Genomic DNA, 42,327 nt, shown 5'->3' on the forward strand with positions numbered 1-42,327 from the left:
GGTAATCCAACTGAACAAGATTTTGTAATCGACTTGACACCACCAGATATCGATATTGATCCGTGGGAAGATGATAATGATCCTTGGTTAGATATCGATCCTTGGGATGATGAAGAAGCTGCATGGGATGTGAGTGAAGCTGCATCTGTACAGGCAGTATCATTAGCTGCTGAGCCTCAAATTGCTGCATTCTCTGCTTTCGCTGCACGCTCATTATTTGTAGCTGAACCAGTAGTAAAAGCAGCTCAAGTAACGGCGGTTGATCCAAGTATTAATTATACTAATGATCCACAACGTACAACTAGAGGTAATACAGAAAACAATCCTAAAGAGGTTGCTGTAGAGATTAAAGATGCTAATGGTAGTGTTGTATCTAGTGGTTTAGCAGTGTTGTCAGCAGGTCGTTGGAGTTATAAACCAGCAGAACCTTTAGCAGATGGTACATATACACTTGTAGCTACTGCACGTGATGCAGCAGGTAATACTAGCCGTACAGTTTCTTTAAAATTTGGTGTAGATACACTTTCACCTGACTTGTCAGTTGAAGAGTTATATCCTACAAATGACACTACCCCAGCAATTTCTGGTTCAACTGAACAATATTCTAAAGTTCAAGTCGTGATCAAAGATAAGAATGGAAATACTGTTGTAGATGCACCAGCTTCTGTAGATAGCTCAGGCAATTGGACATTTACACCGCCAAGAGATTTGGCGGATGGTAATTATACAGTTGAAGTAACATCTACCGATTTAGCAAAAAACAAAACAACTGAAACACATCAATTAACAGTTGATACTCAAGCTCCTGATGCTGTGATTATTAATCCAATTACAGATCCAAGTGACTTGAAACCAGTATTAACAGGTAAAGCTGAAGCGAATACTACTGTCGAATTAGTGATTAAGGACTCTACAGGTCGAATTATTGATTCTGCACTTGTTCCTGCTGATCAAAATGGTAATTGGGCATATCCAATCAACAATAATTTACCAGAAGGTACAATTATCGTTGAAGCTAAAGCGATTGATGAAGCTGGAAATGTCGGTCCTTCATCAAGCATTGGCTTTGATTTAGATGTAACTCCGCCAGATGCTCCAACTGCTACATTTAATGCTGATGGTTCATTAGTAACTGGTACTGCACAAGCTTTATCAACAGTTAAAGTAAAAGATGCAAACAACAACGTGATTGGTACAACTACTGCGGATAGCAATGGAAACTACTCAATTAAGTTGACACCAAGTTTAAATGACGGACAAAACGTATCTGTGACAGCTTCTGACGTAGCGGGTGAATCTGCACCACGTAAAGTGACTGCACCGAACATTCCGTTGGATGCAATTGATAACGTTGCGAAAGCAGGTATCGAGTATGAGTATCCAGTTACACAGAAATTCATTAAAGATGCGATTTCATATAACTGGTTGATTGGCTTCCTCGGAATTACGCTTGGTAAAACGAGTGGTGCTACAGAGTTTACAATCGGTGCTAATAAAACAGCTGACGTACAGCTTCAAGTGAAGTCTGCATCTTGGGCAACATTGTTTGACTCTGTGAAGATTAACCTTTACAAGCAAGATAGTTCAGGTAAATGGGTGCTGATTGCGAACGACAAGTCTTCTGGTTTATTTGACTTTATTGGAATTTTTGGTGAGTACGCACATATCAACTTAGATGATTTATCTACTGGTAAATATCGTATTGAAATGAGCAACGCTAATCTGGCTTCTTTACCAGGTTATGTTCAGACTAACTTGCTGATTAAAGAAACTGATACAAGTACAACGCCTGTTGTGAAGTCAATCACTGAAGCGAAGGGTAATGTCATTACTGATCTAGATCTTATACATGGTAAAGATCTTGTAGTTGCCGGTACTGTTGTGAAAGCTGTAAATGGTGTTGCGATTAATGGTGCAACAACAATCAAAGGTGAGTTTGGTACATTAACAATCGATGCAAACGGTACATACGCTTACAAACCAAATGCAAACATTAATGCGATTGGTAAAACGGATGTATTTAAATACACGATTACTGATCCTGTAACTGGTAAGTCTGATACAGCGCAATTAGTACTTCAAATTGATTCTAAATCAGGTACACCATTGGCTTGGAGCAAATTCACACCAGAAGCAAACGCGAATGATGCTGATGCATTGGCGAATGAAACAGCTGGTAAGTTCAACTCTACTTACTTGAATGAAACAGTTTCTGCTAAAGGTTTGGATAAGTTAATCTTCAATGTGTTAAATGACAACAGCCATAACGGTGGTAACGGTGTTGACACAATCAATGACTTCCAATTAGGCAGCAATGTGAAGATTGATGTATCTGAGTTGTTATCTGATAGTGCAACTGCTCAAAACATTGATAAATTCATCTTTGTCGAGAAAGACGGAAACAATACGAAGTTAAGTATTGATCGTGATGGCGCAGGTACAACTTATAACAAGGTTGACCTAATTACTTTCAACAATACTGATGTTTCACTTCAAGACTTGTTGAACAAAAACCACTTGTTGTTCTAATAGACTAATGTGAAAAAGAGGAACTTCGGTTCCTCTTTTTTATTCTTGAATAAAAAATGGGACATTTAAAATGTCCCATTCATTGTCTATAACTTATTTGAGTAGATTAAGAAAATTTAAATAATGTTGTACGAGGATTTGTTCTTGTTCCAATATTGGTGTATGACCTACACCTTTTAAGATGATAGGCTCTTGAGCATTTTTCAGTAATTCTTTCAGTTCAGCTGCAGCTTCTACATTAATAATTTGATCACGATCTCCCCAAATGATGAGTGTTGGTTGATCGATTGAACGAGCCGCTAGCGCAAATGTTTCAGGTGTAAATGATTTGGACATGAGAATAAGTTGCTCAACGAGTTTCGTGTTATTCGTAACATTGGATATCATGAGCTTTTCTTGTTCGACTTTCAGCTCGTTCGGTATAAATGGAGGTTGCTGCGTAGCAATTTTAAATAACCGATCAAAATCTCCAGGTTTAGAAACGATAAAATTTTTGAGTAAATTTGGGTCTTTTAAGTAAGGGGTATTGGCAGATTTAAATACACCTGCACTATTAATGAGTAGTAATGATTTAGTATCGATTGGATACTGCGCCGCATAAAGTAATGCTACAGCTCCGCCCATGGAGTGACCGGCAACATTTAGATTTTGATCAACATGAATGGCTTCTGCAAAGCGACGTAATTTTTCTGTCAGATTAGGAATTGAATAATCAAAATCTGCTGCTACTTTACTATCACCTTGACCAGGTAAATCAGGGATAATGATGTGATAATGTGGTGTCAGATAACGAGCGACTCGGTTCCAATTATCGCGACTGCCTGCAAGACCATGCACAAGCATAAGTACGGGTTTGCCTTTGGTTCCACCTTCACTGTAAGCCCAATCGATGTCGGAAACTTTAATACGCTTGGTATTCAGTCCAGCCCAAGCACGTTCTTGTTGTAAAATATTTTGTATATTTATACTGCTTGGCACGGCTTGAGTTGTCGATGTAATTGAGATTGTACCGACTGCAATAGAAGCAGCAAGTAAGTGTGAAAATATCCTTTTCATTGTATTTCTCTGTGTATTGTTATTGTGCAAATTTAGAGTAAGTGAGTCTGTTATGAAATGCATTTGCTCAAATCAATCATCCGATAAACTATAGGTCAATTATTGATGAATCGATCAGTATCAGCGGAAATGGCACAGTTGATCTTGGCCACAGTATCACAAATTCCTTATGGGAAAGTAGCCAGTTATGGTCAAATTGCTGCGATGTCAGGACTGCCTAAACATGCCCGGTTGGTTGGTCGTGTTTTGAATCAATTAGATGTGAGTAGCGACTTGCCTTGGCATCGTGTCATTAATGCGCAAGGTAAAATTAGTCATCAGCGTTTGGATGATCAAGGTTTTAATTGCCAGCAAGCTAGATTACTTGAAGAGGGGATCGTGTTTAACAATGGCAAAATAGATTTTAAGGTTTTTGGATGGTTCGAGTAGCTCCGTATGTCGGTATACGGAGCTATCAGTTATTATTGCTTTACGACAAAAACAGGTACATTGACTTCGGTGATGAGGCTTTGTGCGACACTGCCCATAATTAATTTCTTGAATCCTGTGCGACCGTGCGAGCTGATAACAATCAAATCAATATTAAGCTCATCAATCGCTTTCATTATGGTGCGGTGAATACTTTCTCCTTCGAGTATTTTAGTCTCTACGTCTACTCCATATTCATTAAACTTTGCTTTAGCTTGAGCTAGGTTATCTTCAATAAATTTTCGTGCTCGTTCAATTAAAAGATTTGACTGCCCATCTGAGAGATATTCGGCTGCGATATAGGGATCGAGTGTCATCACTTGAACAACAGTGATTTTGCTATTAAATGCTTTAGCCAATTCAACAGCATGCTGAACGACGTTGAGTGCTACTTCTGAACCATCCACTGGAACGAGGATATTTTGATAACTCATGTTGTTCTCCTTTTTTAACCGTTATTAAAATAGTTCAAAATAAAGTTGAAAAATTATGCTTTCGTATTGATCATATACTGATTTTTTTATTAATAAAACCAAGTGAATTTGTTGGAATTTTTTTAAACATGTATTTAAGATTGGTTAAATTATTTGATAACTATATCTTTATTTATTTTTATATAAACTATTTCATCAATTCTATATTCTGGTATAAGTTCCTCAGAACAAATATTAATTAAATTAAATGATAAATTTTTGTAAAGTTGTTTGCATCTCGATTTTTGGTGCATTATTAACATCTCATCTCTATGCAAATTATATAATCTTTGCACAATCATTTGCGGAAATTCCAAGTTCTAAGAGTTTGGTCAACTCAATTTGTCAAAAAAACGAATTGAAATGTCGAGCACAAGACACAAAATTATATCGTGTGAAGAATATTAAGGATTCATATTACTATCTAATTGATTCTTCTCCTAAATTAGTCAAATTTAAAAAAAAGGGTGAACACTATATTGAACTTAATCGTTGGGATTTTGAGGATTATAGACACTCACATCAAAGTTCTAGCATAGACGATGAGTTTCAAAGCTCAGGAATCAAAATTTATCCAGCACTTTATCCATTAAGTCAAAATGATCTGGCAATTGCTATCATTGATGATAGGTTTGTAAGCTACTCAGGGGGAGGGAGAACAGAGCAGTATGCGGACTTTGTTCAATTGAATCGTAAAGGAAAATATAGATTAGCAGTAGCAGATCAACTTTTTTATGCTTCTGAAAGGATTCGTGCATGTTTTTCAGAACATGATTATCAGACTTCAGCACATTGTTACGATGAGTCTGGAACTGTTCTAAATATTCATTTTAAACGGGGTGATCAGCAATATTATCATTGGACTCTTAATTACACAGATTATATTTGGCCTGCTCACGAATCTGAAAAAAATCGAAAAGTAGTGAAATATTCAAAAAAAATATTGCCATTTAATGATCTAAATTAAAAACATAATCTGAAATTGAATTAACATCACCTGCCTGCAACTGTTCACGCATTTTTAAAAACTGCTTTTCATCTAAATCATAGAGCTTAAGAGAAAGCAGTTTTTTAACATCTTCCTTAGGGAAACGGTATTTAATAATTTTGGCAGGTACACCACCGACGACAGCATAAGGTGGCACGTCTTTGGTGACGACAGCACCAGTTGCCACCACTGCGCCTTCACCAAGTTTTACCCCTTGCATAATCATGGCACGGGAACCAATCCAACACCCATCACCAATGATAGTATCGCCGGCAGGCACAAAACTACGCGTATCAAAAGGAAATGCAGAAATCCAGTCGGTACGGTGTAACTGATTTCCACCCATCATGATGACACACTCAGCGCCAAAACATACAAAATTGCCGATATAAAGCTGATCGATGGGTTTTTCAGGTGTCGAAGCTTTGTCATGTAGATAACGCACCACACAACGCTCAAAACCTTGATCCCAATATGCTGAGTAATAGCTGTAATTGCCTTTGATATGAATATTCGGATTTTTGACTGTTTTCGAAATAAATTCGAATTCGCACCAATGCTTAACAGGGGAGTTGATCAGCTTTTCAGACATATCAATTAGATGACACACACGGAGAGTGTATTATAGCGAATAGGCTATTGGACTGGCATATTAATTTTCAAAACCCTTATGTAAACTCAGTAAGTTTAGCGTTATTAGGAATACGTGCAATCACTTTAATTTCAAAATCAAATCCTGCTAACCAATTCACACCTAAAGCTGTCCAGTTGGGATAAGGTTTTTGCGTGAAAACCTGATTTTTGACTTTCATAATGGTTTCAAATTGATGTTCTGGATCGGTATGAAAAGTCGTGACATCGACAATATCATCAAAATTACAACCAGCCCCAGCCAAAGTGTCAGCTAAGTTTTGAAAAGCCTGCGCAACTTGTTTTTCAAAATCTGGTTCAGGCGAACCATCTTCACGACTACCAACTTGTCCTGAAACAAAGAGTAAATCTTGCGATCGAATGGCGGCAGAATAACCATGTTGTTCATACAATGCATGGCGTTTTTTCGGAAAAATAGCTGTTCTTGTCATGAAATTATCTCCATTGAGATGTGAATTAAAAATTTAACATACGAATCGTATGTGAATAACTTAATTGACATACGTAGTGTATGTCAATTAGAATTTTTGTCATGGAAGGGATGCAAGTTATGTCTGTACGTGAACAAAAAATGGTGGAAACCCGCAAAAAATTGATTGAAGTTGCACGTCGTGCCTTTGCGATGTATGGATATGCTGATACATCCATGGATAAACTCACAGCAGAGGTGGGGTTGACGCGTGGGGCGCTCTATCATCATTTCGGTGATAAGAAAGGCTTATTTGCTGCGGTGGTTGATCAAATTGATTCAGAGATGGCTGCATCTGCCCAACAACATTTGAAACAGCCTGATGACCTATGGGAAGGGTTGATGCTGGAAGGGCGTACGTATATCGAACATGCATTAAACGCAGAATTTCAGCGTATTGTACTGCGTGATGGGCCAGCAGTATTGGGAGATCCAGCACATTGGCCAAGTCAAAATAGATGCTTGCAGAAGACACGTGAATGCGTAGAGCAATTGTTAGCTGAAAATAGATTAAAACAAATCGATGCACTTGCTGCTGCAGTCTTGCTTAATGGGGCAGCCATGAATGCAGCATTGTGGGTGGCGTCTAGTGAACATCCTAAAAAGCTATTACCACAGGCTTTACAAGCCTTCGAAATATTTGCTTCGGGCTTCTTGAAAATAAATTAATGTAAATTTTTAATCCAATAAAAAAACCCCTCATCAGAGGGGGGTTATAGCTTAAAATATCAAGAATTAAAGATATTCTACGCTCACAATTTCGTATTCAACTTCACCTTGAGGTGTCGTAATCTTAACTTCATCGCCTTCATTTTTTCCTAAAAGACCACGAGCGATAGGGGAATTCACAGATATTTTGTTAATTTTAAAATCTGCTTCGTCGTCACCAACAATTTGATACGTTTTACGTTCTTCAGTATCCAAATTTTCAATTGTGACCGTCACGCCAAAAACAACGCGTCCATTTTGCTCAAGTTCTTTAACGTCAATCACTTGTGCAGCACCCAATTTTCCTTCGATATCTTGGATACGGCCTTCACAGAAACCTTGTTGCTCACGTGCAGCGTGGTATTCCGCGTTTTCTTTAAGATCTCCGTGTTCACGCGCTTCAGCAATCGCTGCTGTAATACGAGGACGATCTACAGTTTTAAGTTGATGTAATTCTTTCTCAAGCGCTTCTTTGCCTTGAGGTGTCATAGGATAACGTTGCATAGTTGTCCCTCAAAAAAGTAAGTATGAAAAAATACTAAGTCTATAAATGAAAAAAAGCCCGCCACCAAGAGGTGACGGGACTTCTTGGTAGTGTATTAACCTACTGTTTGTAAGTCTTGCAAACGATATACATCCATTGGCAATTTGATTGCTAAAGCTTGGCAAACTGCATCTGCACCATTAAGGGTAGTCGTATGATAGACCTTACCTTGAAGTGCAGAACGGCGGATTGAGAACGAATCCTGCTGAGCTTGTTTACCTTCTGTTGTATTGATAATGAGGTGTATTTCGCCATTTTTCAAGCGGTCCACAATATTTGGACGACCTTCAGTCACTTTATTTACACGTTCACATTCAATACCAGCCGCTTTGATGACATCGTATGTGCCACCAGTAGCAAGAATTTTGAAGCCAAAGCCAGCAAGTTGTTTTGCAATACCTGCTGCACGTGGTTTATCAGAATCACGTACAGAGATGAACGCATGTTTAACTTCACCTTCCGTTGGAAGACCTGGTAAACGCTCATTTGCACCTAATACAGCTTTATAGAACGCTTCACCAAATGTTTTACCAACGCCCATCACTTCACCTGTAGATTTCATCTCAGGCCCAAGGATTGGATCAACACCAGGGAACTTGTTGAATGGGAACACTGCTTCTTTAACAGAGAAGTGCTCAGGGATAATCTCTGTAGTGAATCCTTGAGATTCTAAAGATTGACCCGCCATACAACGTGCAGCGACTTTCGCTAAAGACTCACCGATACACTTAGATACAAACGGAACTGTACGTGATGCACGTGGGTTCACTTCTAAAATGTAAACGTCTTCGCCTTTAACAGCAAACTGTACGTTCATTAAACCAACAACACCAAGCTCTTTAGCCATCGCGATAGTTTGACGGCGCATTTCGTCCTGAATCTCTTTAGAAAGAGAGTAAGGAGGGATCGAACATGCAGAGTCACCTGAGTGGATACCTGCTTGTTCGATATGCTGCATGATACCGCCAATCACCACGTCTTTACCGTCAGATACGCAGTCTACGTCAACTTCGATCGCGTCGTCTAGGAAGCGGTCAAGAAGAACAGGGGCATCGTTAGAAGCTTGAACAGCATCACGTAAATAGCGACGTAATTCTTCGTCGTTATATACGATTTCCATTGCACGACCACCAAGTACATAAGATGGACGTACTACAAGTGGATAGCCAACTTTCGCTGCTTCAGCCATACCTTCTTCAGCAGATTTTACAATGCTGTTGTTTGGTTGACGAAGTTGCAGACGTTGAATCATTTGTTGGAAACGTTCACGGTCTTCTGCACGGTCAATCGCATCAGGAGATGTACCAATAATTGGTGCACCAGCTTCTTCTAAAGCACGAGCCAATTTAAGTGGTGTTTGACCACCGTACTGTACGATGATGCCTTTTGGCTTCTCAATACGTACGATTTCTAACACATCTTCGAGTGTAATTGGTTCGAAGTACAGGCGATCAGATGTGTCATAGTCAGTAGAAACCGTTTCAGGGTTACAGTTCACCATGATTGTTTCATAACCGTCTTCACGCATCGCAAGCGCCGCGTGTACACAGCAGTAATCGAATTCGATACCTTGACCAATACGGTTAGGACCACCACCGATCACCATGATCTTGTCTTTGCTAGACGGGTTTGATTCACATTCGTCATCGTAAGTTGAATACATATACGCTGTGTCTGATTCAAACTCAGCAGCACAAGTATCTACACGTTTGTAAACTGGGGTTACGCCCAAGTTCCAACGATGTTTACGGAATTGTTTTTGTGAAATACCCATCAAGTTCGCAATGCGAAGGTCAGATAAACCTTTACGTTTAAATGAACGGATGCTGTCCGCATTTAGATCGCCAAAACCTAAAGTTTTGATTTGGTTTTCTGTTTTGATGATGTCTTCGATTTGGATCAAGAACCATTTGTCGATCTTAGTCGCTTGGAATACATCTTCTAATGTAAAACCGTGACGGAATGCGTCAGCCACGTACCAAATACGCTCAGGACCTGGAACACGTAGTTCTTGTAGGATTTTCTCACGCGCGCCTTCAGCACCCACTTCGATTTTTTCATCAAAGCCAGTTGCACCTACTTCAAGACCACGAAGTGCTTTGTTTACAGACTCTTGGAAGTTACGACCAATCGCCATCACTTCACCAACAGATTTCATCTGTGTGGTTAAAGTTGCGTCAGCTTGTGGGAATTTCTCAAAGTTGAAACGTGGAACTTTAGTTACAACGTAGTCAATCGCAGGTTCGAAGGAAGCTGGAGTGGTACCACCAGTGATGTCATTTTTAAGCTCATCAAGGGTATAACCAACCGCTAATTTCGCAGCGATTTTCGCAATAGGGAAACCAGTTGCTTTTGAAGCCAATGCAGAAGAACGAGATACACGTGGGTTCATCTCGATCACAACCATACGGCCAGTATTTGGACAAATACCGAACTGTACGTTAGAACCACCAGTTTCTACACCAATCTCACGTAACACTGCTAAAGATGCATTACGCATTAACTGATATTCTTTATCTGTTAATGTTTGCGCAGGTGCAACAGTGATTGAGTCACCTGTGTGTACGCCCATTGGGTCAAAGTTTTCAATCGAACAGACGATGATACAGTTGTCGTTTTTGTCACGAACAACTTCCATTTCGTATTCTTTCCAACCAATTAAAGACTCATCGATCAATAATTGTTTTGTTGGAGAAAGGTCGAAACCACGTTCACAGATTTCAAGGAATTCTTCTTTGTTGTATGCGATACCACCGCCTGAACCACCCATGGTAAATGATGGACGGATAATCACTGGGAAGCCGAAACGTGCTTGAATTTCTAAAGCTTCTTCCATTGATTCAGCGATTGCTGCTTTTGGACATTCAAGACCAATTTTACGCATTGCTTGGTCGAAAAGTTTACGGTCTTCCGCTTTTTCGATCGCTTCTTTCGTTGCACCAATCAATTCAACATTGAATTTTTCTAAAATGCCATGCTCATCAAGGGCAAGGGCACAGTTCAATGCAGTCTGACCACCCATTGTTGGAAGAACTGCGTCTGGGCGTTCTTTCTCAATGATCGCTGCAACTGTTTGCCAAGTGATTGGCTCGATATACGTTGCATCTGCCATTGCAGGGTCAGTCATGATCGTTGCAGGGTTAGAGTTTACCAGAATTACACGGTAACCTTCTTCACGTAATGCTTTACATGCTTGTGCGCCTGAGTAGTCAAACTCACACGCCTGACCGATAACAATTGGACCAGCACCAATAATTAAGATGCTTTTAATATCCGTACGCTTTGGCATTATTTGCTCCTCAATTACTTCTTAGATGCTTCAATAAGTTCGATGAAATGATCGAACAATGGTGCGCAGTCATGTGGACCTGGGCTTGCTTCTGGGTGACCTTGGAAACTAAACGCAGGCTTATCTGTACGATGAATCCCTTGAAGAGTTTGATCGAACAATGATTTGTGCGTCGCTTTAAGGTTTGCAGGTAATGTTTCTGCATCCACTGCGAAGCCATGATTTTGAGAAGTTATCATCACTGTACCATCTTCGATGTTTTGTACAGGATGGTTAGCACCATGGTGACCATGAGGCATTTTCACCGTTTTAGCGCCAGAAGCGAGAGCAAGAATTTGGTGACCCAAGCAAATACCAAATACAGGTACGTTACGGGCATCTTCAACAATTGTTTTTACAGCTTCAATTGCATAGTCACATGCTGCAGGATCGCCAGGACCATTCGATAAGAATACGCCATCTGGATTTAGAGCAAGAACTTTTTCAGCAGGAGTTTGTGCGGGCACGACAGTTAATTTACAACCGCGGTCTGCGAGCATACGTAAGATGTTGGTTTTGACACCATAATCATATGCAACAACATGGAATTTTGCTTCTGGTTGGGAGAAACCTTGACCTAATTTCCAAGAACCTTCAGTCCATTCGAAACCGTTTGGATCACAGCATTCTTTCGCAAGATCTAAACCATTCAGACCGCCGAATGCACGAGCTTTTTCTAAAGCTTCTTCTTCTGTAATATTTTCACCAGCTAAGATACAACCGTTTTGTGCACCTTTAGCACGTAAAATACGTGTCAGTTTACGTGTATCAATGTCAGCGATAGCGACAACATTGTGAGATTTTAAGTATTCGCCTAAAGATTGCGTAGATCGGAAGTTGCTGTGCAATAAAGGTAGGTCACGAATGATCAATCCGTTTGCCCATACTTTATGAATTCGACCTGACTCAGCGTCTTCATCATTACAACCTGTGTTACCAATGTGTGGATAGGTAAGCGTAACAAGCTGTTGTGCATAACTTGGGTCAGTCAAAATTTCTTGATAGCCAGTCATGGCAGTGTTGAAAACGACTTCACCAGTCGTACTACCCGATGCACCGATTGACGTTCCTTTAAAGATCGTACCATCGGCAAGGGCTAAAATTGCTGGGGTGCTCAAACCAAAGCTCCTGAAATTTAGGCTGTAAAAAAGCGAGTAGACGAAAAAAAAGGAAGGCTACTTTAAAACCCACCCTCCTTACATCTGCTCGCTTGAACTTAACACGGCATTATACGCAAACACCTTGTCAAAGTCCACGTAAATAAACCTGAATTCGTCAGATATATACCTTGTAATTTGTTTAAAAGTCTGCTTTTTAAACTTTGGACAAAAGTCTAAGAATGTAAGAATTGTTTAATAATTCAAAAGTTAAGTTTTATCACGATGTATCAAAGTTTATGTAGACTTACAATTAATAAGCTAAGTTTCTGAAACAGAATAACAAAGCTTCTAAAAAGCTGATTTGTTAAATAGAACAAATGTTGAAGTTGCTCCAGATGCTTTCTAAAAGTTCGAAAAAAGTACTGATTAGGTCTATCTACAAGTATTTTAGAAAAGATCAATTAAACATGGAAAATTGAGGTAAATATTGAATTGTTTGTTAAAAGTGTAGGTTAAATTATTCAAAGATGAAATTGGTATTTAGAATGATGGCATTTAAAAATTAAACCGATCGAATTTAAATAGATTTGAGGCTACTTCGGTGTTTGTGAAGAAATATTTAAGAGCAGATTTGGCTGTTCAAGTGATTAAGGACAATTTTGAAAATTAGAGATGAATAACAGGAATTACAAATATAACTAGATATAACACGTTGAGATCAGTTGTATAAAACTTAACTCTAAAAGAGGTGGGAAGAGTCTACAACTATAGAACTTAAATATTGGGGTAAAAAAATAGTGAGATTAAATCTCACTATTTTTTTAAAACTGATGCAACCAATCGCGCTTGTTATGGAAGTCAGCCTCAGGACTACTATGCTGCATCGCATAATAATGTTTAGCTTGCGATGTGTTTAATACAGCGGATAAGCCAATAAAAATATCCTGCCATTTCAATTTATGTTTTAACATAAACTTCGTTAAATCAAGGCTCACATTTAAACCATAGTGCGTCTTTTTGAGTGAGTTCAGTTCTATGTCATAAGCTGCTTGTGGTGGCATATCTTCAGGGTAGCGATACTCTTCAAATTGATACGCTTGCCAAGCTTGAGAAGGGGAGAGATTGACTTCACGATAAAAGTCCTGATCTTTCACCCCAATGAAAATTTCAAAGCAGGTTTCTTCCCACAGAAAATCTCGTCGTGGATGACCAGCTACAATTTCTGGATAAACTAAGTATTGATTTGGGTCACGTAACCAATAGCCCACATTTAGTGTGTATGGACTCACTTGTTCAATTGCACCAACCAGGGAGATATCAAAGTAACGGTCAAAAGAATTTAGTTCGTAACTTGCCATTCAATGCAACTCAAATTAATTAGAAAGATGCGCGTGGCGAACAAGATTTGAAAGTTTAGGATTTTGTTTTGCCGCTTTCTTGTATAAAAGTGCAATTTTTCCAATGGTTTGAACAACTTCTGCACCAGTAACTTCGGCGATTTCAGTAATGACAGCTGCGCGAGCATCACGATCTTCACCGCCAATTTTTACTTTAATTAACTCATGATCATTTAAAGCACGTTGAGTTTCTTCAATGACATTTTCAGTTAAACCTTGACCACCTAACATTACCACTGGGTTAAGTGCATGTCCGATTTGACGCAAACGTTTGCGTTCCTGAATTGATAAAGCCGCCATAAAGATAACCTAATTTTAAAAACGACTTAGTATAGCAAATCAAGAGATCAAACGCTTATGTTTCTCAGAAATAATCGATCAACTTAAATCAAAAAAACATAAACGATAATCTTGAATTAGATACAGATGAATACTGCAAGGGGGATAAAATTCACGTACAATAAAAAGTTAGATGATTACGTGTATTTAAAGAGTTATGGCAACACGCATTACCAATCAGAAGTTATCCAAAAGTAGTCGTGCGTGGATGAGAGAGCATTTAGATGACCCGTTTGTGAAAAAAGCACAAAAGGAAGGTTATCGTGCGCGTGCTGCATATAAATTGCTTGAAATCCAAGAGAAATACAAAATCATTAAACCTGGTATGACTGTCGTGGACCTTGGTGCTGCACCTGGTAGCTGGTCCCAAATCGCCGGAAAATTAGTGGGTGATAAAGGTTTAGTGATTGCATCAGATATTTTGGAAATGGATGCACTTCCAGATGTGACGTTCCTGCAAGGAGACTTTCGAGAAGAGGAAGTTTTCGAAAAATTGTTAAATATTTTAAATGGACGAACTGTAGACGTTGTAATTTCAGATATGGCCCCCAATACATCAGGTAATAAGGCCGTTGATCAACCTCGACAAATTTATTTGTGTGAACTTGCATTAGACTTTGCCAATAAAGTTTTAGGTCCGAAAGGACAGTTTGTTGTCAAAGTTTTCCAAGGAACTGGTTTTGACGAATTCCGTAAGGAAGTTGTAGACAGTTTTGAAGTATTAAAAACTGCAAAGCCTGCTGCCTCGCGTGCTCGTTCGAAGGAAGTTTTTTTAATTGGACAGGGCCGTAAAAAGAAATCGCAATAAAGTGACTTGCCAAGTCGCTAAAAAATGTGCATTTTGTACCTTTTGAATATTTTATTGCGAAATTGATTTACTCGCTTTTTGTTAAAGGTCACCCAATTTTGGGCATGATCAAATTAGATTGATATGGGAATAAAGCTTTGAGCGATCTCTTTAAGAATGCCGTTTTATGGCTTGTTATACTTGGTGTGCTGATATTAATTTTCAGCAACATTAGTGACCGTGATAAGCCTGCTGCATTGAACTATTCAGAATTTGTTGCAGCGGTTAATGCTGGTCAAATTAAACAAGTTACCATTGACGGTGAACGAATTAGTGGCGAAAAAGTAAATGGTTCTCCATTTGAGAGTATTCGTCCTGCGGTTCAAGATCCTGAGTTAATGCCGAATCTCATCAAAAATAATGTCGTTGTTGAAGGCACTGCTCCGCAACGTCAAGGTTTATTGATGCAGCTTTTGATCGCAAGCTTTCCAGTACTTTTAATCATTTTGTTATTCATGTTCTTTATGCGCAACATGGGTGGCGGTGCTGGTGGTAAAAACGGCCCGATGAGTTTTGGTAAGTCAAAAGCAAAAATGCTTTCAGAAGACCAAATCAAAGTCACTTTCACAGATGTTGCGGGTTGTGACGAAGCGAAACAAGAAGTCGTTGAAATTGTTGATTTCTTGAAAGATCCAACAAAGTTTAAGCGTCTTGGTGCGAGCATTCCTCGCGGTGTCCTGATGGTAGGTCCACCGGGTACAGGTAAAACTTTACTTGCGAAAGCGATTGCTGGAGAGGCTAAGGTTCCATTCTTTAGTATCTCAGGTTCGGACTTTGTTGAAATGTTCGTTGGTGTTGGTGCATCACGTGTACGTGATATGTTTGAGCAAGCGAAACGCCATGCGCCGTGTATCATTTTCATTGATGAGATTGATGCGGTGGGTCGTCATCGTGGTTCAGGTACTGGTGGTGGTCACGATGAGCGCGAACAAACCTTGAACCAGATGTTGGTAGAAATGGATGGTTTCGAAGGTAATGAAGGTATCATCGTTATTGCTGCGACTAACCGTGCTGACGTTCTAGATAAAGCTTTACTTCGTCCGGGACGTTTCGACCGTCAAGTGATGGTTGGACTTCCAGATATTAAAGGTCGTGAGCAAATCCTGAATGTGCATTTGAAAAAATTACCTTCAGTGACTGGTGTGGATGTCAAAGTATTGGCACGTGGTACTCCAGGGTTCTCTGGTGCGCAATTGGCAAACTTAGTCAATGAAGCTGCGTTATTTGCTGCACGTCGTAATAAAAATACGGTCGATATGCATGACTTTGAAGATGCAAAAGATAAGCTTTATATGGGGCCAGAGCGTAAATCAATGGTTCTTCGTGAAGAAGAGCGTCGCGCAACGGCTTATCATGAAGCAGGTCATGCGATTGTAGCTGAAATGCTTCCAGGCACAGACCCAGTACATAAAGTCACGATCATGCCACGTGGTTGGGCATTAGGTGTAACTTGGCAGCTTCCAGAGTTTGATCAAACCAGTCATTACAAAGACAAAATGTTGAATGAGCTTTCTATTCTGTTTGGTGGTCGTATTGCAGAAGAAATTTTCATTAATCAGATGTCGACTGGGGCTTCTAATGACTTTGAACGTGCAACAAAAATGGCGCGTGCAATGGTGACTAAGTACGGTATGTCTGACAAGATGGGTGTCATGGTTTATGAAGAAGATGCTCAACAGTCATTTATGGGTAGTCTAGGTGGTCGTACTATTTCTGAAACGACTCAACTTGAAGTTGATCGTGAAATTCGCCGTATCCTAGATGAGCAGTACAAAGTTGCACGTGATATCTTAGAAAATAATAAAGATATTGCCCATGCGATGGTAAAAGCTTTGCTTGAGTGGGAAACGATTGATCGTGATCAAATCCGTGACATTATGGAAGGTCGTGAACCTCAACCACCTAAGGTATATGTGGCTGAGAATCCAATTGTAGATGTAACCCCTACAGATGGTCCTTCAACGCCTCCACCTTTACCAGCAAGCTAAAATGAAGGAGCCTCTTATGAGGCTCTTTTTTTTGTGTTGAAATTATCCCTCATGTTTAAATTTTACTTGATATCATGTGAATAGATTTTCTAGGAACATCAATATGCAACTTATCTCTTTACCTAATCAGATTCTTAAATGTGGTGCATTGGAACTTGATTTGTCAAAGCCTCATGTAATGGGTGTGTTAAATGTAACGCCAGATTCGTTTAGTGATGGTGGTAAACACAATAGTGTAGAGGCGGCACTAGAGAGAGCAAAGCAAATGATTGCTGAAGGGGCGAGTGTTATTGATGTAGGTGGTGAGTCAACTCGCCCTGGCGCATCTGCTGTTGATGTTCAAGATGAAGTAGATCGTGTAGTTCCGGTCGTTGAAGCGTTGTCAAAATTGAATGTAGTGATCTCAATCGACACTTCTCAACCAGAAGTGATTAAAAAGGCGGTTAAAGCTGGAGCGCATATTTGGAATGATGTCAGAGCATTAACAAAGCCACATGCTTTAGAAACAGCTGCGGAATTAGATATTCCAGTCATTATCATGCATATGCGTGGTGAGCCAACCACAATGAACCAGTTGGATCAATATGATGATATTACTTTAGATGTGATTTCAGAATTGCAAACTCGATTAGATGCAGCATTAAATGCAGGAATTAAACCTGAAAATATCATGATTGATCCGGGTTTCGGATTTGCAAAAAATGCACATCAAAACCTGAAATTATTAAAAGAGTTGTATAAATTAAATGAGTTGGGATATCCAATACTTTCTGCATTATCTCGTAAGCGATTTATTGGTGAAGCTTTAGGTGGTGTACCTGCCCATGAGCGTGCAGTGGGTTCGGTGACGGGGCATCTGTTAAGCATACAGCAAGGAGTATGTATGGTCAGAGCACATGATGTAAAAGAAATGGTGCAAGCTATTCAAATTTGGGCAGCAATGAATAGTGTCAGTTAAATTAAAGGCTGATTTAAGACAGTTAAAATCATCAATGAAAATATTAGCTTAGTTATACTTTTATTAAAAGTGAGATTTACTCCTCGTTTTTATTGTTGGTTTAATGTCTAGCTTGTGTTATATAAGCTCGGTTTTTGTTAATGCTATTACTTGAGCTTTAATATGTTGAATGATGTACTTCTCCCGATGTTCGACGATGAATATTATCCTGATATTCTCGTGGCTGAAATTCAGCAACTCATTGAAAAATTCTCAAAGAAGGTATCTAAGGTGAATTCCGATGCTGAGATTTATCAAATCGCCAATGATATTGTGGCGGAAATTAATGAGATGAAACCTCAGTTCGAAGATCTTGACTCTTCTCTTGATGATGCAGCAGCAGACTATATTGCTGAGGCAATGATGATGGTCGTTCAGGAAGAGGGATTCTTAGATATCGAAATGGAAGAACTTGTTTCAAATAGAGAGTGGTAAATCGCTCTCTATTTTTTTTGTGTTGTTATTGTTGTGACTAAACACTAGTCATAAAAAAACCAGCTTACGCTGGGTTCTTTATTTACACCATTATTCTCTATTAGAAGAATGGTGCCCGAGGCCAGACTCGAACTGGCACGCTTTGAGGGCGGGGGATTTTAAATCCCCTGTGTCTACCGATTTCACCACTCGGGCATGTGCGCAATAATAGAGGACACTTTTAAGCTTGGCAAGAGAAAATCGTATTATTTGCTTTCTTTTCAATCAACTTGCATTGATTAGGTTAAAAATTATAACTTTGGGGGCGATGGTTTAAGATATTTGGACATTAAATTGTCATCTGATTGCAATTTTAACTTCATAAATATGGTTTAAGTTCGAAGTTAAAATAACTCGCCAATTCATAAATACAATGAAAAATAAAATCTCAAGACGCGCATTAATTAAAAACTCATTGGCTGGATTTGGTGCGATTTCACTGCCTGTTTCGATTACAGCATGTAATGGCGATGGTCAAACCAGCAATGAGCATAAAGTTGAATTTTTGCATGGAGTGGCGAGTGGAGATCCATTACAGGATCGAATAATTCTTTGGTCGCGAATAACACCTACAGATGTGACGGCAACATATGAGTTAGATTGGGAAATTGCACTTGATGAGAATTTTTCGAATATCGTGCAGATGGGGAGAATTAAGACCTCTGCTGCAAAAGACTTTTGCTTGAAAGTCGATGTGCTTAATTTGAGTGCCGATACTCGCTATTATTACCGATTTAAATATGGACAGATACATTCTCCAATTGGTCGTACGAAGACCTTAGCAACCAAGACCAATGCGGTTAACTTTGCCGTATGCTCATGCTCAAATTATCCAGCTGGTTATTTTTATGTGTATCGTGAAGTTGCGAAGCAGGACGTGGATGCTGTGCTGCATCTGGGCGACTATATTTACGAATATGGCAAAGATGGGTATGCAACTGAACAAGCTGAAAAGCTTGGTAGAACACTCGATGTGGATAATCAAAACGAGATTTACCGTCTAGAAGATTATCGAAAACGTTATGCAAAATATCGAACAGATCCTGATTTACAAGCGGTTCATCAACGTCATCCATTTATTCTGATTTGGGATGATCATGAGCTGACAAATGATGCATGGCGAGCTGGTGCGCAGAATCATCAACCTGATCTAGAGGGAGATTTCGTAGTACGAAGAACAGCAGCCCTAACCGCTTATTTTGAATGGATGCCAATTCGCGAAAAAAGCAAAAATGATATTCTTCATATTTATCGTCAGTTTAATTTTGGTGATTTAGTTCAACTTAATATGCTAGATACACGTATGTTGGCACGTGATGAGCAACTGGCTTTTGCTTCATTTATGGATGGTGAAAATCTAAATGTTGAGCAATTTAGAGCGGCGTTATTGAATGAGCAGCGACAGCTAATAGGGATAGATCAGTTAAACTGGTTGGCGAATAGTCTGCAGAGCTCTCGTGCAATATGGAATGTACTGGGTCAGCAAGTATTGATGGCGAAAATGTTGGTACCTGCTGAGGTATTACAAATATTAAATGTCGCCAAAAGTGGAATGGTAGATGACAACTTTTTAATAGAAGCTCAAAAACGTCTGATGGAGTTGGTCGCGATTAAATTGCGTTATAAAAATAGTGACCCGAGCTTAACTGACGCTGAATTATTAAGAATCCTAACCGTGATTCCTTATAATTTAGACGCTTGGGATGGTTATTATGCTGAGCGTGAGCGTGTTTATGCTTTGTATGAGCAGTATCAGAAGAAAGTTGTTGTGTTGGCTGGAGATACCCATAATGCGTGGGAGTCTGCATTACATCAACAAAATGGTGAGAAGGTGGGGATTGAATTAGCAACAAGTTCAGTTTCTTCACCAGGTATGGAGAAATATCTCAATTTACCTGAGAACTTAATGCAACAATTTGAACAAGTGTTTATCCAATTGATTGATGAATTAAGCTTTTGTAATTTGAATCAACGAGGCTATTTAAAATTGAGCTTTGATTCTACGCAATTGAGTGCAGATTGGTTGTTTTTAACAGATATTCATTCACAGGAGTATCAAGTTGATCAACTGAGATTGCACTCGACCACATATGATACCAATTTGAATATAATTAAAGTAATGCAGCAAGCAAGTTGATCGTAGCGCTACATAATGCTATCGATATATTTTTCAATATCGGTATGCTTGTAGCGCATACACAATTTGTTTTCATAGTTCATCAAATGAACATAAAGTTGCGCATTTTTTTGTTTTTGTTCAATCAGTAATTGATGCTGCTTTGAGTTTTTCGATGAAAAGATTAGTTTTAAGTAAAGCTTAAAATTTTGTTTATAACTCCAGAAAGCCGCTCTACGAATTTCTTGAATGTAGTAATAGTTTTCTTTCGAAGTATTTTCTCGGAATAAATTCTCTTTATAAAATTTAACGAAACCAAAATTCATAGCGAAATAAAACAAAATTCCCTGTAAGAACCAACTTTCCATAAAAGCGATATTTAAACTTTGTAAAAGAATGAGGATGGTCAGTTTGAATGGGGTATTTTTAAGTTGCTGGTAAGTTGAGATACTACTGTGCTTGATCTGTTTGAGGATGATTGGCGTAATCAGCATAAAAAATAACATGATACACAAAACAGCACTCCCACCAGATTGAAAGCCTTCTAAAAAAATAATGTGTTGTTTAAGCAAAAGGGTTAACAAATATGAGCAAGGAAGGAAAATCATTAATGCAAGTGCAAGCGGGATCAGTTCTTTACGCTCATCTAGAATCCCTTTGGTCTTTAACTGACTATAGAGCAAGAAGTTTTTTTTAAACGCTTGAGGATATTGTTGTTTTAGTTCTTGAAGATATTGAGCAACTTGCTGATTTTGATTCATTTGAATATGAAATTCTGAAGATGAGTGATTATAGCAGATGAGTTTAAAGAAAATGCAGACATAAAAAAACCAGCTTACGCTGGGTTCTTTATTTACACCATTATTCTGTATTGGAAGAATGGTGCCCGAGGCCAGACTCGAACTGGCACGCTTTGTGGGCGGGGGATTTTAAATCCCCTGTGTCTACCGATTTCACCACTCGGGCTTAACAAGATGGAGGCGGAGGTCGGAATCGAACCGGCGTACACGGAGTTGCAGTCCGCTGCATGACCACTCTGCCACCCCGCCATGTCTTGTTGATGCGTATATTAACAAGCTCTGAAAAAAAAACAATAGTGCTTTTATTCGTATGTGCAGAAAAACAGCATATAACGGAAATTATTTAAAATATTCATGTAGAATGTGCGAAATTGATTCATATCAACACTTGGGAGATGTGCCGTGGCATTAGTTTTAGATGGTCGTGCATTGGCAAAACAAATTGAGGCTGATTTGTTAACTCGCGTAGAAGCGTTAAAAGCAAAATCAGGACGTACTCCAATTCTTGCGACGATTTTAGTAGGTGACGATGGTGCATCTGCAACTTATGTGCGTATGAAGGGTAATGCATGCCGCCGTGTTGGTATGGATTCACTTAAAGTTGAACTACCAAAAGAAACGACGACAGAACAATTGCTTGCTGAAATTGAAAAACTCAATGCAAATCCTGATGTTCACGGTATTCTTTTACAACATCCAGTACCAGCGCAAATTGATGAGCGAGCGTGTTTTGATGCGATCTCACTTGAAAAAGATGTGGATGGTGTTACTTGCCTTGGTTATGGTCGTATGGCAATGGGTGAAGCGGCTTACGGTTCTGCGACACCGGCAGGTATTATGACGATTCTGAAAGAAAACAACATCGAAATCGAAGGTAAGCATGCGGTTGTTGTAGGTCGTTCTGCAATTTTGGGTAAGCCAATGGCAGCTATGCTTCTCGAGGCGAATGCTACTGTAACGATTTGTCACTCTCGAACACAAGACCTTGCTAGCTTTGTGAAGCAAGCGGATATCATTGTGGGTGCAGTGGGTAAAGCTGAATTGATTCAAAAAGATTGGATTAAACCTGGTGCAGTAGTTGTTGATGCTGGTTTCCATCCACGTGATGGCGGTGGTGTGGGCGATATTCAACTTGTTGGTATTGAAGATATTGCTTCAGCTTACACACCAGTACCGGGTGGTGTAGGTCCAATGACAATCACAACGTTGATTCGTCAAACAGTTGAAGCAGCTGAAAAAGCTTTAGGTTAATATTATCTCCCTCTCTTGCGCCGTATACGGCTCAGGGAGAGGGTTGGGGTTGAGGGTATTGAGTTAGATAAATCCTCTCGCTAACCCTCTCCTTTAAAAGGAGAGGGAATTCTCTTTATTAATTTAGGTTTCGTATTTGAAACTCAAATTTTGTATATTTAAAAATAAAATCCAATGAGCTGTACTTTCCAATTTCCTAAAGCGCCTGAACATTTACTCAAAGCCTTACATGATGTGATTCCAGGTTGTGAACTTCATGCACAGCAATTGCCTGATACACCAATTTCACTTTGGCTCATTCCACCTGTTTTTCCAACCGATAAGCTAGATGATGAAGTTATTCGTCGTATATGGAATGATACGCCATATTGGATTTTCTGTTGGGCATCAGGTTTAGCAATGGCACAATGGTTATTGACTGAACCGCATCATGTGAAAGACAAAGTGGTTTTAGACTTTGGCGCAGGTTCAGGCGTAGTTGCTATTGCGGCGAAAATGGCTGGGGCAAAACGAGTCATTTGTTGTGACATTGATCAAGTTAGTTTGGATGCGTGTCGTGCCAATGCTGAATTGAATGATGTTGAGCTTGAATATTTGGATGACTTATATAAAGCTGAGCAGGTTGATATCTTGTTGGCGGCTGATGTGTTGTATGACCATTGCAATCGTTTCTTCTTAGATGAGTTTTTAAAATTTGCACCCGAGGTATGGGTGGCGGATAGTCGTGTGAAAAACTTTAGTCATCCGAAGTATGAAAAGCTTGATGAGCGCAGTGCAACGACATGGCCAGACTTAGATGAATCACCTGAATTTAGAAATGTCAGTTTTTATAAGACACTCAATGAAGTACATTGAGTGTCTTAAGTTTAGAGTGTGCAGTTAAAGCGAACCACTTGTAAGAGACTAGGCTTAGTTTCTAAAGAAAGACGTGTATTGTAGTCTTCATTGCTGTATAGACTTTGAGTGTTTGAGAGTCCGAAAGATGTTCGTGATTGGCCAATTTGAACCTGTTGAGTTTCTTGAGTTTTGTAATTGGGATTGGCAATTTCATTTACACTCAAAATGGTGGTTTTATACTGTTGAGTATGTCCTAAAACTTGTTGGCAAGTGCGTTGCAATTTGTGTTCATCAATATTTTGGTTGGCACGTGCAGAGAGGGTATACGAAATAGTGGCAGAATTCTCTGATTTATTTTCAATTTGATATCCTGTAGCTCCATTGTGCTGTCGCGGAACAGATTGACAGGCTGTAAGCATAAGGGCGATTAAACAAGAGCCAATCATTTCTATTTTTTTCATTATTCGATCCTAATAAGCTGTTTAAATCAGTATGCCATAAGTGTGACAACTTATTGGTACTAATAAACGTTACTAAATACACTTTATTCAGTTTGTTTGAAGTAAAAAAAAGGTCACCGAAGTGACCTTTTTTCTCATCATGCTTAAGCAGATTTAACCGCTTCTAAAAGCTCAGCTTGACGTTTTTTCAACGCTTCTGGTAAACGATCACCAAGTTTGTTGAATAATTCAGTGTGGCTTTCAAGTTCTTTGATCCATTGATCTTTGTCTTGAGAAGTCACAAGGTCAAATTGTTCTTTCGTAAAGTCAGAACCAGTCCAGTTCAACTGTTCGTATGTTGGAACACGACCAATTGGAGTTTCAACAGCGTCAGCACGACCTTCACAGCGATCGATAATCCACTCAAGAACACGCATGTTTTGACCGAAACCAGGCCATACAAAGTTGCCTTCAGCATCACGACGGAACCAGTTCACGTTGTAAATACCAGGAAGCTTGTTACCAGCAGCTGCAGCTTTCTCGCCAACTTTCTCACCCATTTCTAACCAATGCGTGAAGTAGTCAGCCATGTTGTAGCCAGCAAATGGAAGCATCGCAAATGGATCGCGACGAACAATACCTTGTTGACCAACAGCAGCAGCAGTTGTTTCAGAGCCCATCGTTGCAGCTTTATAAACACCGTCAACCCAGTCAAATGCTTCTGAAATTAGAGGCACTGTGTCCGCACGGCGACCACCAAAGATGAACGCAGAGATTGGAACACCTGCTGGATTTTCCCAGTCAGCATCAATAGAAGGGCATTGACCAGCTGAAACTGTGAAACGCGCATTTGGATGAGCCGCTTTTTCTTCACCAGTGTGTGGTTGACCTTTCCAGTTAGTTAGGTTAGCAGGCGCTTCTTTAGAAAGACCTTCCCACCATACTTCACCGTTGTCAGTCACAGCAACGTTTGTATAGATCACGTCTTTATGAAGCGTAGCCATACAGTTCGGGTTCGTCTTCGTGTTAGTACCAGGCGCTACACCGAAGAAACCTGCTTCAGGGTTGATTGCATATAAGCGACCATCTTCACCTGGTTTGATCCAAGCAATATCGTCACCTACAGTTTCAATTTTCCAACCTTCATAACCTGCTGGTGGAATTAACATTGCAAAGTTTGTTTTACCACAAGCAGATGGGAATGCAGCTGCGATGTAGTGTTTTTCACCTTGTGGATTTGTCACACCAAGGATGAGCATGTGTTCAGCTAACCAGCCTTGTTGACGACCCATGAATGATGCGATACGTAATGCTAAGCATTTTTTACCAAGCAATGCGTTACCGCCGTAACCAGAACCGAATGACCAAATTTCACGAGTTTCTGGGTAATGCACGATGTATTTTTCTTTGTTGCAAGGCCAAGCAACGTCTTTTTGACCTTCTTCCAATGGTGCACCTACAGTGTGTACACATGGAACAAATTCGCCATCAGTACCTAGAACGTCATAAACAGCTTTACCCATGCGAGCCATTTTAGACATGCTGACTGCAACATAAGGAGAGTCAGTAAGTTCGATACCAATGTGAGCAATATGAGAACCTAAAGGACCCATAGAGAAAGGTACAACGTACAAAGTACGACCTTTCATAGAACCGTCAAATAAACCGTTTAATTTTTCACGCATAACCGCTGGAGCTTCCCAGTTGTTAGTTGCGCCAGCATCTTCTTTGTTTTCAGAGCAGATAAAAGTACGGTCTTCAACTCGAGCAACGTCAGAAGGATCAGAGTTTGCAAGATATGAACCAGGGTGCTTTTCTTGGTTAAGCGCTTGCATTGTGCCGTTAGCGATCATCAAGTCGATATAACGTTGATATTCTTCTGCGCTACCGTCACACCATTCAATTTTTGCTGGTTTTGTTAGTTTAGCAATCTCTTCCACCCAAGCAATAAGCTTAGGGTGACGAACGAATTCTGGTGCGTTCACTTGGGTCATGGTGAGGCCTATATCAAAAGTGTACAATGTGGTGTACAAATAATATCTAGATGCTGGTTTGCAGACTCTAGATTCAGTATGAAAAAAAGTGGCTGTATTAAAGCATATTTTCATAAAAAAAATAAGACCAAAGGCTGAAATACCGCTTAAGACTTTGATGGTATTAAGTGCATGTAATCATTATATATTTTTTTTAAAAATGAATGATTTCTTTTTCATGTTTAATTTTTATGTTTAGTATTTTTAGTTAAAATATTTATATTAAACAATAGTTTGGTTAAATTTTGAGATCAATTCTCATCATCGAAAAATCAAATGAACGTCATTTAAAAATTACATAAATTGGCTTTTAATTGAGTAGTAAATAGACGAAATTTTAAAGTAATTCAATTTTTAAAGCCATAAAATGAATTCAATGCTTAAGCCTTTGTCTATGATTTTTAATGAAAAATCTGGATTTCATGCCACCAATAATGATCAAATTTATGAGCAACTCATGCGTTATTGGACAGATCTAGGTTTTGAAATACAAGTTTTTGATATTGCATCAGAAATGAGTATTCAAGCACTCATCGAAAAAGTTCATCTTCGACATTTAAATCATGATAATCAGGGGGTAATTGTGGTTGCCGGGGGAGATGGAACGTTAAATTCTGTGGCTAATTATTTATTACATCAAACCATCCCTTTGGCAATTTTACCTTTAGGCACATTCAATTATGTTGCACGGGTTTTAAATATTCCTTTAGATATTCTCGAAGCTGCAAAACTTGTGGTTGAAGGTAAGCCTAAAGCAGTGCATGTGGCAAAAATTAATGATGCTATTTATCTAAATAATGCGAGTTTGGGTCTTTATCCATTGTTTATTAAAAAAAGAGAGTTATATAACCAAAAACTAGGGCGTCTGCCATTACATGCCTATACTTCTGGCTTAGATGTGTTGATTCGTGATCGTAAAGAATTAAAGTTAGAAATTGAGGTGGATGGTGTAAATTATGCAGTTAAAACCCCTTTATTATTTTTAGGCAATAACCAACTTCAATTAAAAGAAATGAACCTCAATATCGCTAAAACGGCAGAAGAGGGTCGGGTTGCGGGAGTTGTACTTGCTCGCACGGATAAGCTGAGTATTTTTAAAACACTCATCCAACTCGTTCGTGGAAAATTAGATCAGGCAGCAGACGTATATAGTTTCAGTGCGGATCATGTGCGTATACGTTCTCATCAAAAAAAAATGACAGTAGCAATCGATGGAGAAATTATTCAACTGGATTCACCATTAGATATTCATGTTGAAAGAAATGCACTGACCTTGATGGTGCCACAATGATTTTACATTTGTCTGATTTGCATTTTGGAACTGAGCAACAAGACTGTTTAGATGCAATTGCTCACTTTGTTGCAGAACATTTGATCGAAGCTATTGTGGTCAGTGGTGATCTCACTCAAAGGGCAAGATTTTCACAGTTTTATCACTGCAAAAAATTTCTAGAAGAACTTAATGTTCCTTATATTGTGATTCCGGGTAATCACGATATTCCTTTGTTTCATTTATGGCGCAGATTTTTAAGTCCGTTTCATCGGTATAAGTTGTTTTTTGGTGAAATGGAACAGACCTTAGAGACTGAGCATTTTTATATTATAGGAATCAATACAATTCATCCTAAGTATCATACGAAAGGTCGTATTACTGAGTTTCAAATTCAGGAAATTAATCAAAAAATGAAATTGGCTCCTCAAGATAAATTAAAAATTCTGCTTACGCATCAACCTTTCTATAGTGGTGATCATGGTATAAATATGTCTAAAGATCGTCCTAAAAATACTGAAAAAGCCCTAAAGACATGGGCAAGCTCAGGGTTGAATGCAATTCTACATGGTCATTTACATGTATCTGCTGTTTATGATCTGAATAAGATTTTCCAACTTAATGCTCAACATCCAATATTGGATATTCATGCAGGTACCGCTACGTCACATCGTTTACATCATGACTTTTCAAATAGTTTTAATCTAATTGATGAAAAACTGAAGGTGCGTGAATATCGGTTTGATTCGAGATTCAAGAAATTTTATTTAGTTGCAAATCGGAATGAAGGCTAAATTATAGAAATGTCTAAAAAAAATACAAAAAATTAAATTTTTTTTCATTTTCCCCTTGAAGCAATTTTTTCCATCCCCACAAAAGTGACATCAAATAATTTTGGTGGTGATCTAAGGAAATTAAGATCACGACTATTAATCAAAAGACTTAGTCTGATGGAGTATTTTTATGAGCAACATTCGTCCATTACATGACCGTGTAGTAATTCGTCGTGTTGAAGAAGAAACAAAAACAGCTGGCGGCATTTTATTGCCAGGTTCTGCTGCAGAAAAGCCTGCTCAAGGTGAAATTATTGCAGTTGGTAATGGTCAGATCACTGACAATGGCGTTCGCGCTTTAGATGTAAAAGTAGGTGACAAGGTATTGTTTGGTACTTATGCAGGAACAACTGTGAAAGTAGATGGCGAAGAACTATTAATCATGAAAGAGTCAGATATTTTAGCTGTTTTAGAAGGCTAATTTATTCTTTTTAATACTACTCATTTAATCAATCAGATTTAGTAATTTTAATAATATTCGGAGTCAAATATGTCAGCTAAAGACGTTAAGTTTGGTGATTCAGCTCGCACAAAAATGATCGCAGGTGTGAATATCCTTGCAGATGCGGTTAAAGTTACACTTGGTCCTAAAGGCCGTAACGTTGTTATCGATCGTTCATTCGGTGCGCCACACATCACTAAAGATGGTGTTTCTGTAGCGAAAGAAATAACATTAAAAGACAAGTTTGAAAACATGGGTGCTCAACTTGTTCGTGAAGTTTCTTCTAAAACAAATGACATCGCAGGTGACGGTACTACAACGGCAACTGTTTTAGCTCAAGCAATTTTGAACGAAGGGATCAAGTCAGTAACTGCGGGTATGAACCCAATGGACTTGAAACGCGGTATTGATATTGCAGTTAAAGCTGTTGTTGCAGATATTAAAGCAACGGCTAAACCAGCATCTGATTCTAAAGCGATTGAACAAGTTGGTTCGATTTCTGCGAACTCTGATACGACTGTTGGTTCACTGATCGCTCAAGCGATGGAAAAAGTGGGTAAAGAAGGTGTAATCACTGTTGAAGAAGGTTCAGGCTTTGAAGATTCTCTAGATGTTGTAGAGGGTATGCAGTTTGACCGTGGTTATATCTCTCCATACTTCGCAAACAAACAAGATACATTGACTGCTGAATTGGAAAACCCATTTATCCTTCTTGTTGATAAGAAAGTAAGCAACATTCGTGAGTTGATTACTGTTCTTGAGGCAGTTGCGAAAACAGGTAAACCACTTCTTATCATCGCTGAAGATGTCGAAGGTGAGGCACTTGCAACGCTTGTTGTAAACAACATGCGTGGCATCATCAAAGTATGTGCTGTTAAAGCACCAGGCTTCGGTGATCGTCGTAAAGCAATGCTTCAAGATATCGCGATCTTAACTGGTGGTACTGTGATTTCTGAAGAAATCGGTATGCAGTTAGATCAAACAACACTTGAACATTTAGGTACTGCACACAAAGTAACTGTATCTAAAGAAAACACAGTGATTGTTGATGGTGCAGGCGATGCGAATCAAATTGCTGAGCGTGTTCAACAAATTCGTGCGCAAATCGAAGAATCAACTTCAGAATACGACAAAGAAAAACTTCAAGAGCGTGTTGCTAAATTAGCTGGCGGTGTAGCAGTGATTAAAATCGGTGCTGCAACTGAAGTTGAAATGAAAGAGAAGAAAGATCGTGTAGACGATGCTCTTCATGCAACTCGTGCTGCTGTTGAAGAAGGTGTTGTTGCGGGTGGTGGTGTTGCATTAGTACGTGCAGCTAAAGCACTGGATGGTGTAACGGGTATTAACGATGATCAAAACGTAGGTATCAACATCCTTCGTCGTGCGATTGAAGCGCCACTTCGTCAAATCGTATCTAATGCAGGTGACGAACCATCTGTAGTGATCAATGCAGTTAAAAATGGCGAAGGCAACTTTGGTTATAACGCTGCGACTGGTGAATACGGCGATATGCTAGAGATGGGTATCCTTGATCCAGCGAAAGTAACTCGTTCTGCTCTTGAACATGCTGCATCTGTTGCGGGCTTAATGTTAACAACTGAGTGCATGATTACAGAGATCCCAGAAGATAAACCAGCTATGCCTGACATGGGCGGTATGGGTGGTATGGGCGGTATGATGTAATTCATCCCACAGCCTAAAAAATCCCCGCATTAAGCGGGGATTTTTTTGTCATCTGTCTGATAAATATTTGAATACTATTGTAAATATTGAATAAAAGCCTAGTAGAGCGCTAATCTAAAGGAACATTAACACCATGATTGGGGGTGATGATGTTAACTGTTCAAGAAAATCAAATCATAGAAGAAATTTATGAGGCTGCCTTAAAGCCACATCACTGGGAAAATGTTTTAAAACAGGTCGTGGAATTTACACAGAGTTCAACGGCGATCTTTACTTACTTTGATCAGCTTCGGCCCGAACAAAATTTTATTTACACTATTAATATCCCGATTGATGGAATTCAAAATTATCAAACGTATAACTTAGATTTCGTAGACATGCGTATTCATGGTGAGTTAATGAATACCTATGGATTAGAGCATGCCTATCAAATTGATTGTCGATCATACGCTGAAACAGATAATGAGGATTTGAAAAGCTTTTATGAATATTGTTTAGTTCCTTCAAACATCTGTCATCTTAGTGGGGTATTGCTAGAGTATGGAAAATATAAATGGGGCGTACTTGCGGTACATCGACCATCAGTTGCAGTTGCTTATGAGGCTGCTGAATTACAAAGTTTAGAACGAATCGCTAAACACTTTAGAAGAGCAATTCAAATTCATCGACAAATTAAGCATCTTCAACATGATAGAAGTAATTACACCGAAATTTTAGATAAGTTGAATGTGGGTGTACTCATCATTCAATCTGATCTAGAAGTTAAATTTGTGAATCAGTATGCGAGGGATTGTTTGAATGATACGAGTATGATTGAAATAGATTTGCATAACAGATTAAAAATAATCGAGCCTTATAATACTCAATTAAAAAAATTAGTGCAGAGCACATTCAAAAAGAATGAGCGTTATTCATTAGAGAGGCATGATCAAGAACAAGTTGGGGGTGCAATGCAATTATACAGCGATGGACATCAATCAGCGTACTTAATCACAGTCTCACCACTTAAGGTGCTGTCAGCTTCAATGATCTTAGACAATAATCAAATTGCATTATTCTTATCAAAAATGCAGGATCGAAAACGCTTGTCTAAAACATTACTGAAGTCAACATTCCAACTGACAGCTCGAGAAATTGAAATTTGTCAGCATTTTATGGACGATCAGCATCTTGAAAATATTGCTTTGAAATGTGGGATTACGCTGAGTTCGCTGCGGACATATCTGAAAACGATTTATCAGAAGTTAGGATGCTCCTCACAAGCTGAAATGATGCGGATTTTGATCGAATTTATTGATGCTTTTCAGCACATTGAGTAATCCCCCTTTAACGAAGATGTTGAAGGGGGATAAAATTAATTCATTCTGGTCAGTGTAAATGTGCCTTCATCTGCTACGGTAAAGCTTAAACTTTGAGTAGAGATTTGTAATGGTAAGCCTAAATGCGCGTCTGTATCGGATAATCCAGCACAACCATTTGTATCAATGCTGAGGGGCGTGGTAACAAAGAGCTTGTTGTCGCGTAATTGATAACGACCATACTCAATACCAGGGCCACCACAAGGTCCGTCATATGGATCTGGTTGATCATCGCCAATAGCATCTACCATAATGAAAGTGTTATTAGAATTAAATACGAAAATTTGTTTACCACTTGAGGACTGCCATGCGCCTACAATTCCACTATTATTTCGAGGAACTCGCGTAAACTCTGCACTTTCATCAGGATTTTGAGCTTCAGAAATCTTAAGTACAGAACCGTCAAAAGATAGTTTCATTGAACGCGATTCCCCATGATCGAGAAGTCCCCGATCTTCATTGGTATCAATCACAGGCGTAGTACTATTTATTGAAGAAGCGTATAAACTTCCACTTAGGGCATCTAGATTTATTTTGGCGTATTCCATGCCATTTGAAGAACTATTAGGCTCGTTCGGGATTGGTTCACCGAGCATATATTCGCCATTCTCTCCAATAAATAACACAATTTCAGACTCATCATTTTTTGCATACCATACGCCTTGAATGTCTTTGAGCATTGAGCCGCTAAAATGTTCTTTAGCTTGCTCTTCACTGACTACTATATTGGAGGCAATTTCAGGAATATTGATAATTTGACCTTGAAGTCGCTCTCTAAAATCACTTGTCGTGTTGCTGAAATCAATCGCTGAAGGCGAGAGAGTTGAAACATCATCTGGGATTTGTATGGTCTCTTTATCCTCATCGATATCCAATGATTGTAAAAAAATCAGTAGATTGATAATTCTCTTGTTACGTTCATCTGTATTTAAATCTTCATCCACGAGTTCATTCGGTGTCACACGAGCTAAGCCTTGTACAGTACCAATTTCGATATCACCAATTTTAAATGTAATGACATCTCCATCTTGATATTCAAATTCCCCATTTGCATTGGTTTTCTTCGCATTGTCATTATTGCCATTCACGATATACGTCGCACCTGCTACTGGGCTGTCAGTAAGTATTCCTATTTTAATCTGATCATCATTTTTTGCGGATTTATCCGAACCACCACAAGCTGCTAAATAGGTGCTGAGCGCCAGTGTTAGAAGAGCTTTTTTCATCATTTCCCCCAAATCATTCGTATTTTTGTACCTCGAATATAGTTTTAAAAAATTGAATATGACTATCCTCAAATTGGGAGGGGGTGATGGCATTAATGCTGCGTAATTTTAGAAGTTTTTTACTTTTGAGAAATTGCGCATATTTTTTTCATAAGGATCAGATAAGCGGTTCAAGATAAAGGCTTCATATTTTCTTCTTAATTCGATCAATGTTGATCGTTTCTGTTATTAGTTCTTGTTTTTTTATTCATAGTCACTGAATATCAATTAAATTTTTATATATTTTAATGAAAACACTTTCTAGAATTCTTTTGACGGCTTAACGACTATGTTATCTAAGTTCTTTATTGAACGACCTATTTTTGCTGGCGTACTTGCGATTATTGTCATGGCAATTGGTATATTTGCGGTGATGAGCTTACCGGTAGAACGCTATCCTGATATTGCTCCGCCAAGAATTACTGTATCAGCAACTTACACAGGAGCTGATGCCGAAACAGTTGAGGAAAGTGTCACACAGGTCATAGAACAACAAATTAAAGGAATTGATAACTTACTTTATTTTAGCTCTACCAGTAATGCATCTGGAAATAGTCGAATTAGTTTAAGTTTTGAAAATGGAACTGATCCAGACACAGCACAAGTCCAAGTTCAAAATAGCATTAATGGCGTGATCAATCGTTTGCCTGAAGATGTGCAGCGTCAAGGGGTCAATGTTTATAAATCCTTAGGTGACACCTTTATGGTGGTGGGGTTATATGACACTACGAACCAAAGTAACAATATTGCGTTGTCAGATTATTTGGCTGATCACATTGAACCAGAAATTGCGCGTGTAGAAGGTGTTGGTGAGGTTGATGTCTTTGGTTCTCAATATGCCATGCGTATTTGGTTAGATCCGAATTTACTAAAACAATATCAGTTGATGCCTAGTGATATTCGTGCTGCAATTGAAGCACAAAATACACAAGTTGCTGCAGGTGGAATCGGAGATTTACCGACAGTAGCAGACCAGTATCTTAATGCAAAAGTTACCGCTGGATCACGACTAAGAACAGTCGATGAATTTAAAAATATCATTGTCAAAGCGACCCCTGATGGAAGTTTTATTTATTTAAAAGATGTAGCACGCGTTGAGTTAGGTGCTGAAAATTATCAAGCTTTTAATACCATTAATGGATCACCTTCAGCAGGCTTGGCTGTTTCAATGTCATCTGGTGCAAATGCTCTTGCAACCTCAGCTAAAATTAAAGAAGTCCTTGAGGACATTAAGAAAAAACTTCCTGAAGGCTATCAAATTGTCTACCCACGAGATAACACGCCGTTTGTTCAAGAGTCCATTAAAGAAGTTGTAAAGACCTTAGTTGAAGCCATTATCTTGGTCGTGTTGGTCATGTTTATCTTTTTACAAAGCTGGCGCGCAACACTTATTCCAACGGTCACGGTTCCAATTGTTATTTTGGGCACTTTTGCCGTCTTATTTGCGCTCGGAATGACCATCAATACATTGACACTTTTTGCATTAGTTCTTGCGATTGGATTACTTGTAGATGATGCAATTGTGGTGGTCGAAAATGTCGAACGTTTGATGCATGAAAAGGGGCTATCTGCAAAGCAAGCGTCTATCTTATCTATGCAAGAGATGACGGGGGCTTTAATTGGAATTACAGTGGTGCTAACTGCAGTATTTATTCCGATGGCTTTTTTTACAGGATCGACAGGAGTTATATACCGTCAGTTTTCAATTACCTTGATTGCAGCCATGTCACTGTCATTGTTGGTCGCGTTAATTCTCACACCAGCATTGTGTGCGATTATTCTTAAACCCAAACAAAAAGAAGCAAAATGGGCGAAATGGTTTAACGCAAAAATGGAATCATTACGATTGCATTATCTAAAGTGGGTTGAAAAAAGCCTGTCACTAAAATGGATCGTTTTAACCAGTTTTGCTGGGTTAATTGTGATTTTTGCTTTGTTTTATAAGTCGCTTCCAACCAGCTTTATTCCAAGTGAAGATCAAGGTTTTATCAGTGTCCAATTCAGTTTACCTGAAGGCGCACCTATGACAGAAAGTCAGCTTGTTGGTGAAAGTATTCGAGAGTATTTTCTTGAACAAGAAAAACAGAATGTTAGGTTGGTTCAAATTCGTTATGGACGAAATTTTTCAGGAACGGGTCAAAATTTAGGAACAGGATTTGTAGCATTACATCATTGGGATGATCGTCCGGGCGAGGCAAACTCTGCACAAGCCATTCGTGAACGAGCGATGGAGTTCTTTAGAAAAGACAGTCGCGCTCGGATTATGGTGAGCTTACCAGGTTCTGTAAGTGGTCTTGGCGATACCAACGGTATCGAGTTTTGGCTGCAAGATTTAAATGGACAAGGACGACAGTATTTAGAAGATCAATTTCAAGCGCTAGAGCGACAGGCAATCAACTTCACAACTTTTGAAAATTTGGGCAAACGCTCTAATCCAGATAAAGCCAAATTGAAAGTGAATATCAATCAAAAATTAGTGATGGCGAATGGTCTTTCACAATCTGCGATTAATAGCACTTTGGCTGCAGCTTGGGGTGGTTCCTATGTGAACGACTTTATTGATCGCGGACGTATTAAACGCGTCATGATGCAGGGTGATGCCGAGTATCGTTCAAAGCCTGAAGATCTCAATTTATGGTCTGTACGAAACAATCAAAATCAAATGATTTCATTTGGTAATTTTGCCACTGTGGATTGGGATGGAGGCCCTGATGTGGTGACTCGTTTCCAAGGTTATTCCGCGCTACAAATGGAAGCTGACACTGCAAAAAATGTGAGCAGTGGTGCTGCAATGCGTGATATCAAGTCTATGGTTGATCAATTGGACGGGGTTGGGCTAGCGTGGAGTGGATTATCGTTTCAAGAGCAACAATCGAGTACACAAGCCATTTGGCTTTATCTCATCTCTGTTGGCTTTATCTTTCTATGTTTAGCTGCCTTATATGAAAGTTGGTCGATACCTTCTGTTGTGATTGCTGCTATTCCATTGGGTATTGGCGGTAATATTATTTTTAGTTGGTTGGTCGGATTTCCAAACGATATCTACTTCCAAATTGCGTTACTTACGACGATTGGGTTGTCATGTAAAAATGCCATCTTAATTGTTGAATTTGCGGCAATCGCTCAGGAGCGTGGAGCTAACGCGATTGCTGCTGCTTTACAAGGTGCAAGTTTGCGCTTACGTCCAATTATAATGACCTCGCTTGCTTTTGGTGCAGGGGTTATACCTTTGGTATTTGCTTCAGGTGCTGGTGCTGCCAGTCGTCAAGAAATTGGTGTAAGTGTCCTTGGTGGGGTAATTTTCGGCACAATTTTAGTTCTAGTCTTTATTCCCTTTATGTTTGTTATCGTTCGGAATATTTTCAAATATAAATCAAAATCAGCATCTGAAACTTAATATGGTATCCGCAGTACAGCGAGTATGGTACTGCGGTTGATTTAATCCATTTTTAAATATCAGTTTTTGACAAGATCAATACGCACTAACATTTTCAATTAGTGTTAGCATGCCTTGCGTAATTCTAAACGATAATAAATGAAGCGATTATGGATCAAATTAAACAAGATCATAAAATTGAAGCATTACAACAAGCATTGATCAATTCTGATGTCGCTCAGATTGATCATATTGCGGATACGATTAATCCTGCAGATTTGGCTTTGTTTTTACAGCAATTAGAAATTGATCAACAAATACAACTTATCCACCATTTAGAAAACGCAGCATATGTATTTGAATTTCTGCCACTCAATCATCAAGTACAGTTGGTTAAAAAAATGGACGGTAAAAGTACAGTCCAGTTAATTGGTTCAATGCATTCAGATGCTCGAACTGATTTGTACAAAGCTTTACCGGATCAAATAAAAACATTTGTTTTTGCGAATTTAGATCGAGAAACAAAGCAGCAAGTTCAATCTTTGGCACTGTATGCTGAGGAAACAGCTGGTGCGATCATGACATCTGATTATGTCACTTTGCCATCAGACATCTCAATGCAACAAGCTTTAGAGATTTTGCGCCATTCCGCCAAAGATACTGAAACCTTATATCTGATCTATATTACCAATCAATTTCAGAAACTTGAGGGTGTAATTTCTCTTCGAGAAATTGTGCAAGCACCTTTGGATAAAACGGTACAAGAAGTCATGACCACTGAGGTCATTTACGGACGGGTGGATGAAGATCAGGAATCAGTGGCAAAAAAATTAAGCCACTATGATTTTATCGCCTTACCCATTTTAGATCATGATGATCATCTACTCGGTATCGTCACTTATGATGATGCTATGGATGTATTCCAAGAAGAATTTACCGAAGACTTTTTGAAAAGTGGGGCGGTAGAGCTTAAAGAAAATATCAGTATTCGTTCAGCACCAATATTATTGTTATTTAGACAACGTGTTTTTTGGCTAGTATTTCTGGTCTTTGGCAGCCTACTTTCGAGTATTGGGATCGCCCATTATGAAGACATCATTGCTGCGCATATTGTTTTGGTTTTCTTTTTACCGCTATTGGTTGGGAGTGGTGGTAACGCAGGCTCCCAATCTGCAACCTTGATGGTTCGAGCAATCGCAACTGGGGATGTAAAAACAAAGGATTGGCTTGTGTTGATTGGTCGTGAAGCGATGGTTGCTCTATGTTTGGGTGCAACGATGGCTGCAGCTGTTTCAATTCTTGGCTATATCCGTGGAGATATGATGGTCGCTTTAGTGCTTGCGATCAGTATGATGGGTATTGTCATGATGGGCTGTCTGATCGGGATGAGTTTACCATTTGTACTCAATAAATTAGGACTCGATCCTGCAAGCGCATCTGCGCCCTTGGTCACTTCAATATGTGATGCAACTGGTGTATTGGTCTATTTATTTATTGCTTCACAACTCTTATTCTAAGGCTATGACTGATGGAGTATCTTTGCAGGATGTTGCTTAAATGACAAATAAAAATAAATTAACCCAAGCTGAAGTCATCAAAATGGAACGCGATCTTGCCAAGTTCGCAAACATGATGGATTCCGTCGTAAGAATTCCATTCACTAAACAAGGGGTAGGGGCTGATGCAGCATTGAGTACGATTCCTGTGGCGGGTGACGTAGCTGGATTTGTACTTACGTGTTATGCAGTATTACAAGCTCGAAAAATCGGTGTGCCCCAATCTAAATTGAATGGCGTGCTTAAACTTGCTGTGATGGATGGTGTAGTAGGTTTAATCCCTGTTGCAGGTACACTCTTTGATGTGTTTATTCGACCGAGTCGCAAGGCTTTAGATGTGGTTCATGATCATATTCGTGAAGAGTATCAGATTCATTCAGACCATCATGTGGTACACCCATTTTTACATGAAAACTTAGAGCGTAAACAGCAGAACTCTGCCTTCTGGCGAAATCCTGTCGTGGCATGGATTTGGATTCATATTCCTGATTTACTGGGTCTTCTGTTTTTAATTATTTTTGGTGTTGCCTTATGGTTTGGTGTCACGTTCTTATGGCAATGGTTTCAATCTATTTAAAGTCTTATAGATTGAGTCCATTAAAAAAGCCTCCCTATGGAGGCTTTTTTTAGAAGCAGATTAAGGACAATCAAGTTGTTGTAATGCTGCTACACGTTGCTCAATTGTTGGGTGTGTTTGGAAGAGTGCAGCAAGGCTGAATCCTTCTTCACGACCTGATGAAATTGAGAAAGCTTTCATTTCTTTAGGCATTTGATCTGGCATTTCAGTTTCTGCTTGTAAGCGAAGTAATGCACTGATCATCGCTTGTTTACCTGCTAAACGCGCGCCAGCCTCATCAGCACGATATTCACGATAGCGAGAGAACCACATCACAATTGCCGAAGCAAGAATACCGAATACGATATCTAACACGATTGTAATGAGGAAATAGCTCCAGCCCGGTGCTTCACCTTCTTCACGACCAAATACGTTGCGATCTACAAAGTCGCCGACTATACGTGCGAAGAACATCACAAACGCGTTGACTACACCTTGGACTAAAGCAAGGGTGACCATGTCACCATTTGCAACGTGACCAATTTCATGCGCCAACACTGCACGTAATTCATCTTTATTCATGCGTTCCAATAAGCCTGTTGAAACAGCGACTAAAGCATCGTTTTTGTTCCAACCGGTTGCGAAGGCATTTGATTGATAAGATGGGAAAATACCAACTTCTGGCATTTTAATACCAGCACGTTGAGAAAGTTGTGCCACTTCATTGAGTAACCATGCTTCCGCTTGGTTGCGTGGAGCATTGGGATCAATTAACTCTGTACCTGTGGTTTTCTTTGCAATCCACTTTGACATGAATAGGGAGATTAAAGAACCCACCATACCAAAGACAAAACAGATCACAAGTAAATTGCCAAGATTCAAGCCACCCGCGCCATGGTAACTACCGACACCGAAGAGTGACAAGATTATGCCAGCTACCACCAGTACCGCGAGGTTGGTCAGCAAAAACAAACCAATCCGCATCATCGAGAAAATCCTCTTATAAATAAAATTTAATAAGCTTTTTGAATTAAAAAACCTAACTCAAATATGCTTTCGAATAGGGAAAATTTCAAGATAAAAATAAAAAATATAACGAAAAAAATTGAGATTAATTCGAAATATAGATCTTCGCTGATGCTGTGGCATTATTTGTAGAATATGAACCAGCTGGTGCGTCAGTAAAACTGCCATCAGCGGCCACAATAATTTGGCGAGGAGGTGACTTTGGCTTAGCTGGTGCAGTCACTTGAGCTGATAAATTCTGATTGTTATAGCTCGGTGTACTTGACTTAGAAGATGCTGAAGCTGAATAACTATTGGTTGGATTTGAGCCTACACCATTGGCGTATAAATTATTGTAACGACTGAGTACACGTCTGACATAGTCTTGAGTTTCACGAAAGGGCGGTATTCCACCATATTTAGCAACATTTCCCTCGCCAGCATTATAACCCGCTAATGCCAATTGCGTATTGCCATTAAAGCGTTTCAATAGCCAAGCCAAATATTTTGCACCAGCGAAAATATTTTGTTCAGGATCATATGCATTATTGACATTAAATCGTTGTGCAGTCGCAGGCATCAATTGCATAAGACCCTGAGCACCAACAGGGGAGCGTGCATGTATATTAAAACCAGACTCGGTGTGCATCACCGCTTTAATGAGACCCTCAGAAATGCCGTGTCGTTGAGCTGCTTGGCGAATATAGCCATCAAAGGCATTTCGATTTTTACTATGGCTTGGGAGAACTGATGCTTCGTTGCTTCCCCAATTGCTGTAACTATGAATATTGCTGTCTGGATAGTAGGTTTTCTTTTCAACTTTAAGATGGTTGTATTTGTTTTTGCGGTTGGTCAGAACAGTAGTACCGTTTGAATCTTTCAGCTGATAGATTGTTTGACCTGCAGAAGCCTGTGGCGAGAATATTAGAAAATTCACACACCCAAATAACGCTATGACTTTTATTTTATTTGTAGTTTTCATCATTCGAACACTATTTTTGTCCCTAAATGATATGTGGGTGATTTTCTGCAATGGAGATGTCTCTCGACTATGTAATGTTTTTTAACAATTCGTTGTGAAAAAATCAAGTCTTAATTGTTGGCTTAATATCCAAAAAAATTATTTATTTTTATTTATAAACAACTGCTTGACACATATAAGTTATTGAATTTTAAGGATATAGAATAGTGGTTAAAAAATGATCAATCTAAGGGAAAGCACCATCTTATCTTGCCAAAACTTTGTCAACCCCTAAAAAGTCCACAATTTTATCCACAGGTTTTGTGGAAAACTGTGGAAAAGTCCAAAAGATAAGCAATTCGACTAAAAAATGAACCCAAGCGTCCATTTTAGATGCGTGAATAAGACAGTGTTATGAAAAAATAAAAATTAGATGTAAAAAACAGATTCTTTAGATGCGATTAAGCACTGAATCGGCTAAAATTGCGCAGTATTTTTTTTATGGTTAATGTCGTCTATGTACTCGCCAGTTGAATCCAACCAAGGATTTAATTTTAAGCCAGAGCCACCTACGAGTTCTGCATATTATCGTTTATTGAAAAAACTTCGTCGTCAAGTAGGTCATGCAATCCGTGACTACAAAATGATTGAGGATGGCGATAAGGTCATGGTATGTATTTCAGGTGGTAAAGATAGCTATACCATGCTGGACATTCTCCTGCAGTTTAAACGCATAGCACCAATCAATTTTGATGTTGTGGCTGTGAATCTTGATCAGAAACAACCCGGGTTCCCTGAGGATGTATTACCCCGTTATTTAGAAGAAAATAACATTCCGTACTACATCTTAGAAAAAGATACATATAGCATTACCAAAAAGCTTACACCTGAAGGTAAAACCTATTGTGCAGTGTGCTCACGCTTGCGCCGTGGTTCTTTATATGGTTTTGCTCAAGAAATTGGCGCGACCAAAGTTGCTTTAGGTCATCATCGTGATGATATTATGGCAACGTTCTTCTTGAACCTATTCCATGGCGGTAGTTTAAAGGCGATGCCACCAAAACTACTTTCATCGGATAAAAAGAATATTTTGATTCGTCCTTTGGCGTATGTTGAAGAGAAAGACATCATCAAATACGCTGAAATGCGCAAATTCCCAATTATTCCATGTAACTTGTGTGGTTCGCAGGAAAACTTACAGCGCGCAATCATCAATGATATGTTGCGTGAATGGGATAAAGCTCATCCAAAACGTTTACACAGCATTTTTGGCGCGTTACAGAATGTCTCGCCATCGCAATTGGCTGACCGAGATCTTTTCGATTTTGAAGCCTTAGATGGACAACGTGAAGTTGATTTTGATGTAACTTGTTCAACAGCCGAAGGGGACACACCAAATAAGCGTATTAGCATGGTCAATCTCGGTTTTGCTGCTGAGTAATTCGTCTTAATAAAAGAAGCACTTTTCGAAGTGCTTTTTTTTATTTCTTAGATTTTTACATTTTAATGAAGGTGTTGAGTCGATTTACAAAATGATGTTTTTTATCACTTTAGGTCGTAGTACCGATACAAAAAATCATTGACAAACTTGTGAAAAAATAAAGATTTGATGATATTTAGGCGATTAGTTTTATTTACAAAAAAAATCGAACGCAGAGTACAAAAAAACGTATCGCATTTGGAAAATATCATGCTATAACTCTCTCAAGCGTAAAGCTTCTACATGTTGTTATCTTGGATAGGTAACGCAATAAATTGAATAAATACATCGAGGAAAGAACATGCCTGCATTTTTAACTGATGATTGGTTTGCAAACGTTGAGAAACTTACAGCTGAAGCTGGTGATTTGAACTTACCACCATCATTAGCAAATCTAGCATTGAATCTTGTAGTAACAGGTAGCGAAGGAACGACTGAATTAGCGCTTGATAGCGGTAAGATCCAAAAAGGCGCTTCTGCGAATGCTAAAACAACTTTAAACTTAGATGCGGATACTTTACGCAAAGTATTCTTAGAGTTTGACATGGCTGCTGCTATGCAAGCATTTATGACTGGTAAAATCAAAGTTCAAGGCGATATGTCTCAATTGATGGCTTTACAAACAGCGAAGCCAAGCCAAGAACAAAAAGATTTGTTCAAAAAAGTTTTAGAGCAAAACTACTTAAAGACTTTTTTAAAACAAAAAAAA

The 42,327-nt window shown here is 39.0% G+C and carries 36 protein-coding genes and 3 tRNA genes; 21 read left to right on the forward strand and 18 right to left on the reverse strand.

Annotated features, from left to right (window positions below):
* Nucleotides 1–2,529, forward strand: a 2,529-nt coding sequence (locus CL42_RS07760) for an Ig-like domain-containing protein (RefSeq protein WP_035266880.1), incomplete at its 5' end; no start/stop codon positions are given.
* A gap of 93 nt (nt 2,530–2,622) precedes the next feature.
* Here CL42_RS07760 and CL42_RS07765 read toward each other — a convergent pair.
* The gene (locus tag CL42_RS07765; RefSeq protein ID WP_035266882.1) at nt 2,623–3,585 is read right to left on the reverse strand and encodes an alpha/beta fold hydrolase; all 963 of its coding nucleotides are present in this window, start codon (nt 3,583–3,585) and stop codon (nt 2,623–2,625) included.
* A gap of 105 nt (nt 3,586–3,690) precedes the next feature.
* Between CL42_RS07765 and CL42_RS07770 the strand changes: the two genes are divergently transcribed.
* Nucleotides 3,691–4,014, forward strand: coding sequence for an MGMT family protein (locus tag CL42_RS07770; RefSeq protein WP_035266885.1), 324 nt, complete (start codon nt 3,691–3,693; stop codon nt 4,012–4,014).
* 32 nt (nt 4,015–4,046) lie between these two features.
* On the opposite strand, the gene CL42_RS07775 is transcribed toward CL42_RS07770, so the two are convergent.
* Nucleotides 4,047–4,487, reverse strand: coding sequence for a universal stress protein (locus CL42_RS07775; protein ID WP_035266887.1), 441 nt, complete (start codon nt 4,485–4,487; stop codon nt 4,047–4,049).
* Between the two features lie 247 nt (nt 4,488–4,734).
* On the opposite strand from CL42_RS07775, the gene CL42_RS07780 reads away from it, so the two are divergent.
* Nucleotides 4,735–5,493, forward strand: coding sequence for a hypothetical protein (locus tag CL42_RS07780; RefSeq protein WP_035266889.1), 759 nt, complete (start codon nt 4,735–4,737; stop codon nt 5,491–5,493).
* Here the strand turns inward: CL42_RS07780 and CL42_RS07785 are convergent.
* Nucleotides 5,477–6,106 (reverse strand): CatB-related O-acetyltransferase, encoded by a 630-nt coding sequence (locus CL42_RS07785; RefSeq protein WP_035266891.1) that lies wholly within the window; start codon nt 6,104–6,106, stop codon nt 5,477–5,479. The genes CL42_RS07780 and CL42_RS07785 overlap by 17 nt on opposite strands.
* 76 nt (nt 6,107–6,182) lie before the next feature.
* A complete protein-coding gene (locus tag CL42_RS07790; protein ID WP_035266893.1) occupies nt 6,183–6,596 on the reverse strand; it encodes a RidA family protein in 414 nt (137 codons plus the stop codon).
* A gap of 119 nt (nt 6,597–6,715) precedes the next feature.
* Between CL42_RS07790 and CL42_RS07795 the strand changes: the two genes are divergently transcribed.
* The gene (locus CL42_RS07795) at nt 6,716–7,303 is read left to right on the forward strand and encodes a TetR/AcrR family transcriptional regulator (RefSeq protein WP_035266956.1); all 588 of its coding nucleotides are present in this window, start codon (nt 6,716–6,718) and stop codon (nt 7,301–7,303) included.
* A 66-nt stretch (nt 7,304–7,369) separates the two neighbouring features.
* Here CL42_RS07795 and greA read toward each other — a convergent pair whose 3' ends face one another.
* The 5 genes from greA to yhbY all read right to left on the reverse strand — a co-directional run bounded on the left by greA (nt 7,370) and on the right by yhbY (nt 14,011).
* The gene (greA, locus tag CL42_RS07800; protein WP_035266896.1) at nt 7,370–7,846 is read right to left on the reverse strand and encodes a transcription elongation factor GreA; all 477 of its coding nucleotides are present in this window, start codon (nt 7,844–7,846) and stop codon (nt 7,370–7,372) included.
* A 95-nt stretch (nt 7,847–7,941) separates the two neighbouring features.
* The gene (carB, locus tag CL42_RS07805; protein WP_035266898.1) at nt 7,942–11,175 is read right to left on the reverse strand and encodes a carbamoyl-phosphate synthase large subunit; all 3,234 of its coding nucleotides are present in this window, start codon (nt 11,173–11,175) and stop codon (nt 7,942–7,944) included.
* Nucleotides 11,176–11,189: 14 nt separating this feature from the next.
* Nucleotides 11,190–12,332, reverse strand: a complete 1,143-nt coding sequence (gene carA / locus CL42_RS07810; protein ID WP_035266900.1) for a glutamine-hydrolyzing carbamoyl-phosphate synthase small subunit — start codon at nt 12,330–12,332, stop codon at nt 11,190–11,192.
* Between the two features lie 803 nt (nt 12,333–13,135).
* The gene (locus CL42_RS07815; RefSeq protein ID WP_035266902.1) at nt 13,136–13,672 is read right to left on the reverse strand and encodes a DOMON-like domain-containing protein; all 537 of its coding nucleotides are present in this window, start codon (nt 13,670–13,672) and stop codon (nt 13,136–13,138) included.
* 15 nt (nt 13,673–13,687) lie between these two features.
* Nucleotides 13,688–14,011, reverse strand: coding sequence for a ribosome assembly RNA-binding protein YhbY (gene yhbY, locus CL42_RS07820; protein WP_035266903.1), 324 nt, complete (start codon nt 14,009–14,011; stop codon nt 13,688–13,690).
* A 196-nt stretch (nt 14,012–14,207) separates the two neighbouring features.
* On the opposite strand from yhbY, the gene rlmE reads away from it, so the two are divergent.
* The 4 genes from rlmE to CL42_RS07840 all read left to right on the forward strand — a co-directional run bounded on the left by rlmE (nt 14,208) and on the right by CL42_RS07840 (nt 18,317).
* Nucleotides 14,208–14,858: a 23S rRNA (uridine(2552)-2'-O)-methyltransferase RlmE gene (gene rlmE, locus CL42_RS07825; RefSeq protein ID WP_035266905.1), complete on the forward strand. Its 651-nt coding sequence runs from the start codon at nt 14,208–14,210 to the stop codon at nt 14,856–14,858.
* A 137-nt stretch (nt 14,859–14,995) separates the two neighbouring features.
* Nucleotides 14,996–16,885, forward strand: a complete 1,890-nt coding sequence (gene ftsH, locus CL42_RS07830; protein ID WP_035266907.1) for an ATP-dependent zinc metalloprotease FtsH — start codon at nt 14,996–14,998, stop codon at nt 16,883–16,885.
* Between the two features lie 103 nt (nt 16,886–16,988).
* Nucleotides 16,989–17,843, forward strand: a complete 855-nt coding sequence (gene folP, locus CL42_RS07835; RefSeq protein WP_035266909.1) for a dihydropteroate synthase — start codon at nt 16,989–16,991, stop codon at nt 17,841–17,843.
* 162 nt (nt 17,844–18,005) lie between these two features.
* On the forward strand, nt 18,006–18,317 hold the full coding sequence (locus tag CL42_RS07840; protein ID WP_035266912.1) for a DUF5713 family protein: 312 nt from the start codon (nt 18,006–18,008) through the stop codon (nt 18,315–18,317).
* Nucleotides 18,318–18,426: 109 nt separating this feature from the next.
* On the opposite strand, the gene CL42_RS07845 is transcribed toward CL42_RS07840, so the two are convergent.
* A tRNA-Leu gene (locus CL42_RS07845) sits at nt 18,427–18,512 on the reverse strand.
* A 217-nt stretch (nt 18,513–18,729) separates the two neighbouring features.
* Between CL42_RS07845 and CL42_RS07850 the strand changes: the two genes are divergently transcribed.
* Nucleotides 18,730–20,493 carry an alkaline phosphatase D family protein gene (locus tag CL42_RS07850; RefSeq protein WP_035266913.1) on the forward strand — a complete coding sequence of 588 codons (1,764 nt, stop codon included), beginning with the start codon at nt 18,730–18,732 and terminating at the stop codon, nt 20,491–20,493.
* Nucleotides 20,494–20,501: 8 nt separating this feature from the next.
* Here the strand turns inward: CL42_RS07850 and CL42_RS07855 are convergent, their stop codons facing one another.
* The 3 genes from CL42_RS07855 to CL42_RS07865 form a co-directional block, all read right to left on the reverse strand.
* On the reverse strand, nt 20,502–21,233 hold the full coding sequence (locus CL42_RS07855; RefSeq protein ID WP_035266957.1) for a hypothetical protein: 732 nt from the start codon (nt 21,231–21,233) through the stop codon (nt 20,502–20,504).
* 119 nt (nt 21,234–21,352) lie between these two features.
* Nucleotides 21,353–21,438, reverse strand: a tRNA-Leu gene (locus CL42_RS07860).
* 9 nt (nt 21,439–21,447) lie between these two features.
* A tRNA-Cys gene (locus tag CL42_RS07865) sits at nt 21,448–21,521 on the reverse strand.
* A gap of 153 nt (nt 21,522–21,674) precedes the next feature.
* Between CL42_RS07865 and folD the strand changes: the two genes are divergently transcribed.
* Both folD and CL42_RS07875 read left to right on the forward strand, forming a co-directional pair.
* Entirely contained in the window at nt 21,675–22,523 is an 849-nt protein-coding gene (folD, locus tag CL42_RS07870) for a bifunctional methylenetetrahydrofolate dehydrogenase/methenyltetrahydrofolate cyclohydrolase FolD (protein WP_035266915.1), read from the forward strand.
* A gap of 174 nt (nt 22,524–22,697) precedes the next feature.
* Nucleotides 22,698–23,378 (forward strand): class I SAM-dependent methyltransferase, encoded by a 681-nt coding sequence (locus CL42_RS07875; protein WP_035266918.1) that lies wholly within the window; start codon nt 22,698–22,700, stop codon nt 23,376–23,378.
* 11 nt (nt 23,379–23,389) lie between these two features.
* Here the strand turns inward: CL42_RS07875 and CL42_RS07880 are convergent, their stop codons facing one another.
* Complete coding sequence (locus tag CL42_RS07880; RefSeq protein ID WP_035266928.1) at nt 23,390–23,821, reverse strand: hypothetical protein; 432 nt, start codon at nt 23,819–23,821, stop codon at nt 23,390–23,392.
* Nucleotides 23,822–23,964: 143 nt separating this feature from the next.
* Nucleotides 23,965–25,794, reverse strand: coding sequence for a phosphoenolpyruvate carboxykinase (GTP) (locus CL42_RS07885; RefSeq protein ID WP_035266931.1), 1,830 nt, complete (start codon nt 25,792–25,794; stop codon nt 23,965–23,967).
* Nucleotides 25,795–26,200: 406 nt separating this feature from the next.
* Between CL42_RS07885 and CL42_RS07890 the strand changes: the two genes are divergently transcribed.
* The 5 genes from CL42_RS07890 to CL42_RS07910 all read left to right on the forward strand — a co-directional run bounded on the left by CL42_RS07890 (nt 26,201) and on the right by CL42_RS07910 (nt 31,380).
* Complete coding sequence (locus CL42_RS07890) at nt 26,201–27,124, forward strand: diacylglycerol/lipid kinase family protein (RefSeq protein WP_035266932.1); 924 nt, start codon at nt 26,201–26,203, stop codon at nt 27,122–27,124.
* Nucleotides 27,121–27,897, forward strand: a complete 777-nt coding sequence (locus CL42_RS07895) for a metallophosphoesterase family protein (RefSeq protein WP_035266935.1) — start codon at nt 27,121–27,123, stop codon at nt 27,895–27,897. The genes CL42_RS07890 and CL42_RS07895 overlap by 4 nt, the downstream gene beginning before the upstream one ends.
* Nucleotides 27,898–28,066: 169 nt before the next feature.
* A complete protein-coding gene (locus CL42_RS07900) occupies nt 28,067–28,357 on the forward strand; it encodes a co-chaperone GroES (RefSeq protein WP_004810787.1) in 291 nt (96 codons plus the stop codon).
* A gap of 69 nt (nt 28,358–28,426) precedes the next feature.
* Nucleotides 28,427–30,061, forward strand: coding sequence for a chaperonin GroEL (gene groL, locus CL42_RS07905; RefSeq protein ID WP_035266940.1), 1,635 nt, complete (start codon nt 28,427–28,429; stop codon nt 30,059–30,061).
* 149 nt (nt 30,062–30,210) lie between these two features.
* Nucleotides 30,211–31,380 (forward strand): LuxR C-terminal-related transcriptional regulator, encoded by a 1,170-nt coding sequence (locus CL42_RS07910; protein ID WP_035266943.1) that lies wholly within the window; start codon nt 30,211–30,213, stop codon nt 31,378–31,380.
* A gap of 35 nt (nt 31,381–31,415) precedes the next feature.
* On the opposite strand, the gene CL42_RS07915 is transcribed toward CL42_RS07910, so the two are convergent.
* Nucleotides 31,416–32,645 (reverse strand): hypothetical protein, encoded by a 1,230-nt coding sequence (locus tag CL42_RS07915; protein WP_035266946.1) that lies wholly within the window; start codon nt 32,643–32,645, stop codon nt 31,416–31,418.
* Nucleotides 32,646–32,973: 328 nt separating this feature from the next.
* Here CL42_RS07915 and CL42_RS07920 point away from each other — a divergent pair, with 328 nt between their 5' ends.
* The 3 genes from CL42_RS07920 to CL42_RS07930 all read left to right on the forward strand — a co-directional run bounded on the left by CL42_RS07920 (nt 32,974) and on the right by CL42_RS07930 (nt 38,193).
* Nucleotides 32,974–36,081, forward strand: a complete 3,108-nt coding sequence (locus CL42_RS07920; RefSeq protein WP_035266948.1) for a multidrug efflux RND transporter permease subunit — start codon at nt 32,974–32,976, stop codon at nt 36,079–36,081.
* Nucleotides 36,082–36,239: 158 nt separating this feature from the next.
* A complete protein-coding gene (mgtE, locus tag CL42_RS07925) occupies nt 36,240–37,577 on the forward strand; it encodes a magnesium transporter (protein ID WP_416202015.1) in 1,338 nt (445 codons plus the stop codon).
* A 40-nt stretch (nt 37,578–37,617) separates the two neighbouring features.
* Complete coding sequence (locus CL42_RS07930; protein ID WP_035266953.1) at nt 37,618–38,193, forward strand: DUF4112 domain-containing protein; 576 nt, start codon at nt 37,618–37,620, stop codon at nt 38,191–38,193.
* A 60-nt stretch (nt 38,194–38,253) separates the two neighbouring features.
* Here CL42_RS07930 and htpX read toward each other — a convergent pair whose 3' ends face one another.
* A complete protein-coding gene (gene htpX / locus CL42_RS07935; protein WP_035266954.1) occupies nt 38,254–39,159 on the reverse strand; it encodes a protease HtpX in 906 nt (301 codons plus the stop codon).
* A 124-nt stretch (nt 39,160–39,283) separates the two neighbouring features.
* On the reverse strand, nt 39,284–40,141 hold the full coding sequence (locus CL42_RS07940) for a lytic transglycosylase domain-containing protein (RefSeq protein ID WP_416202016.1): 858 nt from the start codon (nt 40,139–40,141) through the stop codon (nt 39,284–39,286).
* A 514-nt stretch (nt 40,142–40,655) separates the two neighbouring features.
* On the opposite strand from CL42_RS07940, the gene ttcA reads away from it, so the two are divergent.
* Entirely contained in the window at nt 40,656–41,579 is a 924-nt protein-coding gene (gene ttcA, locus CL42_RS07945) for a tRNA 2-thiocytidine(32) synthetase TtcA (RefSeq protein WP_035266955.1), read from the forward strand.
* Nucleotides 41,580–41,919: 340 nt separating this feature from the next.
* The coding region (locus CL42_RS07950; protein ID WP_081403258.1) for an SCP2 sterol-binding domain-containing protein at nt 41,920–42,327 on the forward strand (408 nt) is incomplete at its 3' end.

Origin of the sequence: Acinetobacter sp. Ver3, from assembly GCF_000632455.1 — a bacterium.
GTDB lineage: Bacteria > Pseudomonadota > Gammaproteobacteria > Pseudomonadales > Moraxellaceae > Acinetobacter.

Coding starts and splice junctions, on each gene's coding strand:
- CL42_RS07765 (WP_035266882.1), bottom strand. CDS start 3,585: ATGAAAAGGATATTTTCACACTTACTTGCTGCTTCTATTGCAGTCGGT.
- CL42_RS07770 (WP_035266885.1), top strand. CDS start 3,691: ATGAATCGATCAGTATCAGCGGAAATGGCACAGTTGATCTTGGCCACA.
- CL42_RS07775 (WP_035266887.1), bottom strand. CDS start 4,487: ATGAGTTATCAAAATATCCTCGTTCCAGTGGATGGTTCAGAAGTAGCA.
- CL42_RS07780 (WP_035266889.1), top strand. CDS start 4,735: ATGATAAATTTTTGTAAAGTTGTTTGCATCTCGATTTTTGGTGCATTA.
- CL42_RS07785 (WP_035266891.1), bottom strand. CDS start 6,106: ATGTCTGAAAAGCTGATCAACTCCCCTGTTAAGCATTGGTGCGAATTC.
- CL42_RS07790 (WP_035266893.1), bottom strand. CDS start 6,596: ATGACAAGAACAGCTATTTTTCCGAAAAAACGCCATGCATTGTATGAA.
- CL42_RS07795 (WP_035266956.1), top strand. CDS start 6,716: ATGTCTGTACGTGAACAAAAAATGGTGGAAACCCGCAAAAAATTGATT.
- greA (WP_035266896.1), bottom strand. CDS start 7,846: ATGCAACGTTATCCTATGACACCTCAAGGCAAAGAAGCGCTTGAGAAA.
- carB (WP_035266898.1), bottom strand. CDS start 11,175: ATGCCAAAGCGTACGGATATTAAAAGCATCTTAATTATTGGTGCTGGT.
- CL42_RS07815 (WP_035266902.1), bottom strand. CDS start 13,672: ATGGCAAGTTACGAACTAAATTCTTTTGACCGTTACTTTGATATCTCC.
- yhbY (WP_035266903.1), bottom strand. CDS start 14,011: ATGGCGGCTTTATCAATTCAGGAACGCAAACGTTTGCGTCAAATCGGA.
- rlmE (WP_035266905.1), top strand. CDS start 14,208: ATGGCAACACGCATTACCAATCAGAAGTTATCCAAAAGTAGTCGTGCG.
- folP (WP_035266909.1), top strand. CDS start 16,989: ATGCAACTTATCTCTTTACCTAATCAGATTCTTAAATGTGGTGCATTG.
- CL42_RS07840 (WP_035266912.1), top strand. CDS start 18,006: ATGTTGAATGATGTACTTCTCCCGATGTTCGACGATGAATATTATCCT.
- CL42_RS07850 (WP_035266913.1), top strand. CDS start 18,730: ATGAAAAATAAAATCTCAAGACGCGCATTAATTAAAAACTCATTGGCT.
- CL42_RS07855 (WP_035266957.1), bottom strand. CDS start 21,233: ATGAATCAAAATCAGCAAGTTGCTCAATATCTTCAAGAACTAAAACAA.
- CL42_RS07875 (WP_035266918.1), top strand. CDS start 22,698: ATGAGCTGTACTTTCCAATTTCCTAAAGCGCCTGAACATTTACTCAAA.
- CL42_RS07880 (WP_035266928.1), bottom strand. CDS start 23,821: ATGAAAAAAATAGAAATGATTGGCTCTTGTTTAATCGCCCTTATGCTT.
- CL42_RS07885 (WP_035266931.1), bottom strand. CDS start 25,794: ATGACCCAAGTGAACGCACCAGAATTCGTTCGTCACCCTAAGCTTATT.
- CL42_RS07890 (WP_035266932.1), top strand. CDS start 26,201: ATGAATTCAATGCTTAAGCCTTTGTCTATGATTTTTAATGAAAAATCT.
- CL42_RS07895 (WP_035266935.1), top strand. CDS start 27,121: ATGATTTTACATTTGTCTGATTTGCATTTTGGAACTGAGCAACAAGAC.
- CL42_RS07900 (WP_004810787.1), top strand. CDS start 28,067: ATGAGCAACATTCGTCCATTACATGACCGTGTAGTAATTCGTCGTGTT.
- groL (WP_035266940.1), top strand. CDS start 28,427: ATGTCAGCTAAAGACGTTAAGTTTGGTGATTCAGCTCGCACAAAAATG.
- CL42_RS07910 (WP_035266943.1), top strand. CDS start 30,211: ATGTTAACTGTTCAAGAAAATCAAATCATAGAAGAAATTTATGAGGCT.
- CL42_RS07915 (WP_035266946.1), bottom strand. CDS start 32,645: ATGAAAAAAGCTCTTCTAACACTGGCGCTCAGCACCTATTTAGCAGCT.
- CL42_RS07920 (WP_035266948.1), top strand. CDS start 32,974: ATGTTATCTAAGTTCTTTATTGAACGACCTATTTTTGCTGGCGTACTT.
- CL42_RS07930 (WP_035266953.1), top strand. CDS start 37,618: ATGACAAATAAAAATAAATTAACCCAAGCTGAAGTCATCAAAATGGAA.
- htpX (WP_035266954.1), bottom strand. CDS start 39,159: ATGATGCGGATTGGTTTGTTTTTGCTGACCAACCTCGCGGTACTGGTG.
- ttcA (WP_035266955.1), top strand. CDS start 40,656: ATGTACTCGCCAGTTGAATCCAACCAAGGATTTAATTTTAAGCCAGAG.